Origin of the sequence: Plesiomonas sp. ZOR0011 (assembly GCF_000800945.1) — a bacterium.
Taxonomy (GTDB): Bacteria; Pseudomonadota; Gammaproteobacteria; order Enterobacterales; family CAMTGL01; genus Plesiomonas; species Plesiomonas shigelloides.
In genome coordinates this window covers 1-57,671 of sequence record NZ_JRKB01000038.1, presented here as the reverse complement: position 1 = coordinate 57,671, position 57,671 = coordinate 1, and the positions used below count along the sequence as shown (strand labels likewise).

General features: G+C 53.6%; 45 protein-coding genes and 3 tRNA genes (1 of these 48 running past the window's edge). 40 read left to right on the top strand and 8 right to left on the bottom strand.

All coding sequences use genetic code 11. The features are described from left to right. Positions 1-470, top strand: the 3' portion of a protein-coding gene (thyA, locus tag L975_RS07600) for a thymidylate synthase (protein WP_039045844.1). The gene continues 325 nt to the left of window position 1, outside the view; only the last 470 of its 795 coding nucleotides appear in the window; its start codon lies beyond the left edge, outside the window; its stop codon occupies positions 468-470. A 303-nt stretch (positions 471-773) separates the two neighbouring features. Here thyA and L975_RS07595 read toward each other — a convergent pair whose 3' ends face one another. Further along, positions 774-1,925 (bottom strand): Na/Pi symporter, encoded by a 1,152-nt coding sequence (locus L975_RS07595; RefSeq protein ID WP_010864623.1) that lies wholly within the window; start codon positions 1,923-1,925, stop codon positions 774-776. A gap of 307 nt (positions 1,926-2,232) precedes the next feature. Between L975_RS07595 and nhaA the strand changes: the two genes are divergently transcribed. The 3 genes from nhaA (at position 2,233) to L975_RS07575 (ending at position 4,812) form a co-directional block, all read left to right on the top strand. After that, positions 2,233-3,402 carry a Na+/H+ antiporter NhaA gene (gene nhaA / locus L975_RS07585; protein ID WP_010864622.1) on the top strand — a complete coding sequence of 390 codons (1,170 nt, stop codon included), beginning with the start codon at positions 2,233-2,235 and terminating at the stop codon, positions 3,400-3,402. Positions 3,403-3,492: 90 nt separating this feature from the next. After that, positions 3,493-4,410 (top strand): transcriptional activator NhaR, encoded by a 918-nt coding sequence (nhaR, locus tag L975_RS07580; RefSeq protein WP_010864621.1) that lies wholly within the window; start codon positions 3,493-3,495, stop codon positions 4,408-4,410. Positions 4,411-4,470: 60 nt separating this feature from the next. Next, positions 4,471-4,812 (top strand): helix-turn-helix transcriptional regulator, encoded by a 342-nt coding sequence (locus L975_RS07575; protein ID WP_052181339.1) that lies wholly within the window; start codon positions 4,471-4,473, stop codon positions 4,810-4,812. A 484-nt stretch (positions 4,813-5,296) separates the two neighbouring features. On the opposite strand, the gene rpsT is transcribed toward L975_RS07575, so the two are convergent. After that, positions 5,297-5,557, bottom strand: a complete 261-nt coding sequence (gene rpsT / locus L975_RS07565) for a 30S ribosomal protein S20 (RefSeq protein WP_010864619.1) — start codon at positions 5,555-5,557, stop codon at positions 5,297-5,299. 210 nt (positions 5,558-5,767) lie between these two features. Here rpsT and murJ point away from each other — a divergent pair, with 210 nt between their 5' ends. The 10 genes from murJ (at position 5,768) to carB (ending at position 19,116) form a co-directional block, all read left to right on the top strand. Continuing rightward, the gene (murJ, locus tag L975_RS07560) at positions 5,768-7,351 is read left to right on the top strand and encodes a murein biosynthesis integral membrane protein MurJ (RefSeq protein WP_047707983.1); all 1,584 of its coding nucleotides are present in this window, start codon (positions 5,768-5,770) and stop codon (positions 7,349-7,351) included. Between the two features lie 67 nt (positions 7,352-7,418). Continuing rightward, positions 7,419-8,357, top strand: a complete 939-nt coding sequence (ribF, locus tag L975_RS07555) for a bifunctional riboflavin kinase/FAD synthetase (protein ID WP_010864617.1) — start codon at positions 7,419-7,421, stop codon at positions 8,355-8,357. Positions 8,358-8,394: 37 nt separating this feature from the next. Then, complete coding sequence (ileS, locus tag L975_RS07550; protein ID WP_047707982.1) at positions 8,395-11,205, top strand: isoleucine--tRNA ligase; 2,811 nt, start codon at positions 8,395-8,397, stop codon at positions 11,203-11,205. Beyond that, positions 11,205-11,726 (top strand): signal peptidase II, encoded by a 522-nt coding sequence (lspA, locus tag L975_RS07545; RefSeq protein ID WP_010864615.1) that lies wholly within the window; start codon positions 11,205-11,207, stop codon positions 11,724-11,726. Before ileS ends, lspA begins: the two co-directional genes overlap by 1 nt. Before the next feature lie 235 nt (positions 11,727-11,961). Then, the gene (fkpB, locus tag L975_RS07540) at positions 11,962-12,408 is read left to right on the top strand and encodes an FKBP-type peptidyl-prolyl cis-trans isomerase (RefSeq protein WP_047708005.1); all 447 of its coding nucleotides are present in this window, start codon (positions 11,962-11,964) and stop codon (positions 12,406-12,408) included. Positions 12,409-12,419: 11 nt separating this feature from the next. Then, complete coding sequence (gene ispH / locus L975_RS07535; protein ID WP_010864613.1) at positions 12,420-13,364, top strand: 4-hydroxy-3-methylbut-2-enyl diphosphate reductase; 945 nt, start codon at positions 12,420-12,422, stop codon at positions 13,362-13,364. 88 nt (positions 13,365-13,452) lie between these two features. Further along, positions 13,453-14,262, top strand: a complete 810-nt coding sequence (gene dapB / locus L975_RS07530) for a 4-hydroxy-tetrahydrodipicolinate reductase (RefSeq protein ID WP_047707981.1) — start codon at positions 13,453-13,455, stop codon at positions 14,260-14,262. A 207-nt stretch (positions 14,263-14,469) separates the two neighbouring features. Next, a complete protein-coding gene (locus L975_RS07525; RefSeq protein WP_156121128.1) occupies positions 14,470-14,664 on the top strand; it encodes a hypothetical protein in 195 nt (64 codons plus the stop codon). A 43-nt stretch (positions 14,665-14,707) separates the two neighbouring features. Continuing rightward, positions 14,708-15,868: a glutamine-hydrolyzing carbamoyl-phosphate synthase small subunit gene (carA, locus tag L975_RS07520; protein WP_036770580.1), complete on the top strand. Its 1,161-nt coding sequence runs from the start codon at positions 14,708-14,710 to the stop codon at positions 15,866-15,868. A 29-nt stretch (positions 15,869-15,897) separates the two neighbouring features. Further along, positions 15,898-19,116: a carbamoyl-phosphate synthase large subunit gene (gene carB / locus L975_RS07515; protein WP_010864609.1), complete on the top strand. Its 3,219-nt coding sequence runs from the start codon at positions 15,898-15,900 to the stop codon at positions 19,114-19,116. A gap of 289 nt (positions 19,117-19,405) precedes the next feature. On the opposite strand, the gene dacB is transcribed toward carB, so the two are convergent. Then, entirely contained in the window at positions 19,406-20,836 is a 1,431-nt protein-coding gene (gene dacB / locus L975_RS07505) for a serine-type D-Ala-D-Ala carboxypeptidase (protein WP_039045851.1), read from the bottom strand. A gap of 219 nt (positions 20,837-21,055) precedes the next feature. Between dacB and greA the strand changes: the two genes are divergently transcribed. Beyond that, positions 21,056-21,532 carry a transcription elongation factor GreA gene (greA, locus tag L975_RS07500; RefSeq protein WP_010864607.1) on the top strand — a complete coding sequence of 159 codons (477 nt, stop codon included), beginning with the start codon at positions 21,056-21,058 and terminating at the stop codon, positions 21,530-21,532. A 201-nt stretch (positions 21,533-21,733) separates the two neighbouring features. Here greA and yhbY read toward each other — a convergent pair whose 3' ends face one another. Continuing rightward, a complete protein-coding gene (gene yhbY, locus L975_RS07495) occupies positions 21,734-22,027 on the bottom strand; it encodes a ribosome assembly RNA-binding protein YhbY (RefSeq protein WP_010864606.1) in 294 nt (97 codons plus the stop codon). A gap of 112 nt (positions 22,028-22,139) precedes the next feature. Between yhbY and rlmE the strand changes: the two genes are divergently transcribed. The 16 genes from rlmE (at position 22,140) to L975_RS07415 (ending at position 40,363) form a co-directional block, all read left to right on the top strand. After that, positions 22,140-22,769 (top strand): 23S rRNA (uridine(2552)-2'-O)-methyltransferase RlmE, encoded by a 630-nt coding sequence (gene rlmE / locus L975_RS07490; protein ID WP_010864605.1) that lies wholly within the window; start codon positions 22,140-22,142, stop codon positions 22,767-22,769. Positions 22,770-22,824: 55 nt separating this feature from the next. Further along, positions 22,825-24,840, top strand: coding sequence for an ATP-dependent zinc metalloprotease FtsH (ftsH, locus tag L975_RS07485; RefSeq protein WP_072033034.1), 2,016 nt, complete (start codon positions 22,825-22,827; stop codon positions 24,838-24,840). A 90-nt stretch (positions 24,841-24,930) separates the two neighbouring features. Next, entirely contained in the window at positions 24,931-25,761 is an 831-nt protein-coding gene (folP, locus tag L975_RS07480) for a dihydropteroate synthase (protein WP_039045852.1), read from the top strand. A 12-nt stretch (positions 25,762-25,773) separates the two neighbouring features. Continuing rightward, positions 25,774-27,111, top strand: coding sequence for a phosphoglucosamine mutase (gene glmM / locus L975_RS07475; RefSeq protein WP_047707976.1), 1,338 nt, complete (start codon positions 25,774-25,776; stop codon positions 27,109-27,111). Positions 27,112-27,353: 242 nt separating this feature from the next. Beyond that, positions 27,354-27,698, top strand: coding sequence for a preprotein translocase subunit SecG (gene secG, locus L975_RS07470; protein ID WP_010864601.1), 345 nt, complete (start codon positions 27,354-27,356; stop codon positions 27,696-27,698). A gap of 14 nt (positions 27,699-27,712) precedes the next feature. Beyond that, positions 27,713-27,801: transfer RNA gene (locus L975_RS07465), tRNA-Leu, on the top strand. Between the two features lie 63 nt (positions 27,802-27,864). Next, positions 27,865-27,941, top strand: a tRNA-Met gene (locus L975_RS07460). Between the two features lie 223 nt (positions 27,942-28,164). Further along, positions 28,165-28,620 (top strand): ribosome maturation factor RimP, encoded by a 456-nt coding sequence (gene rimP / locus L975_RS07455; protein ID WP_071849703.1) that lies wholly within the window; start codon positions 28,165-28,167, stop codon positions 28,618-28,620. A 21-nt stretch (positions 28,621-28,641) separates the two neighbouring features. Continuing rightward, positions 28,642-30,135, top strand: coding sequence for a transcription termination factor NusA (nusA, locus tag L975_RS07450; protein ID WP_039045855.1), 1,494 nt, complete (start codon positions 28,642-28,644; stop codon positions 30,133-30,135). A gap of 25 nt (positions 30,136-30,160) precedes the next feature. Continuing rightward, positions 30,161-32,875: a translation initiation factor IF-2 gene (infB, locus tag L975_RS07445; protein ID WP_010864598.1), complete on the top strand. Its 2,715-nt coding sequence runs from the start codon at positions 30,161-30,163 to the stop codon at positions 32,873-32,875. Positions 32,876-32,959: 84 nt separating this feature from the next. Further along, on the top strand, positions 32,960-33,370 hold the full coding sequence (gene rbfA, locus L975_RS07440) for a 30S ribosome-binding factor RbfA (protein WP_010864597.1): 411 nt from the start codon (positions 32,960-32,962) through the stop codon (positions 33,368-33,370). Continuing rightward, positions 33,370-34,305 carry a tRNA pseudouridine(55) synthase TruB gene (gene truB, locus L975_RS07435; RefSeq protein WP_039045856.1) on the top strand — a complete coding sequence of 312 codons (936 nt, stop codon included), beginning with the start codon at positions 33,370-33,372 and terminating at the stop codon, positions 34,303-34,305. The genes rbfA and truB overlap by 1 nt, the downstream gene beginning before the upstream one ends. A 160-nt stretch (positions 34,306-34,465) precedes the next feature. Next, the gene (gene rpsO, locus L975_RS07430) at positions 34,466-34,735 is read left to right on the top strand and encodes a 30S ribosomal protein S15 (RefSeq protein ID WP_010864595.1); all 270 of its coding nucleotides are present in this window, start codon (positions 34,466-34,468) and stop codon (positions 34,733-34,735) included. Positions 34,736-35,183: 448 nt separating this feature from the next. Further along, positions 35,184-37,298, top strand: coding sequence for a polyribonucleotide nucleotidyltransferase (pnp, locus tag L975_RS07425; RefSeq protein WP_010864594.1), 2,115 nt, complete (start codon positions 35,184-35,186; stop codon positions 37,296-37,298). Positions 37,299-37,399: 101 nt separating this feature from the next. Continuing rightward, positions 37,400-38,278, top strand: a complete 879-nt coding sequence (gene nlpI / locus L975_RS07420) for a lipoprotein NlpI (protein ID WP_010864593.1) — start codon at positions 37,400-37,402, stop codon at positions 38,276-38,278. 156 nt (positions 38,279-38,434) lie between these two features. Then, complete coding sequence (locus L975_RS07415) at positions 38,435-40,363, top strand: DEAD/DEAH family ATP-dependent RNA helicase (protein ID WP_047707974.1); 1,929 nt, start codon at positions 38,435-38,437, stop codon at positions 40,361-40,363. 149 nt (positions 40,364-40,512) lie between these two features. Here the strand turns inward: L975_RS07415 and L975_RS07410 are convergent, their stop codons facing one another. From L975_RS07410 to L975_RS07400, 3 genes are all read right to left on the bottom strand, one after another. Beyond that, positions 40,513-41,391: a U32 family peptidase gene (locus tag L975_RS07410; protein WP_010864591.1), complete on the bottom strand. Its 879-nt coding sequence runs from the start codon at positions 41,389-41,391 to the stop codon at positions 40,513-40,515. Positions 41,392-41,405: 14 nt separating this feature from the next. After that, positions 41,406-42,401, bottom strand: a complete 996-nt coding sequence (locus L975_RS07405; protein WP_010864590.1) for a peptidase U32 family protein — start codon at positions 42,399-42,401, stop codon at positions 41,406-41,408. A 106-nt stretch (positions 42,402-42,507) separates the two neighbouring features. After that, positions 42,508-44,541, bottom strand: a complete 2,034-nt coding sequence (locus L975_RS07400) for a bifunctional diguanylate cyclase/phosphodiesterase (RefSeq protein WP_010864589.1) — start codon at positions 44,539-44,541, stop codon at positions 42,508-42,510. Positions 44,542-44,847: 306 nt separating this feature from the next. On the opposite strand from L975_RS07400, the gene L975_RS07395 reads away from it, so the two are divergent. The 9 genes from L975_RS07395 to L975_RS18105 all read left to right on the top strand — a co-directional run bounded on the left by L975_RS07395 (position 44,848) and on the right by L975_RS18105 (position 57,337). Next, entirely contained in the window at positions 44,848-45,369 is a 522-nt protein-coding gene (locus L975_RS07395) for an SCP2 domain-containing protein (protein ID WP_039045858.1), read from the top strand. After that, complete coding sequence (locus L975_RS07390) at positions 45,363-45,869, top strand: GNAT family N-acetyltransferase (protein WP_010864587.1); 507 nt, start codon at positions 45,363-45,365, stop codon at positions 45,867-45,869. The genes L975_RS07395 and L975_RS07390 overlap by 7 nt, the downstream gene beginning before the upstream one ends. A 106-nt stretch (positions 45,870-45,975) precedes the next feature. Next, positions 45,976-47,079 carry an efflux RND transporter periplasmic adaptor subunit gene (locus tag L975_RS07385; RefSeq protein ID WP_052181335.1) on the top strand — a complete coding sequence of 368 codons (1,104 nt, stop codon included), beginning with the start codon at positions 45,976-45,978 and terminating at the stop codon, positions 47,077-47,079. Then, positions 47,076-50,198, top strand: coding sequence for an efflux RND transporter permease subunit (locus tag L975_RS07380; protein WP_047707972.1), 3,123 nt, complete (start codon positions 47,076-47,078; stop codon positions 50,196-50,198). The genes L975_RS07385 and L975_RS07380 overlap by 4 nt, the downstream gene beginning before the upstream one ends. Positions 50,199-50,397: 199 nt before the next feature. After that, on the top strand, positions 50,398-52,002 hold the full coding sequence (locus L975_RS07375) for an ABC transporter substrate-binding protein (RefSeq protein ID WP_010864584.1): 1,605 nt from the start codon (positions 50,398-50,400) through the stop codon (positions 52,000-52,002). Positions 52,003-52,342: 340 nt separating this feature from the next. After that, positions 52,343-52,444, top strand: coding sequence for a leader peptide SpeFL (speFL, locus tag L975_RS18730; protein ID WP_071596488.1), 102 nt, complete (start codon positions 52,343-52,345; stop codon positions 52,442-52,444). A 601-nt stretch (positions 52,445-53,045) separates the two neighbouring features. After that, entirely contained in the window at positions 53,046-55,208 is a 2,163-nt protein-coding gene (gene speF / locus L975_RS07370) for an ornithine decarboxylase SpeF (RefSeq protein WP_010864583.1), read from the top strand. 146 nt (positions 55,209-55,354) lie between these two features. Then, positions 55,355-56,734, top strand: coding sequence for a putrescine-ornithine antiporter (gene potE / locus L975_RS07365; RefSeq protein WP_081995635.1), 1,380 nt, complete (start codon positions 55,355-55,357; stop codon positions 56,732-56,734). Between the two features lie 315 nt (positions 56,735-57,049). Beyond that, on the top strand, positions 57,050-57,337 hold the full coding sequence (locus tag L975_RS18105) for a GIY-YIG nuclease family protein (protein ID WP_255359264.1): 288 nt from the start codon (positions 57,050-57,052) through the stop codon (positions 57,335-57,337). Between the two features lie 166 nt (positions 57,338-57,503). Here the strand turns inward: L975_RS18105 and L975_RS07355 are convergent. Continuing rightward, positions 57,504-57,579: transfer RNA gene (locus tag L975_RS07355), tRNA-Thr, on the bottom strand. Between the last annotated feature and the right edge of the window lie 92 nt (positions 57,580-57,671).

The window sequence follows — 57,671 nt, the reverse complement described above, 5'->3', positions numbered from 1 at the left end:
TCGACCAGCTGAGCACCGTGGTGCAGCAACTAAAGCAAGACCCCGATTCTCGTCGTATTATCGTATCCGCGTGGAACGTGGGCGAGCTGGATCAGATGGCATTGATGCCATGTCATGCCTTGTTCCAGTTCTATGTGGCCAACGGTAAGCTCTCTTGCCAGCTGTATCAGCGCTCTTGTGACGTATTCCTCGGCCTGCCGTTTAACATTGCTAGCTACGCGTTGCTAACTCATATGTTGGCGCAGCAGTGTGATTTGGAAGTCGGTGATTTTGTTTGGACCGGTGGGGATACGCACCTGTACATGAACCACATGGAGCAGACTGAGCTGTTGTTATCCCGTGAGCCACGAGCACTGCCACAGCTGGTGATCAAGCGCAAACCAGCGTCTATCTTCGATTATCAGTTTGAAGACTTTGAGATTGTTGGTTACGACCCACATCCGGCGATTAAAGCGCCGGTCGCTGTGTAATTACGCTGTTTCGCTAGTGCTTATCGGCTACTAAAAAGCGTCCTGTGGGGCGCTTTTTTTGTGCCTTGCATGGGGCGCTTACCTTGGGGCACGGCTGGCTATTATCACGTAGAGAGTGTTGCGTGGCTTGAGTTCATCTTCATCGTCATCTTCATCGTTATCTTCTTAATTCCGCGCTACACCATGCGCAAGCAGCGCTACAGCAACGATAAAACAACGCTAAAACAACGGCACTCAACAATAAAAAACGGCCTGCATTAGCAGGCCGTTCAAAAGGGAGAGGGGTTCTGGTCGCTTTTCGTATTAGCGGGTAGCCAGCAGCAGTATCCCTGGCAGGACAAAGAACACCCCGCTCAGATAACCCAGTACCGCCATCCGGTTTTTAATCGCGAGGGAAGCCAAACCTTCCGCAGCGCGCAGCGGCAGACGACGCAGTGCTGGGATCCCGTAAATGACCAACACCGCCAGTACGTTGAAGCTTAAGTGTACCAAGGCAATTTGCAGTGCCAGCAGCGCATTCGGGCCAGAAATTGCGGTGGCCGCCAGCAGCGCAGTGATACAGGTGCCGATGTTCGCGCCCAGTGTGAACGGATACACTTCACGCAGGCTCAGCAGACCATTACCGACAAACGGTACCATCAAGCTGGTGGTGGTCGAGGAAGACTGCACCAGGACGGTTACTGCGGCACCAGAGGTAATTCCGTGCAGCGGACCACGACCGATAGCGTGCTTGAGAACTTCTTGGGCACGACCGACCATCAAACGCTTGAGCAACTTACCCATACCGGTGATCGCCGCCATAATCAGCACAATACCAATCAGCGCCATCAGGGTACCGGCTAAGGTCGGAGACATACCGCTCAGCATACTTTTCACCATGCTCACGACCGGCTTGGTCAGTGGTTTGATGAAATCAAATCCGACATAGTTCAGGTTGCCGGAGTTTGACAGCGGAGCGACCAGCCATTCGCTGATATGCGCCAGAATACCGAACGCCATTTCCAGTGGCAGGAAGATCACCACCGCCAGCAGGTTGAAAAAGTCATGGATGGTGGCGCAGGCAAAGGCACGGCGAAACTCATTATTGCAACGCAGGTGGCCTAAACTCACCAAGGTGTTGGTCAGAGTAGTACCAATGTTGGCTCCCATAATCATCGGGATGGCGGTAGCAATCGGCAGGCCGCCGGCCACCAGACCAACGATAATGGAGGTCACCGTACTGGAAGATTGAATTAAGGCGGTGGCCAGCAGGCCCACCATCAGTCCGGCCAGCGGATGTTCGGCGAAGGCAAACAGTGCCTGCGCTTGGGTTCCTGCCGCCAGTTTAAAACCGTCGCCAACCATGGCCACGGCCAATAAAAGCAGATAAAGGGCGAAGAGCAATACCAACCAGGAAAACAGCGTCGTCAGCGGTGAGCGGCTGGTGCCGGTTTGAGCGTTGGGCATCTCGTTCATATGACTCTCTGATGTCAGATTTGTTACAAAAGTTTGGTTGCCGCAGATCCTAGCGGTGAAATATTACAGATATATTTCATCGGGCCAGAAAAGCGGGTGGCCGCACAGAATGTTAAAACAGAACCCCTGATCAAGGAGCGTATGTGAAGAGTGAGTGGTATGGTTAAGCTCGGTATTTCCGATGATTAACATCAATAGAAACGATTTTATCGAGCAAACCTTCTGTTTTAGACTGCGAGATAAGAGTTCACACGCGACAGATTGCATAGCTATTGCATAGCGTACGTAAAAGTTTTGGAGTTCCATCATGACCGATATGATTCGTCAGTTTTTACGACTGGAGTCAGCGGGGGGGATTTTACTGATCATCGCCTCCGCTGTGGCGATGCTGCTTGCCAACACCAGCCTAGAAGGAATTTATGATCAATTCCTCGCGCTGCCGGTGGCGGTGCAGTTCGGCAGCCTGCTGATAAATAAGCCGCTGCTGCTGTGGATTAATGACGGCCTGATGGCCATCTTTTTCCTGCTGGTCGGGTTAGAAGTTAAACGTGAGATGCTGGTCGGAGCCCTGAACAGCAAAGAAAAAGCCGTGTTCCCTGCCATTGCGGCATTGGGCGGTATGCTGGCTCCGGCGCTGCTGTATTTGGCGTTTAATGGTAACAATGATGTGGCACTGGCGGGCTGGGCTATCCCTGCCGCGACCGATATTGCCTTTGCGCTGGGGATCATGGCGCTGCTCGGTAAGCGTGTACCGGTCAGCCTGAAGGTCTTCTTGCTGGCGTTGGCGATCATTGATGACCTAGGCGTGATTGTCATTATTGCCCTGTTCTATACCAGCCAGCTGTCTGTGATGGCGTTGGCGATTGCGCTGGCGGCCACTGCCGGTCTGATTTACATGAATCGCCGTGGCGTGGCGTCCATCAGCCCATACATGTTGCTGGGCGTGGTGCTGTGGGTAAGCCTGCTTAAATCTGGCGTGCATGCCACGCTGGCCGGGGTGATCTTGGGCTTCTGTGTACCGTTGAAAGCGCAAGATAAGCGCCCACTGGAGCATCTGGAGCACAGTTTGCATCCGTGGGTGGCCTATCTGATCCTGCCATTGTTTGCTTTTGCCAACGCGGGCGTATCCCTGAAAGGGATCTCGCTGGATGTACTGACCTCAGCTCTGCCACTGGGTATTGCTGTTGCCTTGTTTGTCGGTAAGCCGCTCGGGATCTTCTCCTTTAGCTGGCTGTCAGTGAAACTGGGTCTGGCCAAACTGCCGGATGGGATTTACTTCCGCCATATTTTTGCGGTGTCAGTACTGTGTGGTATTGGTTTTACCATGTCGATGTTCATCGCTTCACTGGCCTTTGAGCATGCCGGCTTGGAGTATGGGGTATTCTCCCGTCTGGGGATCCTGATGGGCTCAACCACGGCGGCGGTAGTGGGTTATTGCCTGCTGCGGATGGTGTTGCCAGCACAGCCTAAGCGTTAAAACTGCGGAGCAGTGAACCGAGATGTCGCTGGTCAGAGAGCATGACCAGCGGCATACTGGTGCGGCAGCCGCTAATGAAGTGAGAAGCGTATGTCGCACCTGAATTTTAATCATCTGTACTACTTCTGGGCTGTGTGCAAGCACGGCTCGGTGGCCAAAGCTGCCGAAACTCTTTTCCTTACCCCACAAACCGTGACCGGGCAGATCCGCGCGCTAGAGCAGCGTCTGGATGGCAAACTGTTTAAACGCAGTGGCCGTGGTCTGGAGCCTACTGAGCTGGGGCAACTGGTCTATCGCTATGCCGAGCGGATGTTCTCTCTTAGCCAAGAGATGCTGGATATCGTCAATTACCGCAAAGAAGCCAATATCCTGTTTGATGTTGGGGTAGCGGATGCGTTATCGAAGCGTTTGGTCAGTCGGGTACTGCAAACCGCAGTGCCGCCAAGTGAGCAAATCCATCTGCGCTGTTTTGAATCCACCCACGAACTGCTCTTGGAGCAGCTGAGCCAGCACAAGCTGGATATGATCTTGTCTGATTGTCCGGTGGACTCCTCGCAAAGCGAAGGACTGTTCTCGGTCAAACTGGGCGAGTGCGGGATCAGCTTTCTGTGTCGCCAACCGGCGCCACAGGCACCATTTCCGGCCTGTCTACAAGAGCGCAAGCTGCTGATGCCGGGGCGTCGCTCGGCGCTGGGGCGCAAGCTGCTTACTTGGCTGGATCAGCAAGGGCTGCAGGTGCAGATCTTGGGTGAGTTTGATGATGCGGCACTGATGAAGGCGTTTGGTCACTACCACAATGCCATTTTTGTCGCGCCATCGTTGTATGTGGCTGAACTGAGCAGTGACGGGCAGACCGTCGAGCTGGGTAAAGTGCCCACATTATGTGAAGAGTATTACGCCATTTTTGCGGATCGTATGATCCAGCATCCGGCGGTAAAGCGGGTCTGTAGTGAGGATTTCACGGATTTGTTTTCCGGCCAACTCGGCGTTATGCTCGGTGAAGAGTAGTCATCGTGTTGCATAGAGCAGCACCACAACGGGTGTATTCGTGATCCTATGATGAAAGATATGTCTGAAATTGCACACATGGAGCGTAATGTAGGTCAGGCCGTCACGCTGCTGAAGGCTATGGCCAATGAGCACCGGTTGTTTATTTTATGTCATTTACAGGATAAAGAAGTGTCGGTCGGCGTTTTGAGCGAACGCCTTGGTTTATCCCAGTCGGCACTGTCACAGCACCTTGCTTGGTTGCGGCGCGATGGGCTGGTGAAAACGCGCAAAGAAGCGCAAACCGTCTACTACTCGTTAAGCAGTCATGCGGTTGCGGAAGTGATCCGTACCTTGCATCGTTTGTATTGTGCGGCAGAGCAGCATAGTGAGCCGTCTGCGGCGTCGCATTCGGTCGGTTAAACTCATATACCCTTCCTACTTGAAACTGCAGGGGTGTTGGCTACGTTCGTTCGCCCCAATCACATAGCTTGTCTATGCTCATGGGGATTCACTCACTTGCCGCCTACCTGCAACTTGACGTTGTTTGGGTATAGTTTGAAGGCTGTGCGTCGCCAGAATAGGTTGGCGCACGCCTGTTCGCCTTTGATTTTCTGTCTCGCCATCCCATTCTTACTTTTTATTTTTCTTCTTCTTTCCTCGCCCCACAACAATTCAGAGCTGCTGTCTAGAACCATAATCCAGCACAACCGCCCAGATAAGTGCGAAGACAAGAGATAAAGCCAAAGTCAAAGCCAAAGCCAAAGTCAAAGCCAAAGTCAAAGCATCAGGGAAGGGATGAGTAGAGCAGGGAGAAATGTGCGTAAAGCGCAGCCAGCGGTAAATGACAGGCAAAAAAAAACCGGCATCAAGCCGGTTTTTCTCGGTATCTTAAATCAGGCAATGATTACATTGCTTTGATTTGAGCTACCAGGTTTGCTTTATGACGTGCAGCCTTGTTCTTGTGGATCAGGCCTTTGCTTGCCATGCGGTCCAGAACTGGTTGCATGGTGGCAAATGCGGTCATTGCAGTTTCTTTGTTACCGGTCGCGATCGCAGCGTAAACTTTCTTAACGAAAGTACGCATCATGGAGCGACGGCTAGCGTTATGCTGACGACGCTTCTCAGCTTGGACAGCGCGCTTCTTAGCAGACTTGATATTAGCCAAGGTCCAACTCCCAAATATAACTTTTTGGACATTTCAAAGGCCGAGGACTATGCCTTTTTCGCCTTCTTTTGTCAATGGATTTGTGCAAATAAACGCCGCTTTCCCAAGGCTGGTGCAAGCAGCGCATGACGGTTATTATGACGGGTAATTTTAACAGCTTTTAATGCTGGAATACAGCGTCAGAGACGTATTTCAACGAGTGAGTAAATCTTGAGTAAGCGATTGTTGAAATCTGGGTTGGTTGTCAGCTCGATGACCTTGTTATCCCGGGTACTGGGTTTGGTCAGGGATGTCGTTATTGCCAACATGATTGGTGCCGGTGCTGCCGCAGACGTCTTCCTGTTTGCTAACCGAATTCCTAACTTTTTACGCCGTCTGTTTGCCGAAGGGGCGTTCTCGCAAGCCTTTGTGCCGGTACTGACCGAGTATCAAAAAGACGGCGATTTATCGAAGACGCGCGAATTTATCGCTAAGGTCTCCGGTACGTTAGGCGGTTTGGTCACCATCGTGACCTTGCTGGCGATGATTGGCTCGCCGGTGGTGGCGGCCATTTTCGGTACCGGCTGGTTCTTGGATTGGCTCAATGGCGGCCCTGATGCCGGTAAATATGAGCTCGCGTCATTCTTGCTGCGTATTACTTTCCCGTATCTGTGGTTTGTCACCTTGGTGGCCTTATCTGGCGCGGTGCTCAATACCATCGGTCAATTTGGGGTGGCGGCGTTTTCGCCGGTGCTGCTGAACGTGGCGATGATTGGCGCAGCGATTTGGATTGCCCCGCACACCCAATACCCGGAAGTGGGCTTGGCGATCGGTATTTTCTTAGGCGGTCTGCTGCAGTTTTTATTCCAGCTGCCGTACATGAAAAAAGCCGGGTTGCTGGTGAAGCCGAAATGGGCTTGGCATGATCCGGGGGTGAAAAAAATTCGCACCCTGATGATCCCCGCGCTGTTCGGGGTGTCGGTAAGTCAAATCAACTTGCTGCTCGACACCTTTATCGCCAGTTTCTTGATGACCGGCTCGATCAGTTATCTGTATTACTCTGATCGCCTGTTGGAGTTCCCGCTCGGTTTGTTCGGGATTGCCATCGCGACGGTGATTTTGCCGGCGCTGTCGCGTCGTCATAGCGAAAAAGAGGAAGGCGAGACGGTCAGCGAACGCTTTAGCCAGACTATGGATTGGGGGGTGCGCATGATTTTCCTGCTCGGCATCCCCGCCATGTTTGGCATTATGGTGCTGGCCAAGCCGATGATGATGGTGCTGTTTATGCGCGGCGAATTTACCTTTGCCGATGTGAATGCCGCTTCGTTATCCCTGCTGGCCTTCAACGCAGGTTTGGTGAGTTTCATGCTGATCAAAGTGCTGGCGCCGGGCTATTACGCGCGGCAAGACACCAAAACTCCGGTACGCTACGGCATCATCTCGATGATCAGTAACATGGGCTTTAACCTGCTGGCGATCCCGTTCAGTTATGTCGGCTTGGCGATGGCCTCGGCGATGTCTGGTACTCTCAACGCGTGGCTGCTGTATCGCGGTCTGGCGGTGAGCGGGGTGTACCGCATTCAACGCAATAGCGCGATTTTCATTGGTAAAGTGGCGTTGGCCGGTCTGGCGATGGCGGCCGCCGTAAGTTATTGCATGCCGGCGCTGAGCCTATGGCAAGCGCAGCATAATGGTATGCGGATGCTGTGGTTGGCTGGCCTGATTGGGCTCGCGGCTGTGGTCTATTTTGCCGCCCTTTTGCTGTTGGGCGTGCGCCCGCGCCATTTACGCGCAGATACTGACATCTCGCACTAAGACAATCGGGGCGGATGCGGTATAATCGGCGGCAATTTTGTATAAGATCTGACAGGGTAACGTGCCCATGGAGCTGATCCGCGGTATTCAGAACATCAAGCCACAGCATCACGGCTGTGTTCTGACGATTGGTAACTTTGACGGGGTGCATCTGGGGCATCAGGCAGTCTTGGCGCAAGTGAAGGCGCATGCTGTTGCGCTCGGTTTGCCACTGACGGCGATGGTGTTTGAGCCACAGCCGCAGGAGTTGTTTACCCCGGAATTGGCACCGGCTCGGTTGATGCGTCTGCGTGACAAGTATGTCCATCTGGCGCGCGCCGGTGTTGACCGGCTGCTGTGCGTCAGTTTTAACCACCATTTTGCGGCGATGAGCGCGGAGCGCTTTGTCGAAGAGTTGCTGGTTGAAAAGTTGGGTGTTAAGTTTCTGGGGGTAGGTGACGATTTTCGCTTTGGTGCTGGGCGGCATGGTGATTATGCCTTGTTGCAGCAGGCTGGCGCGAAACACGGCTTTGCCGTCGTCAACAACCACAGTTATTGCGTTGATGCGCTGCGGGTGAGCAGTACCGCTATCCGTCAGGCGTTATACCAAGATGATCTGGCTCAGGCGGAAAGCCTGCTCGGTCGGCCGTACAGTATCAGTGGCCGCGTCGCGCACGGTAACAAGCTCGGGCGAACCATTGGTTTCCCGACCGCCAACATTCCACTGAAGCGCCGCGTCGCGCCGGTCAATGGCGTGTATGCGGTGGAAGTGCTGGGGATTGGTGATACCCCCTTACCGGGCGTGGCGAATATCGGAACCCGCCCGACAGTTGATGGTGTGCGCCAGCAACTGGAAGTTCACCTGTTTGATATAAATGTAAATCTCTACGGCCGTCAGCTCGAAGTTGTGCTGCGGGAAAAAATCCGTCCGGAAATGCGTTTCAGTTCGTTTGAAGCGCTCACCGCGCAGATTGCGCAGGATGCCCGGACCGCCCGCCACTATTTCCACCTGCCGGTCGCAAGCTGACTTTTTCTTTTTGCCGAAAATACGGAATCGAGAATCAATGAGTGACAATAAATACCCTCTGAACCTTCCGGATACAGGGTTTCCGATGCGTGGCGACTTAGCCAAACGCGAACCTGGTATGTTGCAACGTTGGTATGATAACAATCTGTACGGCGCTATTCGTCAGGCGAAGAAGGGTAAGAAGTCCTTCATCCTGCATGATGGCCCACCGTACGCCAACGGTAACATTCACATTGGTCACTCCGTAAACAAGATCCTCAAAGACATTATTATTAAGTCCAAAGGACTGTCCGGCTTTGATTCTCCGTACATTCCGGGCTGGGACTGCCACGGCCTGCCAATTGAACTGAAAGTAGAACAACTGGTCGGTAAGCCGGGCGAAAAAGTGTCTGCGGCTGAATTCCGTGCGGCGTGCCGTAAGTATGCTGCCGAGCAGGTGGAAGGTCAGAAGAAAGACTTTATCCGTCTGGGCGTATTGGGTGACTGGGATCATCCGTACCTGACCATGGATTTTGGCACCGAAGCCAACATCATCCGTTCACTGGCCAAGATTGTCGGTAACGGTCACCTGCACAAAGGTGCTAAACCGGTGCACTGGTGTACCGAATGTCGTTCTGCGTTGGCAGAAGCCGAAGTGGAATACTACGACAAGACCTCCCCAGCCATTGATGTGCGTTTCAATGTAGCGGACGAAGCGGCGTTCCTGGCTAAGTTCGGTACTGACGCCGGTCACGGCACCATCTCGGTGGTGATCTGGACCACTACCCCATGGACGCTGCCAGCTAACCGTGCGGTTGCTCTGAATGCCGATCTGGAATACCAACTGATCCAAGCCGGCGACGAGCGTCTGATTTTGGCTGCTGATTTGGCCGAAAGCGTGCTTAAGCGTGCCGGTATCGAAGGCGCGCAAGTGCTGGGTACATGCCGTGGCTCGGATCTGGAGCTGCTGACGCTGCAACACCCATTCTATGATTTCACCGTACCGGTGATCTTGGGTGAGCACGTGACCACTGATGCCGGTACCGGTGCGGTACACACAGCGCCAGGTCACGGTCAGGAAGACTTCGTGGTCGGTCAGAAATACCATCTGGAAGTGGCCAACCCGGTTGCGCCGGACGGCACTTACCTGCCAGATACCCCGCTGTTTGCCGGTCAGTCTGTGTTCAAAGCCAATGATTCTGTGCTGGACGTACTGCGTGAGCGCGGCGCGCTGCTGCACTTTGAAAAATTCCTGCACAGCTACCCACACTGCTGGCGTCATAAAACGCCGATCATCTTCCGTGCTACCCCGCAGTGGTTTATCAGCATGGAACAAGCCGGTCTGCGTCAGCAAGCACTGAACGAAATCAAAGGCGTGAAGTGGATCCCGGATTGGGGTCAGGCACGTATCGAGACCATGGTAGCCAACCGTCCTGACTGGTGTATCTCCCGTCAGCGTACGTGGGGCGTGCCAATTGCGCTGTTCGTGCATAAAGACACCGAAGCACTGCATCCTCGCTCGGTCGAGTTGATGGAGGAAGTGGCGAAACGCGTTGAAGAAAAAGGCATTCAAGCGTGGTGGGATCTGGATCCGACTGAGATCTTAGGTAGCGATGCCGCCGATTACGTGAAAGTGCCTGATACATTGGATGTGTGGTTCGACTCCGGTTCAACTCATGCTTCCGTGGTTGATGCGCGCCCAGAATTCAACGGCCACAGCGCCGATCTGTATCTGGAAGGCTCTGACCAACACCGTGGCTGGTTTATGTCATCATTGATGATCTCCACCGCGATGAAAGGCACCGCGCCATACCGCGAAGTGCTGACCCACGGTTTCACCGTCGATGGTCAAGGTCGTAAGATGTCTAAATCCGTGGGCAACGTGGTGAGCCCGCAGGATGTGATGAACAAACTGGGCGGCGATATTCTGCGTCTGTGGGTTGCCTCAACCGACTACACCGCTGAAATGGCGGTATCGGATGAGATCCTCAAGCGTTCTGCCGATGCTTATCGTCGTATCCGTAACACCGCACGTTTCTTGCTGGCTAACCTGAACGGTTTCGATCCGAAACTGCATATGGTGCAACCAGAAGAGATGGTGGTACTGGATCGCTGGGCGGTAGGTCGTGCGCAAGCGGCGCAGGCTGAAATCATCAAAGCCTACGAAGAGTATGATTTCCACATGGTGGTGCAGCGTCTGATGCAGTTCTGCTCCGTGGAGATGGGGTCGTTCTATCTGGATATCATCAAAGATCGCCAGTACACCGCGAAAACCGATGGCATCGCTCGTCGTAGCTGCCAGACTGCGCTGTATCACATCGCTGAAGCGCTGGTACGTTGGATGGCGCCAATCATGTCCTTCACTGCCGACGAAATCTGGAACTTCCTGCCAGGTGAGCGTTCAGAGTTTGTATTCACTGAAGAGTGGTACGACGGTCTGTTCGGTTTGGCGGAAGGCGAAGTGATGAACGATGCCTACTGGGCTGAGCTTCTGAACGTGCGTGGTGAAGTGAACAAGGTGATTGAGCAGGCGCGTAACGACAAGAAAGTCGGTGGCTCGCTGGAAGCGGAAGTGACCCTGTTTGCCGAGGCCTCTTTGCAGCAGAAACTGGCCGCGCTCGGTGACGAGCTGCGCTTCGTACTGCTGACCTCCAAGGCCGATGTGGCGGCACTGGACAATGCACCGGCTGAAGCCGTAGCGACCGAAAACAAAGGACTGACGATCAAGCTGATCCGCTCCGAGAATGCCAAGTGTCCACGTTGCTGGCACTACGCGGCAGACATCGGTAGCGTTGCTGCGCACCCGACACTGTGCGGTCGTTGTGTAACTAACATTGCCGGTGACGGCGAAACACGTAAGTTTGCCTGATGAAGAAACCTTTATTATCGACAGGATTGCGCTGGTTGTGGCTATCTGCATTGGTGTTTGTACTGGATATCGGTAGCAAACTCTGGTTTATGAACCACCTAGCGCTGTATGAGCTGATCCCGGTAACGTCATTTTTTAATCTGACGTATGTACAAAATCCGGGGGCAGCGTTCAGCTTTTTAGCCGAACATAGCGGTTGGCAGCGTTGGTTCTTTGCCGCCATCGCCCTGTTGGTAACCGGTGCTCTGAGTGTCTGGATGTATCGCACTCCGGCCAGCCACAAGCTGGCCAACGGTGCCTACGCCCTGATTATCGGTGGTGCGCTGGGTAACCTGTTTGACCGACTGGTCCATGGTTTTGTGGTCGACTTCCTCGATTTTTATTGGGGAAGCTATCACTGGCCGGCCTTCAATCTGGCCGATGTCGCCATCTGTGTCGGTGCGGCGCTGGTGGTGCTGGAAGGTTTTCTGGCTCCGGCCGATGACAGTGCATCTTCAGGGAAATCCGATCAGGCGCGCTAATTCGGCGTCTGGCCTAGGTTTTTTACTTAGGTGTGAAAATGAAAATAGGGCGCCGGCTTATATCAACATCGGTCGGCGACCGGCCAACAGGCTGGCTTCGGCCGGCCTGTTGCTTAAGCAAACGACCTTGTAGCTTTTACGTGCGGTGATGAACGCATCATCGCCACCAAAAGACCATCCAAGGCTTAGGGATCAAGCGCCGCGATAAGGAAATGACAGTATGGACGCAAGCAGTATGGAAGCCCGCATTGGACCGAATAGCCAAGTTCTGATCCACTTTGATTTATGGTTGGCGGATGGCAGTGCCGCAGACTCGACCCGCACTCAGGGCAAGCCGGCACTGTTTCAGCTCGGCAACCGCTCGTTATCACCGGCACTGGAAGCACAGTTGCAAGGCCTGAAAGCTGGCGATACTAAGTGCTTTACGCTGCAACCGGAAGAGGCCTTTGGCCTGCCAAGTCCTGATAACGTGTACCATTTTGAGCGTAGCCGGTTCAGTACTGAAACCGAGCCGCAACCGGGTATGATCATGCTGTTTGCCCAGCCGGGCGGGCAGGAGATCCCGGGCATGATTAAGGCGGTTGCCGGCGAATCGGTTACCGTTGATTTTAACCACCCCTTGGCTGGACAAGTTGCTACCTTCGATCTTGAGGTAATGGCAGTGCATCCGGCCGCTGACTAAGAGACAACTGCATGCAGATCCTGTTAGCCAATCCCCGTGGTTTTTGTGCCGGCGTTGACCGTGCGATCAGCATTGTCGAGCGGGCGCTGGAGTTATATGGCGCGCCGATTTATGTTCGCCATGAAGTGGTGCATAACCGCTACGTTGTGGAGGGATTGCGCCAGCGCGGGGCCGTGTTTGTCGAAGATTTGCATGAAGTGCCGGATGGCTGCATCGTGATCTTCTCGGCGCATGGTGTCTCGCAGGCGGTGCGCGCCGAGGCCAAATCACGCGATCTGAGCGTGTTTGATGCTACCTGTCCACTGGTGACGAAGGTGCATATGGAAGTCGCGCGTGCTAGCCGCAAGGGCATGGAGGCGGTGCTGATTGGCCATGCTGGTCACCCTGAAGTGGAAGGCACCATGGGCCAGTACAGCAATCCGCAAGGTGGCATGTATCTGGTGGAGTCGCCCGAGGATGTGGCGAAACTGGTGGTCAAAAACCCAGAAAATCTGTGCTTCATGACCCAGACCACGCTGTCGGTGGATGATACGTCAGAAGTGATTGATGCACTGCGTCAGCATTTCCCGGCCATCATCGGTCCGCGCAAAGACGACATCTGTTATGCCACCACCAACCGGCAAGAGGCGGTACGCCAGTTAGCCGAGCAGGCACAAGTGGTGCTGGTGGTCGGCTCGAAAAACTCGTCTAACTCGAATCGCTTAGCTGAGCTGGCGCGTCGAGCGGGGAAAGCCGCCTATCTGATTGATGGTGCGGAAGATATCGATGAAGCGTGGTTGCAGGGCGTGGACACTGTCGGCGTTACGGCGGGCGCATCAGCGCCAGAGGTGTTGGTGCAGGCCGTGATTGCCCGCTTGCAAGACCTCGGAGCGGTGACTGTTACCGAAACCGAAGGGCGAGAAGAAAACATCACCTTTGAGGTACCACGCGAATTGCGGGTGCAGCAAATTGATTAAAGGTTAAATAAAAAGGAAGCCACGGGCTTCCTTTTTTGTGTTTACCGGCTCAGGGTCGGCAGCGGATTACAACAAAAAAGGAAGAGACATGATCAAAATCGCAATTGCCGGCGCCGCCGGTCGTATGGGACGTCAACTGATTCAGGCTGTGTATGCCGCCTCCGGCGTTACACTGGGCGCCGCCCTTGAGCGCTCCGGCTCCAGCTTGATTGGTGCGGATGCTGGCGAATTGGCCGGTGTCGGTCCATTGGGGGTGACGGTACAAGAGTCACTGGATGCTATCGGCAATGATTTCGATATCCTGATCGACTTTACCGTACCGGCCGCCACCTTGACCCATTTGGCTTATTGCCGTCAGCACGGCAAACATATGGTGATCGGGACCACTGGTTTTGATGCTGACGGTAAGCAGGCGATTGCCGATGCCAGTGCCGACATCGGGATCGTGTTTGCCTCTAACTTTAGTGTGGGCGTCAATCTGGTATTCAAGCTGTTGGAAAAAGCGGCGCAGGTGATGGGCGATTACACCGATATCGAAATCATCGAAGCGCACCATCGTCATAAAATTGATGCACCATCCGGTACTGCGTTATCGATGGGAGAAGTGATTGCTGACACGCTAGGGCGGGATTTATCACAATGCGCCGTGTACAGCCGTGAAGGGATCACCGGAGAGCGCCCACGCGACAGCATCGGTTTTGCGACCGTGCGTGCAGGCGACATCGTTGGTGAGCACACCGTGATGTTTGCTGATATCGGCGAGCGAGTGGAGATTTCACACAAGGCATCCAGCCGCATGACCTTTGCTAATGGCGCTGTGCGCGCAGCAAACTGGTTGCATAATCAGCCGGCAGGGCTGTATGACATGAAGGATGTGCTTGGGTTGCACAACCTTTAATGGTGTGTTACTCGCGGGGCGAGTGACACGTTCGTAAGCATGCATATTACCGTGCACTTTTCTTGTTAAAATAAGTGTTTCATATCAAAATCGCACTATTGATGTCATTAGTTGGTGTCTTGTGCGGTTTTTTTTTGTCTTTTTCCATTTATCGATATTTTTTCCGTTTTTACTGCGTGCTTTGCTGCTGGTAAAAGTTATCTCTTCATGCAAACGGTTATCTTTTGTGTTTTTATCTTACTTTTGGCGCTGGCGTGGCGTTATTTTGCTGTGTTGGTGGTTTTTGTGTCTAAAGTGGGAGTTTTTTCTGGACAAGCGGTAAGCCCGTCTATAGAATTCGCGCAATTTGCCAAAAATTCATTATTTAACATGATTGACAGCGCTTTTGGCTCTCATGTATGAATGGTTATGTGGTAAAAAAGATTAAATATTCATGGAGGTTGTTTTGAGTAGGTCGGCACTGTTAGTTCTCGAAGACGGCACAGTCTTCAAAGGTACCGCAATCGGCGCAGAAGGCTCGGCGGTCGGCGAAGTTGTTTTTAATACCTCGATGACCGGTTACCAAGAAATTCTTACTGATCCTTCGTATTCCCGCCAGATTGTTACTCTTACTTATCCTCATATTGGCAATGTCGGCACCAACCCAGAAGATGAAGAATCCCCCGCCGTTCATGCTCAAGGTCTTGTAATTCGTGATTTACCCCTGATTGCCAGTAACTTCCGCAGTACCGAAACCCTTTCTGATTACCTCAAACGCCACAACGTTGTCGGCATCGCTGATATTGATACCCGCAAATTGACCCGCATTCTGCGCGAAAAAGGTGCCCAAAATGGTTGCATCATTGCCGGCGCACAGCCAGATGCCGCGCTGGCGCTGGAAAAAGCGCGCGCCTTTGGCGGTTTGAGTGGTCTGGATTTAGCCAAAGAAGTCACCACTGCCGAAGCTTACAACTGGACGCAAGGTAGTTGGACGCTGCAAAACGGCCTGCCACAGGCAGCAAACAATGATGACCTGCCATTCCATGTGGTGGCGTATGACTACGGTGTGAAGCGCAATATCCTGCGGATGTTGGTGGACCGAGGTTGCCGCCTGACTGTTGTTCCGGCGCAAACGCCAGCGGCGGATGTGCTGGCGCTCAATCCGGATGGGGTGTTCCTGTCCAACGGTCCAGGCGACCCAGCGCCGTGTGATTACGCGATTAGCGCTATTGAAGAGCTGCTGCAGCACGATATCCCTGTTTTTGGTATCTGCTTAGGTCACCAGCTGTTAGCTCTGGCCTCCGGGGCCAAGACTGTGAAGATGAAGTTCGGCCACCACGGCGGCAACCATCCGGTGAAAGATTTAGACCGTAATGTAGTGATGATCACCGCGCAAAACCACGGTTTTGCCGTAGATGAAGCCACGTTGCCAGCCACTTTACGTGCAACCCACGTGTCACTGTTTGATGGCTCGTTGCAGGGTATTCACCGTACGGATAAGCCAGCATTTAGCTTCCAAGGTCACCCGGAAGCAAGCCCAGGCCCGCACGATGCCGCACCACTGTTTGATCACTTCATCGAATTGATTGAGCAATATCGTCAGAACCAAAACGCAAACCAGCAATAATCAGCCGCAGCAGCAGGAGTTGTTAAGCAATGCCAAAACGTACTGATCTTAAAAGTATTCTAATCCTGGGTGCGGGTCCGATTGTTATCGGTCAGGCGTGTGAATTTGACTATTCCGGCGCGCAGGCCTGTAAGGCGCTGCGTGAAGAGGGTTACCGCGTTATTCTGGTTAACTCCAATCCGGCGACCATCATGACTGACCCTGAAATGGCTGATGCGACTTATATCGAGCCGGTGCAGTGGCAAGTCGTGCGCAAAATCATTGAAAAAGAGCGCCCAGATGCGGTGCTGCCAACCATGGGCGGCCAGACGGCACTGAACTGTGCGCTGGATCTGGAGCGTCATGGCGTGCTGGCGGAATTCGGGGTGGAGATGATCGGTGCGACCGCCGACGCCATTGATAAAGCCGAAGACCGTCGCCGTTTTGATCAGGCGATGAAGAAAATCGGTCTGGATACCGCGCGCTGCGGTATCGCACACTCCATGGAAGAAGCCTACGGTGTACAAGAACAAGTGGGTTTCCCGTGCATCATTCGCCCTTCATTTACGATGGGCGGCACCGGTGGCGGTATTGCATACAACCGTGAAGAGTTCGAGGAAATCTGTACCCGTGGTCTGGACTTGTCGCCAACCAACGAGCTGCTGATTGACGAATCGCTGATCGGTTGGAAAGAGTACGAGATGGAAGTGGTGCGGGATAAGAACGACAACTGCATCATCGTTTGCTCGATTGAAAACTTAGATCCGATGGGGATCCACACCGGTGACTCCATTACGGTTGCGCCGGCACAAACCCTGACCGACAAAGAATACCAACTGATGCGTAACGCCTCGATGGCGGTACTGCGTGAAATCGGCGTGGAAACCGGCGGCTCAAACGTGCAATTCTCGGTTAACCCGAAAGATGGCCGCATGATTGTCATCGAGATGAACCCGCGTGTATCGCGCTCCTCGGCGCTGGCGTCTAAAGCCACGGGCTTCCCGATTGCCAAAGTGGCAGCCAAATTGGCAGTCGGCTACACCTTGGATGAGCTGATGAACGACATCACCGGTGGCCGCACCCCGGCGTCCTTCGAGCCGTCGATTGACTATGTCGTCACCAAGATCCCGCGCTTTAACTTTGAAAAATTTGCTGGTGCCAATGACCGCCTGACCACCCAGATGAAGTCTGTCGGTGAGGTGATGGCGATTGGTCGTAACCAGCAAGAGTCGCTGCAAAAAGCGCTGCGTGGTCTGGAAGTGGGCGCGACCGGTTTCGATCCGAAGGTGAATCTGGATGATGCTGACGCGCTGACGCGCATCCGCTATGAGCTGAAAGAAGCTGGCTCTGACCGCATCTGGTATCTGGCCGATGCCTTCCGTGCTGGCCTGTCAGTGGATGGCGTGCATAACCTGACCAACATCGACCGCTGGTTCTTGGTGCAAATTGAAGAGCTGGTGCGTTTGGAAGAGAAAGTGGCCGAGGTGGGCTTTGCTGGTCTGGATGCTGACTTCCTGCGCGTGCTTAAGCGTAAAGGTTTCTCCGATGCGCGTCTGGCTAAACTGGTTGGCGTGTCAGAAACTGAGCTGCGCAAACTGCGTTATCGTCATGAGATTTTCCCCGTCTACAAGCGCGTAGATACCTGCGCCGCCGAGTTTGCCACCGATACGGCGTACCTGTACTCCACCTATGATGAAGAGTGTGAGTCGAACCCAACCAACCGTGACAAGATCATGGTGTTGGGTGGTGGTCCAAACCGTATCGGTCAGGGTATCGAGTTTGACTACTGCTGCGTGCACGCCTCACTGGCGCTGCGTGAAGACGGTTACGAGACCATCATGGTCAACTGTAACCCTGAAACGGTGTCCACTGACTACGACACCTCCGATCGTCTGTACTTCGAGCCAGTTACGCTGGAAGATGTACTGGAAATCGTCCGCGTTGAACAGCCAAAAGGCGTGATTGTTCAGTACGGTGGCCAAACGCCACTGAAACTGGCGCGTGCGCTGGAAGCGGCTGGGGTACCGGTAATTGGTACCAGTCCGGATGCGATTGACCGCGCCGAAGACCGTGAGCGTTTCCAACAGGCGGTAAACCGTCTGGGTCTGAAGCAGCCGAAGAACGCCACCGTGACAGCGATGGAGCAAGCGGTTGAGCAGGCTAAACAGCTGGGTTACCCGCTGGTGGTGCGCCCGTCTTATGTGCTGGGTGGCCGCGCGATGGAAATCGTGTTCGATGAAGTCGATCTGCGCCGTTACTTCACCACGGCGGTCAGTGTGTCTAACGATGCACCAGTACTGCTGGATTGCTTCTTAGATGATGCGATTGAAGTGGATGTGGACGCCATTTGCGACGGTCAGCAAGTGCTGATTGGCGGCATCATGGAGCACATCGAGCAAGCGGGGGTACACTCCGGTGACTCTGCCTGTTCACTGCCAGCTTACACCCTGAGCCAAGAGATTCAGGATGTGATCCGCCAGCAAGTGGAAAAACTGGCCTTCGAGCTGTGTGTTCGCGGTCTGATGAATGCCCAGTTTGCGGTGAAGAACAACGAAGTTTACCTGATTGAAGTGAACCCGCGTGCCGCGCGTACCGTGCCGTTTGTTTCCAAGGCGATTGGCGTGCCATTGGCGAAGATTGCCGCGCGTGTCATGGCCGGTCAAAGCTTGGCAGCGCAAGGTGTGACGCGCGAAGTGATCCCACCATACTACTCAGTCAAAGAAGTAGTACTGCCGTTTAACAAGTTCCCTGGCGTTGACCCACTGTTAGGCCCAGAAATGCGCTCTACCGGTGAAGTGATGGGCGTTGGTAACACCTTCGCCGAAGCGTTTGGTAAAGGCTTGCTGGGCGGTAACTACAAAGTGCCGCGTCAAGGACGTGCGCTGCTGTCGGTGCGTCACGGTGACAAGAAACGTGTAATTGACTTGGCGGCTAAGTTGCTGAAGTTGGGCTTTGAGCTGGATGCGACGCACGGTACCGCCGTGGTACTGGGTGAGGCGGGGATTAACCCACGTCTGGTGAACAAGGTGCACGAAGGCCGTCCGCATATTCAAGACCGCATTAAAAACGGTGAGTACACCTACATCATCAACACCGCCGAAGGTCGTCAGGCGATTGAAGACTCTAAGCTGCTGCGCCGCAGCGCCCTGCAGTACAAGGTGCACTATGATACTACTTTGAATGGTGCCTTTGCCACCGCGATGGCGATGGCGGCAGACCCAACCGCTAGCGTGATTTCGGTACAGGAAATGCACCAATTGGTGAAATAAGCGCGATAATCCGTACGTCGCACTTATCGCAAACTTGCTTATAAGCGATGAAGAAACAAAAAGCCCGCCATTTGGCGGGCTTTTTTATGCTACATATCAGCCGATGCGATTCTTGCGGCGGCGCAGCTGACCAATAATCTCACCAGTAGGCGTGCGTTTTACAGCTTGTCGCGCCTTGTTACCTCTGCTGACACTCAGTCTGGGCAGAGGATTGGTTACAATTTTGTACGCTGCCGGCAGTTGCAAGCCAGCACAGTAATAACGATGGGCTGGCATTCCAGAGGCGGAATTACTGGTTATAAATCGCCTTGTACAGCTGACCTTCAAATTTGTTCAGCCCAGCACGGCGGGTGCGGTGATCCAGCGCCGAATAGCTGGAGACAAACTGCACGAACGCCACCTGTTGGCCGCTGGCGGTTCGCATGAAACCGGCCAGATTGTATACCCCTTGCAGTGCGCCCGTTTTGGCGTGCACCTGACCTTTGAGCGGAGCTTCACGCACGCTGGCGCGATAGCGCAACGTGCCATCCGTGCCGGAAACTGGCAGCATCGCGATGATCCCTAATTGATCGTCGTGCTTGGCGATGTACTGCAAGGTATCCATCATGGTTTGCGCTGACACCAAGTTATGGCGCGACAAACCGGAGCCATCGGCCATGACGGTGTTACCAAAACGTACCCCAGCTTGTTTGGACAAAATCGCACGCACCGCATCAGAGCCGGCGCGGAAGGTGCCCGGTACATTAAAGTAGTGGTGACCGACGGTGCGGAACATTACATCGGCAATCTGGTTGTCCGATTCTTTGAGCATGATCTTCAGCAGCTCAGGCAGCGGCTTAGAGTTGTTTTCCGCCAGCACGGTTGGCATCGCTACCGGATCGTTACTGATTTTGGTTTGCCCGCTGATGCTAATCCCCGCGCGCGTCAGCTCTTGGCGCACAATGCCGGCGGCATAGGCGGAAGGGTCTTGTACCGAGAAACTCAAACCAAACGGCTCTTTTTGCTGCACCAAACAACCGGTGAGTACGTAACGGTTGTTATCTCGCGGCTGAACATCCAACTCACAGTAGCGTGCTTCCGGCATTTTACGTGTCACGGTTTTCACTTCGCTGACCACGGTCACCGGATACCGAGAGGCTACCGAAGCCGTGGCCAGATTGCCCGGTGTCGCTGCGCTATTGAGCACGGCATAAAAGCAGTTGCCGTCAATGGAGGCGGCTGCCGGCAGGGCATTAAAGCACTGGGTCAAATCGTTCCACGACCAGCCGGGAGCCTTATCGTGGCTACCAAAAACGGAGGTATCAATCACCAGATTGCCCATCACCTGTTTGATGTTTTGCTGGGCTAAACGGTTCGCCATCAGTCGAATTTGATCGCGGGTCAGGCGCGGATCACCACTGAAACTGACCACCAGATCGCCCCACACCTTATTTTCTCGCACTTGCGCCGCGGTGCCCATCTTGGTTGGGAAACGAAAATCGGGGCCTAATTCCAGCATGGCGGCCAGCGCCGTAAAGACTTTCTGTGTACTGGCCGGTAACACCAGCTTGTCGGCCTGATAGGCCACCAGAGGCTGCGCGCCGTTAGTGGGTTGTACTAAAAGAGAAAGCTGGGTGCCAGGAGGCAACGCCTGCTCATAGTCGGTAACCGGAATGACACTGGCTGCCACTGGCAGCGAGAATACACAGGCGGCCACGGCCGCAGAAGTCAAAAAACGCATGATAAACAACAGGTGAGTAGATGTACTGGCATACTATGAATAAAGAGTGAAAAAGTAAACGATGACCCATCGTTCACTCCAAGTTAGAATACAGGCTAGAATAGAAGAACAGTTTAACGGATACCAGTCCCGGCTTCACAGTCAGGGTCAGGTGTCTTTTTGCGTTTTCATACGCCTCAAGATAAAAAAACAGTTCGTTTGTAAGGGGTAATTAGCTTTATGAACCAGATTCCAATGACCGTGCGTGGTGCAGAGAAGCTGCGCGAAGAGCTCGAGTACCTGAAAAACGTGCGTCGTCCCGAAATCATTGATGCCATTGCCGAAGCCCGTGAACACGGTGATCTGAAAGAAAACGCCGAATACCACGCAGCTCGTGAACAGCAAGGTTTCTGCGAAGGTCGAATTCAAGAGATTGAAGGCAAACTGTCTAATTGCCAGATCATTGATATCACTAAGATGCCAAACAATGGCCGCGTGATCTTTGGTGCGACAGTGACCGTTTTTAACACTGACAGCGAAGAAGAGCTGACCTACCGTATCGTGGGTGATGATGAGGCTGATTTCAAACAGAACCTGATCTCAGTGAACTCGCCAATTGCACGTGGCCTGATTGGCAAAGAGCAAGACGATGTGGTGGTGATCCGTACCCCTGGTGGCGAAGTCGAGTTCGAAATTTTGAACGTGCAGTACCTCTGAGTCTGGCACTTTTCGCTACACTTACCGTTTGGGACTCGGTGTTACACTGAGGTTCGGCTGCGCCAGCGTGAAGCGGGTGGCTGATACCAAGACGGTATAATAAAAAAGGCCGTTATACGGCCTTTTTGGTATCACGTACCGGAATGAAACGGTTACCCGTTGCCATGAACCGGTTTCGGTAATGTGCGGTACGGCTGGTTATTAGCGAGGCAGAACGATTTTGCGTTCTTCGCTTGGACGGAACAGAACCAGAATATTACCGATCACCTGAACTTTCAGGGCACCGGTTTCACGTACGATAGCATCAACGATCAGGGCTTTGGTTTCACGCTCTTCGGCGGCAACCTTCACTTTGATCAGCTCGTGGTGGTTCAGGGCGTTGTCGATTTCAGCCAGCACACCCTCGGTCAGGCCGTTAGCGCCAAGCAGTACCACGGGTTTCAGTGGATGGGCCAGCCCTTTGAGGTGCTGCTTTTGTTTGTTCGTGAGCGTCATGGTGCTTTTTTCACTCTTAAGGTTGAAAACGCGGCATTCTAACGCCATCTAGGGTTTATCACCAAGCGTGCGAGGCAATTCCGCGTAGTTTGTTTGCGTATTTGGATAGAATATGGTTAAGAAGAAGCGCACAGGCAGTTCATCCCGTTGGTTGGATGAACACTTCCACGATAAGTATGTACAAGAAGCGCAGAAATTGGGATTGCGTTCTCGAGCTTATTTTAAGCTTAAAGAGATCCAGCAGTCAGATAAATTATTCAAGCCTGGCATGACCATTGTGGATCTGGGTGCTGCGCCGGGAGGTTGGTCACAATATGTCGTTGATCAGATTGGTGATCAAGGGCATGTTATAGCCTGTGATATTTTGCCGATGGATCCGATTGTCGGCGTGGATTTTCTGCAGGGCGATTTTCGTGAAGAGGCGGTGCTCAATGCGCTGCTCGAGCGTACCGGCCAGGGCCAAGTCGATGTGGTGATGTCAGACATGGCGCCAAACATGAGCGGTAATTCGGTGGTTGACCAACCGCGCGCGATGTATCTGGTCGAGCTGGCTTTGGATATGTGCCGTCAGGTATTGGTGCCCAAGGGAGCCTTTGTGGTCAAAGTTTTTCAAGGAGATGGATTTGACGATTACCTCAATGAAGTACGGAAAATGTTTACGACTGTAAAAATTCGTAAGCCAGACTCTTCGCGGTCCCGATCGCGAGAAGTTTACATTGTGGCTACAGGGTACAAACTGTAGTACTCTAGCTAAAGTTCACAGTCAGTTGTAATGCGAGGTTAATCCCTTGAGTGATATGGCGAAAAATCTAATTCTTTGGCTCGTCATTGCCGTCGTGCTTATGTCGGTGTTTCAGAGTTTTGGACCGAGCAAATCCAGTGACCGTCAGGTGGATTACACCGCGTTCGTGAGTGCCCTCGGCCAGAACCAGATCCGTGAAGTACGTATCGATGGTCGTGAAATTCAGTTCACCAAAACTGATGGTGCACGTTCAGTAACGTATATGCCGCTGAACGATCCTAAGCTGCTCGACGACCTGATCAATAAAAATGTGAAGGTGTTCGGTGAGCCGCCTGAGGAGCCAAGCCTGTTGGCTTCTATCTTTATTTCCTGGTTCCCGATGCTGCTGCTGATCGGCGTATGGATATTCTTCATGCGTCAAATGCAAGGCGGTGGCGGTAAAGGCGCGATGTCGTTCGGTAAGAGCCGCGCCCGTATGTTGACCGAAGATCAGGTGAAAACAACCTTTGCTGATGTTGCCGGTTGCGACGAAGCAAAAGAAGAAGTGACCGAGCTGGTGGAATACCTGCGTGATCCAAGCCGTTTCCAGAAATTGGGCGGTAAGATCCCGAAAGGCGTTCTGATGGTGGGTCCTCCAGGTACCGGTAAAACCTTGCTGGCAAAAGCCATTGCCGGTGAAGCCAAAGTGCCATTCTTCACTATCTCTGGTTCTGACTTTGTGGAAATGTTCGTGGGTGTCGGTGCCTCTCGGGTACGTGACATGTTTGAACAAGCCAAGAAAGCGGCGCCATGCATCATCTTTATCGATGAAATCGATGCGGTAGGCCGTCAGCGTGGCGCCGGTTTAGGTGGTGGTCACGATGAGCGTGAGCAAACCCTGAACCAGATGCTGGTTGAGATGGATGGTTTTGAAGGCAACGAAGGCATCATCGTTATCGCAGCGACTAACCGTCCTGATGTACTGGACCCAGCGTTGCTGCGTCCGGGCCGCTTTGACCGCCAAGTGGTGGTGGGGCTGCCAGATGTGCGTGGTCGTGAACAGATCCTGAAAGTTCACATGCGTCGTGTGCCGTTGGGTAATGATGTTAACGCTTCGCTGATTGCTCGTGGTACGCCAGGCTTCTCCGGTGCAGATTTGGCTAACCTGGTGAACGAAGCGGCGCTGTTCGCGGCGCGTGGTAACCAGCGTGTGGTGTCCATGGTTGAGTTTGAAAAAGCCAAGGACAAAATCATGATGGGTGCGGAACGCCGCTCCATGGTGATGACCGAAGATCAAAAAGAAGCGACCGCCTTCCACGAAGCGGGTCACGCCATTGTTGGTCGTATCGTGCCAGATCACGATCCGGTGTACAAAGTCAGTATCATCCCGCGTGGTCGTGCGCTGGGTGTGACCATGTACCTGCCAGAGCAAGATCGGGTGAGCCACAGCCGTCAGTATCTGGAGAGCATGATTTCCAGCCTGTACGGTGGCCGTGTGGCAGAAGAGCTGATTTACGGTGCAGATAAAGTGTCGACCGGTGCGTCTAACGACATCGAACGCGCTACTGAAATTGCCCGTAAGATGGTGACCCAGTGGGGCTTCTCCGAGAAGATGGGCCCACTGCTGTACTCCGAAGAAGATGGCGAAGTGTTCTTGGGCCGCTCCATGGCCAAAGCCAAGCACATGTCGGATGAAACCGCGCGTGCCATCGATATCGAAGTGCGTGCCATTATTGACCGTAACTACCAGCGTACGCGCCAGATCCTGTCTGAAAACATGGATTTGCTGCACAGCATGAAAGATGCGCTGATGAAGTACGAAACCATTGATGCTCCGCAGATTGATGATCTGATGGCGCGTAAATCGGATATTCGTCCGCCAGCAGGCTGGAGTGATCATGCCACTGCGGCGCCGGCTAATGAGCCAGTCGCTAGCGCACCCGTCACTGACTCGGTAGTGAGTTCAGCCGCTCAACCTGCAGCACCAGAGCAAGCGCCAAGCGCGCAACCTGTGGCTGACACTGCGGAGCTGGCTTCAGAGAATGCAGAGAAGAAAGACGCGAATCCGTCTGACAATAAACCTGCACAGTAACTGATGTGGTAATCTTAAAACCCCGGGCTTGCCCGGGGTTTTCTATTTGTGGCCGTCTGTGCATTACCTAACGGTGAGGAGAATAACAACATGCAACTACACAGCCGTGGTCGGACGCTGGATCTGAGCCAACCGCAAATTATGGGGATTTTGAATTTCACTCCCGACTCATTTTCCGACGGTGGCCGTTTTTATGGTCAAGATAGCGCGTTGCGCCATGCCGAAGCGATGGTCAACGCCGGTGCTAGCATCATTGATATTGGCGGTGAATCAACCCGTCCGGGCGCTGATGAGGTGAGCGAGGCCGAAGAGCTAGAGCGCGTTATTCCGTTGGTTGAACGCTTGAGTCGTGAGTTGGATGTGTGGCTGTCAGTCGATACCTATAAGCCTGCAGTGATGCGCGAAGCCTGTTTAGCGGGCGCCCATTTGATCAATGACATCAACGCGCTGCAAGCGCCCGGCGCACTGGACGTGGCGGCAAAGGCACACGTGCCGGTATGTATCATGCACATGCAAGGCCAGCCCCGTACGATGCAAGAGCAGCCGCACTATCAGGATGTGGTCGCTGAAGTGATGCACTTTTTAGCCGAACGCGCTGCGGCATGCCAACAGGCAGGGATCGCGGCGAATAACATCATTCTCGATCCGGGATTTGGTTTTGGAAAAACCCTGGCGCATAATTACCAATTATTGAATCAGCTCGAAAAATTCCATGCACTGCACTATCCGTTGCTGGTAGGGATGTCGAGAAAGTCAATGATTGGTAAACTACTCAACAACCAAGCCGATCAGCGTCTGGCTGGTAGTCTGGCTTGTGCGCTGTTGGCGGCCCAGAAGGGCGCGCAAATTATTCGGGTACACGATGTGCAAGAAACGGCCGATGTATTGCGGGTAATGCAGGCAATGATGAATGCCCATTAAGGAAAATATTCAATGAGTAAGCGTAAGTATTTCGGCACCGACGGTATTCGCGGTACGGTAGGTCAGGCTCCTATTACTCCGGACTTTGTGTTGAAGCTGGGTTGGGCGGCAGGGAAAGTGCTGGCTCGCCACGGGTCACGTAAAGTTCTGATTGGTAAAGATACCCGCATCTCCGGTTACATGCTGGAATCTGCGCTGGAAGCGGGTCTGGCGGCGGCCGGTCTGTCTGCGGCGTTCACCGGTCCGATGCCAACACCGGCGGTAGCCTATCTGACGCGTACTTTCCGCGCCGAAGCGGGCATTGTGATCTCCGCTTCTCACAACCCGTACGATGATAACGGGATCAAATTCTTCTCTATCGACGGGACTAAGCTGCCGGATGAAGTGGAAGAAGCCATTGAAGCTGAGATGGAAAAACCACTGACCTGTGTGTCTTCCGCTGAGCTGGGTCGCGCCAGTCGGATCACCGACGCGGCGGGTCGTTACATCGAGTTTTGCAAAAGCTGCTTCCCGAACGCGCTGAGCCTGAGTGGGTTAAAGATTGTGGTCGACTGTGCTAACGGCGCCACCTATCACATTGCACCGAACGTACTGCGTGAGCTGGGCGCTGAAGTGATCACCATCGGTTGCGAGCCTGATGGCATGAACATCAACGAAAAATGCGGCGCTACCGATACCAAAGCGCTGCAAGCGCGCGTGTTGGCTGAAAAAGCCGATGTCGGTATGGCCCTTGATGGTGACGGTGACCGTCTGATGATGGTTGATCATCTGGGTAACGTGGTTGATGGCGATCAGATCCTGTACATCATGGCGCGTGAAGCGCTGCGCAGCGGCAACCTTAAAGGCGGCGCCGTGGGCACCTTGATGAGTAACATGGGGCTGGAAATTGCACTCAAGCAACTGGGTATTCCATTCTCACGAGCCAAAGTGGGTGACCGCTACGTGCTGGAGATGATGCTGGAAAAAGGCTGGCGTCTGGGCGCGGAAAACTCCGGCCACGTGATTGCGCTGGATATGACGACCACCGGTGACGGCATTGTGGCTGGCCTGCAAGTGCTGGCGGCCATGGTGGGTAACCGCATGAGCCTGAAAGACTTGACCAGCGGCATGACATTGTTCCCGCAAGTACTGGAAAACGTTCGCTTCTCTGGTAATGGCAATCCACTGGATGCCGAGGCAGTGAAAGCGGCCGTGATTGCCGTGGAAGAGAAAATGCAGGGCCGTGGCCGCGTATTGCTGCGCAAATCGGGCACTGAGCCACTGATCCGCGTGATGGTGGAAGGTGAAGATCTGGAGCAAGTACGCCAGTACGCCAAAGCGATTGCGGCAGAAGTGCAGGCTGCCGGTTAAATCGCCGCGCTGACCATCAAAAGGGCACAACTAACTGTGCCACGGTAAGCTAAGATGGCCGTCACAGCAGGTTGTGGCGGCTGCCTGAAATTTCACCGATTGACTGTGAAAACAGAAAATTACCTTGCTTGTCAGGGGCGCTTTCGCTAGTATTCTCTCCGCTTCGTGGTTCACGGAGCGGCATGTCGCGCTGGCGGATAGTCTGACCAGCAAATGCAAAGCGTTAACAAATGGATTAGACCATGTACGAAATCTTACTCGTAGTATATTTGTTAATCGCGCTGGGGCTAATCGGCTTGGTATTAATCCAGCAGGGCAAAGGCGCGGACATGGGAGCTTCATTCGGAGCGGGTGCTTCGAACACTGTATTCGGTTCCAGTGGCTCCGGTAACTTCATGACTCGTACAACAGCAATCTTAGCCACACTGTTTTTCATTATTAGCTTGGTGCTGGGTAACATTACTCATACCCAAACCAAAGTGGGCAGTGAGTGGGAAGATTTGAGTCAGCCGGCCGCTGCACAACAAAAAGCAGCAGAACAACCGGTGAAGGCTGCGGATAGCAACAACGATATCCCAACCAAATAAGCTGTAACGAATTTGCCGTGGTGGTGGAATTGGTAGACACGCTACCTTGAGGTGGTAGTGCCCATTTAGTGGCGTGCGGGTTCAAGTCCCGCCCTCGGCACCAATTACAGACCTGATAAATCTTGATTATAAGATGGTCGCCAGATAGAATATTGCACGTTTCGGACGCGGGGTGGAGCAGCTTGGTAGCTCGTCGGGCTCATAACCCGAAGGTCGTCGGTTCAAATCCGGCCCCCGCAACCAATTTCCTGAATGTATCGATGATAACAACTGTACAGATTTCATCTATACTTGCTTTCAGGGAAAGAGAAGAACAGACCGTTTATTCTTCTCGCGTCGCAATTGCGACAATCAGGGTCCAGTTGCTAAAAACCCCGATTATCTCGGGGTTTTTTGTTATCTGCAAACGGCGTCTTAGACGATGTAACTGGGCTTTAGGCCCTTTTTTTATTTCTTGGGGGTTGTCTTGGCAACGTTAGAACAGCAATTAACACAGATGCTTGAAGCTCCAGTGCAGGCGCTGGGCTATGAGTTGGTAGGCGTCGAGTTTATCCGTGCCGGCCACCATTCAACACTCCGCATCTACATTGACCATGAAAATGGGATTAATGTTGAGAACTGCGCCGAGGTGAGCCACCAAGCCAGTGCAGTACTGGATGTGGAAGATCCGATTTCCGTTGCCTATAACCTCGAAGTTTCTTCGCCGGGTCTGGATCGTCCTCTCTTTAGCGCCGCACATTACACCCGTTTTATCGGTGAAGAAGTCAGCTTTGTGCTGCGCATGGCGATTCAAAATCGTCGCAATTGGAAAGGGATCATTGCCGGCGTTGACGGCGAGATGATCACCATTACTGTTGATGGTAAGAATGAAGTGTTCGCACTGAGCAACATCCAGAAAGCGAACCTGGTACCAAAGTTTTAAGGTCTGGATGAGGCACCTGAGATGAACAAAGAGATTCTGGCTGTCGTTGAAGCCGTTTCCAACGAAAAAGCGCTGCCACGCGAGAAAATCTTCGAAGCGCTGGAAATTGCACTGGCGACTGCCACCAAGAAAAAATACGAATACGAAGTAGACGTACGCGTCTGCATCGATCGCCGCACGGGTGACTTTGACACCTTCCGCCGTTGGACCGTGGTTGAAGAAGTGACTCAACCAACGCGTGAAATGGAACTGGAAGCCGCTCGTCTGCTGGAAGAAAATCCAGCTCTGCAAGTGGGTGACTTCGTTGAAGACCAGATTGAGTCTGTGACTTTCGACCGTATCACCACCCAAACCGCGAAGCAGGTTATCGTGCAGAAAGTGCGCGAAGCTGAGCGTGCGATGGTTGTGGATCAATTCCGCGAGCAAGAAGGTGAGATCATCACCGGTGTGGCCAAGAAGGTAAACCGTGACAGCATTATCCTGGATCTGGGTAACAATGCTGAAGCCATGCTGGCGCGTGAAGACATGCTGCCACGTGAAAACTTCCGTCCTGGCGACCGTATCCGTGGTGTACTGTATGCAGTACGTCCAGAAGCGCGCGGTGCGCAGCTGTTCGTGACCCGCTCCAAGCCGGAGATGCTGGTTGAACTGTTCCGCATCGAAGTACCTGAAATCGGCGAAGAGCTGATTGAAATCAAAGCCGCGGCCCGCGACCCAGGTTCACGAGCCAAGATTGCAGTGAAGAGCAACGACAAGCGTATTGACCCCGTGGGTGCTTGCGTGGGTATGCGTGGTGCGCGTGTTCAGGCCGTATCTGGTGAGTTGGGCGGTGAGCGTGTTGATATCGTGCTGTGGGATGATAATCCTGCGCAGTTCGTGATTAACGCCATGGCGCCAGCTGATGTAGCATCTATCGTGATGGATGAAGATTCTCACAGCATGGATATCGCAGTTGAAGCCTCTAACCTGGCTCAAGCGATTGGTCGTAATGGCCAGAACGTGCGTCTGGCTTCCCAGCTGACTGGCTGGAACCTGAATGTGATGACCGAGACCGATCTGGCGGCTAAGCACCAAGCTGAAGCGTCAGCGGCTATCGAACTGTTTACCAAGCATCTGGATGTTGATGAAGAGTTTGCCCAAGTTCTGGTGGAAGAAGGCTTCTCCACATTGGAAGAACTGGCTTACGTTCCAGTGAATGAACTGCTGGACATTGATGGTCTGGATGAAGAGATCGTTGAAGCTCTGCGTAACCGTGCCAAAGCGGCACTGACCACGCTGGCGCTGGCCAAAGAAGAGTCTTTGGACGGCGCTGAGCCGGCAGAAGACTTGCTGGCACTGCCAGGCTTAGAGCGTCAGATGGCGTTCAAACTGGCGGCTCGCGGTGTGACTACGCTGGAAGAGTTAGCCGAGCAAGGTATTGATGACCTGGCTAATATCGACGGTCTGGATGAAGATAAAGCGGGCGAGCTGATCATGGCCGCACGTAATATTTGTTGGTTTGGCAACGAAGCCTAATTAAACCGCAACAGGAAGGAGCAGCATGACTGAAGTAACCGTAAAATCTCTGGCCGAAGAAATTCAGACCCCGGTTGATCGTTTGCTGCAACAGTTTGCGAGTGCGGGCATCACTAAGAGCGCTGCCGACAGCGTCAGCCAGCAGGAAAAAGAAGCCCTGCTGGCGCATCTGAACCGTGAACATGGCGGCGATGGTGCCGCAGCGCCGAGCAAACTGACTTTGCAACGCAAAACCCGAAGCACGTTAAGTGTGCCAACGACCGGCGGTAAGAGTAAATCCGTACAGGTTGAGGTACGTAAGAAACGTACTTATGTAAAACGTGACCCGCAAGAGCAGCAGAATGCTGACGCTCAGGCGGCAGAAGAGGCTGCCCGTTTAGCACAAGAGGAATTGGCTAAACGTGAGGCAGAAGAGTTAGCTCGCCGTGAAGCTGAAGAAGCAGCGAAACGTGCGGCAGAAGAAAAAGCTAAACGCGAAGCGGAAGAAAAAGCTAAACGAGACGCAGAGGATACAGCGAAACGTGAGGCGACGATTGCGTCCCAACGTGAAGCGGAAGATAAAGCTAAGCGTGCTGCCGAAGAGAAGGCGAAGCGCGAAGCCGAGGCCGCAGAACTGAAACGTAAAGCGGAAGAGGCTGCACGACGCAAAGCCGAAGAAAACGCAAAGCGTATGGCAGAAGAGGCTCGTAAGATGGCAGAACAGAACGAACTCACGACGGCACCCGTCGAGACGACTACCACCGAAGAAACCAGCGCCGATTATCATGTCACTACCTCACGTTATGCACGTGAAGCGGAAGACGAAGATGATCGTCGTGAAGAATCCCGCGGCCGCAGCCGTGGCGGAAAAGCAAAAGCAACCAAGAAAGGCAAAGTCTCTGAGTCTAAGGCTGAGCGCGAAGAAGCGCGTCGCGGTAAAGGCGGTAAGCTGAAGCGTAAGAGCTCTCTGCAGCAGCATGGCTTTAACAAGCCTGCGCAGCCTGTGAACCGTGATGTTGTGATTGGTGAAACTATCACTGTGGGTGATCTAGCCGCGAAGATGGCGGTAAAAGGCTCCGAAGTCATCAAAGTGATGATGCGTATGGGCGCTATGGCCACCATCAACCAAGTGATTGATCAGGAAACCGCACAACTGGTTGCCGAAGAGATGGGCCACAAAGTTATCCTGCGTCGTGAAAACGAGCTGGAAGAGGCCGTCATGAATGACCGTGACACCGATGCAGTACGTGAACCACGTGCGCCGGTTGTGACCATCATGGGTCACGTTGACCACGGTAAAACCTCTTTGCTGGACTACATCCGTTCTGCCAAAGTGGCAGCCGGTGAAGCCGGTGGTATTACCCAGCATATCGGTGCTTACCACGTAGAAACCGATAACGGCATGATCACCTTCCTGGATACCCCAGGCCACGCCGCATTTACTTCAATGCGTGCACGTGGTGCGAAGGCGACCGATATCGTTGTTCTGGTGGTTGCAGCTGACGATGGCGTGATGCCACAAACTATCGAAGCTATTCAGCACGCCCGTGCTGCCGGCGTACCTCTTGTGGTCGCGGTGAACAAGATCGATAAAGATGCAGCGAACCCAGATCGCGTGAAACAAGAGCTGTCTCAATACGGCGTAATGTCCGAAGATTGGGGTGGTGATTGCCAGTTCGTTCACGTATCGGCGAAGACCGGTCAGGGCATCGATGAGCTGCTGGATGCTATCCTGCTGCAATCTGAAGTGCTGGAGCTGAAAGCTGTACGTGATGGTATGGCGAGCGGTGTCGTGATCGAATCCTATCTGGATAAGGGCCGTGGCCCAGTTGCTACCGTTCTGGTTCAAGACGGTACCCTGCATAAGGGTGACATCGTACTGTGTGGCTTTGAATATGGCCGCGTACGTGCAATGCGTGATGAGCTGGGTCGTGAGACCACCGATGCGGGTCCATCCATCCCAGTAGAAATTCTGGGTCTGTCCGGTGTGCCGGCAGCGGGTGACGAAGTGACCGTGGTGCGTGACGAGAAGAAAGCCCGTGAAGTGGCGCTGTATCGTCAAGGCAAGTTCCGTGATGTCAAACTGGCACGTCAGCAGAAAGCGAAACTGGAAAACATGTTCGCTAACATGGCTGAAGGCGACGTATCTGAGCTGAACATCGTTCTGAAAGCAGACGTTCAAGGTTCCGTAGAAGCTATCTGCGACTCCCTGATCAAGCTGTCTACCGACGAAGTGAAAGTGAAGATCGTGGGCTCCGGTGTGGGTGGTATCACCGAAACCGACGCAACTCTGGCTGCAGCATCCAACGCGATTCTGGTGGGCTTCAACGTACGTGCCGATGCGACTGCGCGCCGCGTAATTGACGCTGAAAACCTGGATCTGCGCTATTACTCAGTAATCTACCAGCTGATTGATGAAGTGAAGCAGGCCATGAGCGGCATGCTGGCTCCAGAGTTCAAGCAGGAGATCATCGGTCTGGCCGAAGTTCGTGACGTGTTCAAGTCACCGAAGATTGGTGCGATTGCCGGTTGTATGGTGACCGAGGGTACCGTGAAGCGTCATAACCCAATCCGCGTTCTGCGTGACAACGTGGTTATCTATGAAGGCGAGCTGGAATCTCTGCGCCGCTTCAAAGATGACGTTAGCGAAGTGCGTAACGGCATGGAATGTGGTATCGGCGTTAAGAACTACAACGATGTTCGCGTCGGCGACATGATCGAAGTGTACGAAATCGTTGAAGTTCAACGTACCATTGATTAAGTTGGCGGCAACAGACCTTCACCGGTCGTATTGATACACCATTGGGGGGCTTGTGCCCCCCAATCTGTCTTGGAGGATAGTACCATGGCAAAAGAGTTCAGCCGCAGTAAGCGCGTGGCGCAAGAGCTGCAAAAAGAGATCGCCGTGATTCTGCAACGTGAGGTGAAGAACCCGCAGATCGGTATGGTGACCGTATCCGGTGTGGAAGTGTCCCGCGATCTGGCGTATGCCAAGATCTTTGTTACCTTCCTGTTTGATGATCAAGATGCTATCGATAGCGGTCTGAAATCACTGCGTGAATCAACCGGTTATATCCGTACTCTGGTAGGTAAAGCGATGCGTCTGCGCATTGTGCCGGAGCTGCGCTTTGAATATGACCGCTCGCTGACCGAAGGCATGCGTATGTCTAATCTGGTGAGCAGCGTGATCCGTGATGATCAGGCGCGCCAGCAAAATGCCGCCGACGATAGCGACAACAGCGAGGAGAAGGCCTGATGTCTCGTCCACGCCGCCGCGGTCGTGATGTACACGGCATTTTGTTGCTGGATAAACCTCAAGGCATCACCTCGAACGATGCGCTGCAGAAAGTAAAACGTCTGTACAACGCCAACAAGGCAGGGCATACCGGTGCGCTGGATCCATTGGCGACCGGCATGCTGCCGATTTGCCTAGGTGAGGCGACCAAGTTTTCCCAGTATCTGCTGGATTCTGACAAGCGCTATCGCGTGATTGCGAAACTCGGTCAGCGTACCGATACCTCCGACTCGGATGGTGAAGTGATCCAAGAGCGTCCGGTGCAGGTCACCGCAGAGCAACTGGATGAAGCCTTGACCCATTTTCGTGGCGATCTGCAGCAGATCCCGTCCATGTATTCGGCGCTGAAATACGAAGGCAAGCCGCTGTACGAATATGCCCGTCAAGGCATTGAAGTGCCGCGCGAGTCGCGTCCGATTACTGTGTATGAGCTGACGCTGATCCGCTTTGAAGGTGATGAAGTTGAGCTGGAAGTTCACTGCTCAAAAGGCACCTACATTCGCACTATCGTCGATGATCTGGGTGAGCGTTTAGGCTGTGGCGCGCATGTGATTTACCTGCGCCGTCTGGCTGTTGCCACCTATCCGATGGAGCGTATGGTGACATTGGAGCAGGTGGAAGCCTTGCTGGAAAAAGCGCGCGCGGAAGACATTTCACCGAGCATCGAGTTAGACCCACTGCTGTTACCGGCCGACACCGCGGTGCAACATCTGCCACAAGTGAACATGCCGTCAGTGGTTGCCGGTTATGCCAAGCTGGGGCAGGCGGTACAGGTCAGTGGCGCGCCAGCGTCGGGTCTGGTACGCATGACCGAAGGTGATGAGCAGGTCTTTTTTGGCCTCGGCGAAATCGATGATCAGGGCCGCGTGGCTCCGCGTCGGATGATGGTGCTGTAAGCATTGCGCAGCGGGCAGTGGGCGGAGAAATATTCGCCGTCCACCGGCGGTGTTATCTTGCTTTGCCGGGCGGCTACCGTTAGAATGCCGAGTCTTATTGCGGTGCTGAATTAGAGATCGGCGCCGCGTTTTATGAACTTAATGCTTTTAGGAGCGCACAATGTCTCTAAGCACTGAAGCTGTTGCAAAAATCGTTGCTGAATTTGGCCGTGATGAGAAAGATACTGGTTCTACCGAAGTTCAGGTAGCCCTGCTGACTGCTCAGATCAACCACCTGCAAGGTCACTTTGCTGAGCACAAAAAAGACCACCACGGTCGTCGCGGTCTGCTGCGCATGGTTTCCCAGCGTCGTAAGCTGCTGGACTACCTGAAGCGTAAAAATGCTGAGCGTTACACTGCTCTGATTGCACGTCTGGGTCTGCGTCGCTAATTATTGGCGAGATTCAGGAAAGGGGCCGCATGGCCCCTTTCTTCTATCAGCCTTACTCTCGCCAACTACTCTGGGCATAGTTCGTGTATGCCGCGATCTCACCGCGATGGCCACATTGAATAATGTATGCACGCGCGTGAGTATTCACTGTCGTGATGATCGGCAACGTGAAATTACACATGTCATGTAACCATAAAAATATGACAGAATAGTCAGTGAAGTGAGAGTCTGATACACACACCGTGATGGCTCCTTGAACGGAGCACGACAATACAACGCATGAGTTCGCGCGGCTAACGGGAAGTTACTGGTCGACAGTGGTTTGCCGTTAGTCGCGAGAATGCGGGTATTTTCAACAATTACGGTGATAGGGCTAAGCGTAATGAGTGGTTATTCGATATACTCAGAAGCGCATTAGACAGTCGATATTTATTGGAAGGATAAACACGTGAATCCTATCGTACGTAAATTTAAGTATGGTCAGCATACCGTGACACTGGAAACCGGTGTTATGGGTCGCCAGGCCACTGCAGCCGTGATGGCTAGCATGGATGATACCTGCGTTTTCGTTACCGTTGTGGGTAAAAAAGAGACCAAACCAGGTCAAGACTTCTTCCCACTGACTGTAAACTACCAAGAGCGTACTTACGCTGCGGGTCGTATTCCAGGTGGTTTCTTCAAGCGTGAAGGCCGTCCGTCTGAAGGCGAAACCCTGACTGCACGTCTGATTGACCGTCCAATCCGTCCTCTGTTCCCGGAAGGTTTCCTGAACGAGGTACAAGTTGTGGCGACTGTGGTGTCTGTGAACCCACAAGTTAGCCCGGATATCGTGGCGATGATCGGTGCTTCTGCTGCGCTGACCCTGTCTGGTATTCCATTCAATGGTCCAATTGGTGCTGCCCGTGTCGGTTACATCAATGATCAGTATGTACTGAACCCAACGACTGCAGAGCTGGCTGAAAGCCGTCTGGATCTGGTGGTTGCCGGTACTGAAAACGCCGTTCTGATGGTTGAGTCCGAAGCGGATATCCTGACCGAAGATCAGATGCTGGGTGCGGTGGTATTTGGCCACGATCAGCAACAAGTTGTGATTGAGAACATTAAAGCGTTTGCTGCTGAAGCCAACATTCCTAAGTGGGAATGGAGCGCAGAGCCAGTGAACGAAACCCTGCAGTCTCGCATCGCGGAACTGGCAGCGGCCCGTATCACCGAAGCGTACCACATCAAAGAAAAGCAAGTACGTTACGAGCAAGTGGCAGCGATCAAAGCTGACGTGACTGCTGCGCTGCTGGCGGAAGACGAATCACTGGACGAAGGCGAAATCAGCGATCTGCTGGGCGAGCTGGAGTACCGTGTGGTACGTGACAACATCCTGAGCGGTGCGCCGCGTATCGATGGTCGTGAACCAGACATGGTGCGTGCACTGGACGTCCGTACTGGCGTGCTGCCACGTACTCACGGCTCTGCGCTGTTCACCCGTGGTGAAACTCAGGCGCTGGTAACCGCGACTCTGGGTACTGAGCGTGATGCTCAGACTATCGATGAGCTGACCGGTGAGCGTACCGATCGCTTCTTGCTGCACTACAACTTCCCACCATACTCTGTGGGTGAAACCGGTATGATGGGTTCACCGAAGCGTCGTGAAATCGGCCACGGCCGTCTGGCGAAGCGTGGTGTGGCAGCGGTAATGCCAAGCGCAGCGGAATTCCCGTACACTGTACGTGTGGTATCTGAAATCACTGAATCCAATGGTTCTTCTTCCATGGCTTCCGTGTGCGGTGCTTCTCTGGCACTGATGGATGCGGGCGTACCAGTGAAGGCCTCTGTAGCGGGTATCGCTATGGGGCTGGTGAAAGAAGGCGAGCGTTTTGTAGTTCTGTCTGACATTCTGGGTGACGAAGACCACCTGGGCGACATGGACTTTAAAGTAGCCGGTACCCGTACTGGTGTGACTGCGCTGCAGATGGATATCAAGATCGAAGGTATCACCCGTGAGATCATGCAGATCGCGCTGAACCAAGCGAAGGGTGCGCGTATGCACATCCTGAACGTGATGGAAGAAGCGATCCATACTCCACGTAACGATATCTCCGAGTTCGCGCCACGTATCCACACCATCAAGATCAATCCTGAGAAGATCAAGGACGTGATCGGTAAAGGTGGTGCGGTGATCCGTGCGCTGACCGAAGAAACTGGTACCACCATCGAAATCGAAGATGACGGTACTATCAAGATTGCCTCTGCTGACGGCGATGCCGCGAAGAAAGCAATTGAGCGCATTGAGCAAATTACTGCTGATGTTGAAGTCAATCGCATTTATACTGGTAAAGTTACCCGTATTGTTGACTTCGGTGCGTTTGTCTCTGTGGTGGGTACTAAAGAAGGTCTGGTACACATCTCTCAGATTACCGATAAGCGTGTAGAGAAAGTTTCTGACTACCTGCAACTGGGTCAGGAAGTGCGCGTGAAAGTACTGGAAGTAGACCGTCAAGGTCGTATCCGTCTGAGCATCAAAGAAGCGATGGCTTCTGAAGGCGCAGAGCAACAACCTGCGGCTGAATAATACCGCTTGATGACGCGTTGCGGCCAAGATCGCACAGGCCAATCTCGTAAAAGCATCGGGGGGCCGGATGCCTCCCCGATTTTTGCGGTCAGGAGTTGGAAATGAACCCATTCTCGCGCTGGGTATGCGGTGTAATGGTGGTGTTGCTGACCGGATGTAGCAGCACAAGCTATGACTGGCGTCAGAGTGCCGTACTGGCAATACCATTGCAACCCAGCCTGCAACAGGAAGTCATGCTGGCCCGGATGGAGCAGATTCTCTCCAGTCGGGCGCTTAGTGATGGAGAACGCGCTCAGTTGCTGTATGAGCGGGGCGTGTTGTATGACAGCCTCGGTCTGCAGGCGCTGGCACGTAATGATTTCACTCAGGCTCTGGCCTTGCGTCAGGATATGCCAGAGGTTTTCAACTACCTGGGGGTATATTTTACCCAGTCAGGCCAGTATGATGCCGCCTATGAGGCGTTCGATTCAGTGCTGGAATTGGATCCTGAATATCGCTATGCCCTGTTAAACCGGGGTATAGCCTTGTACTACGGTGGCCGCTATAAGCTGGCCCAAGAAGATCTGCTCAATTTCTATCAAGATGATCCTGATGATCCGTATCGGGTGCTATGGTTATACTTGACGGAAAGCGAGTTGAACAAGGATGAGGCGCTCAAGGCGCTGCGGCAGCGTTACAACGCCGCAAGCCGTGATAATGTCGGCTGGAACATCGTTGCCCTGTACTTGGGTGATATGTCCGAAGCCGAATTTATGCGTCGTTTGCAGGATAACTCCACCGATAACACGTCTCTGGCAGAGCACCTAAGTGAAGCTTACTTCTACTTGGGCAAACGCTATCTAAGCAAGGGGGATGTCGATGGTGCGGTATCCCTTTTTAAACTGACGATGGCCAATAATGTGCATAACTTTGTCGAACACCGTTATGCCATGCTGGAACTGTCCCTGCTGGGACAAGGCGACACGTCAGAAGCCAACTAATTAAAATTTATGAGTTTTTGCCATTACCGTCCGGTAATGGCAAAGCTCGTCTTGTCATTGTGATTGCGTCAGTTCACATTTTTGGCTGAAAATCTTCGCGCATTTTCTCGCCAATTCAGGTAGACTGGCGCCCGTTTTTTATATTGAGACTACGTCATGGCTGAATTAGAGACTACTTTTGCTGAACTGGGTTTGCCGACCCCGATCCTCACCGCCATCGAGAGCATGGGCTATGAAAAACCGTCGCCAATTCAGGCTGCGTGTATCCCTCACCTGCTGGAAGGCCGTGATGTTCTGGGCATGGCACAAACCGGTAGCGGCAAAACAGCGGCCTTTGCGTTGCCGATGTTAACCCGTATTCAGCCTGAAGTAGCCCGTCCTCAGGTACTGGTTCTGGCTCCTACTCGTGAGCTGGCCGTGCAGGTATCCGAGGCATTCGGTGATTTTTCCAAGCACATGAGCGGTCTGCGTGTTCTGGCCCTGTACGGTGGCCAGCGTTATGACATCCAGCTGCGTGCTCTGCGTCAGGGCCCACAGGTTGTGGTAGGTACACCAGGTCGTCTGCTGGATCACATCAAGCGTGGTACGCTGGATCTGTCCGGTCTGAAAGGTCTGGTTCTGGACGAAGCAGACGAAATGCTGCGCATGGGCTTCATCGAAGACGTTGAAACCATTATGGCTGAACTGCCGGAAGATCATCAGACCGCGCTGTTCTCCGCGACTATGCCGGATCCAATCCGTCGTATTACCCGCCGCTTCATGCGTGATCCGCAAGAAGTGAAGATTCAGGCTGCCGTGCGCACCACGCCAAACATTGCCCAGAACTACTGGACTGTGTATGGCATGAGCAAAAATGATGCACTGGTACGTTTCCTGGAAGCGGAAGATTTTGATGCTGCTATCATCTTCGTGCGTACTCGTACTGCAACGCTGGATGTGGCAGAAGTGCTGGAGCGTAACGGCTACAGCTGTGCTGCGCTGAACGGCGACATGACTCAGCCACTGCGTGAGCAAACGCTGGAGCGCCTGCGTAACGGTCGTCTGGATATCCTGATTGCGACTGACGTTGCGGCGCGTGGTCTGGACGTTGAGCGTATCAGCCTGGTTGTAAACTATGACATTCCATTGGATGCCGAGTCATACGTACACCGTATCGGTCGTACTGGTCGTGCGGGCCGTAGCGGTCGTGCGCTGCTGTTCGTCGAGCCGCGTGAGCGTCGTCTGCTGCGTAATGTTGAGCGCACCATGAACGTGAGCATTCCAGAAGTGGATCTGCCGACTAACGCGCTGCTGGCACAACGCCGCATCGAGCAGTTCAAGTCTAAGATTGCGCTGCAACTGGAAAACCACGATCTGGCTGCTTACCGTGAGCTGCTGAATGGTCTGATGGGCGAAGAGCAAGATCCAGCGGATCTGGCGGCTGCGCTGCTGATGATGGCGCAAGGCGATCGTAAACTGATCCTGCCTGCGGACCCAGTGATTGAGCGTCGTCCACGTCGTGAATTCCGTGACCGTGATGAGCGCGGTGGTCGTGACCGTCGTGACAGCCGTGATGGTCGTCGTGATGACCGTCCACGTCGTGATGGCGATCGTCCAGAGCGTCGTGAGCGTCGTGATGTGGGCCCAATGGACGTTTACCGTCTGGAAGTGGGTCGTGATGATGGCGTGGAAGTTCGTCATATCGTGGGCGCGATTGCCAACGAAGGCGATCTGAGCAGCCGTTACATCGGTAACATCAAGCTGTTTGACAGCCACTCTACTGTGGAACTGCCACGTGGTATGCCGTCTGACATGCTGGATCACTTTACCCGTACGCGCATTCTGAACAAACCAATCCGTATGCAACTGGTGGGTGAAGCTTCACCACGCTCAGAGCGTCGTGAAGGTGGTGATCGTCCACGTCGCGAAGGCGGTGATCGTCCGCGTCGTGAAGGTGGTGATCGTCCACGCCGTGAAGGCAGTGATCGTCCACGTCGTGAAGGCGGTGACCGTCCACGCGGTAGCTTTGGCAACGGTGAGCGTCGTAGCGGTGAGCGTAGCCACAGCGGCGAGCGTCGTGAGCGTCGCGAGCGCAGCCAAGACTAAGTGCTGCTCAGTCTAAGCGATGCATCGCTAAGGCTAGCGCCGTAAGGTTCGAGAAATAAAAAAGCCCGTCACTGTGACGGGCTTTTTTTATGCCTAGTATCAGATCACAATGTCAGTGGCGATCAGGCGGCAAGTGCAGTGAGCTACGTTTATTCTTGCAGCACTAAACCGGCTAAGGCTTTCCAGTAGCCGTTGCACTCCTGGGCTTGCGCTAAGGCCAGCGGTTGACGACCTTGTTCATTGGCGCGAAAACGGCGCAGCATGTCCAAGGTATCTAGCCCCAGTGGCGAGAGGCGGACACTGTCGACCAGTCCGTGCATCGCTTGCAGTTCATTACCGAGGTTGTAGCAGTAGCCGCTTTGGGTCTGGATCCCGTTCAGGGTAAAGACTTTTTGTTGCTCTTGTGAGTAGATCTGGCGGCCATTCGGGTAATTGATGCAGCAGGTGGCGCATTCATCTTTTGGCAAATTCTCCGCGCGCGCAGTAAAGCAGCGTGCCGAGTAAGCCAGCGGCAGATAGCCATAGCTGAACACTTCCACCTCGAATTTATCGCGGATCCCGAGCTCGTCACATTGGGTCAGTAAGTTGCACAGCCAATCGCGTGACAGCTCTACCGGCATGCACCAACGCTGCATCCCTTTTTGCTGCAATATTTTCAAGGTATGGGCGTTATAGCAATTGAGCGCAGGACCGGCCACAAAGGGCAGTTGCCGTTCGGCAGCCAGTGTGACCCCAGCCAGATCATTGGCTTCGATACGAAACTCGCCATTGTCGACTAGGCGCCGCAGTTGGGTGATTTCGGAAGGGGCTTCCAGCAGCGCCATGGTGGAGAGCACCACTTCTTTGCCGGTGGCCGACAGCATACGCGCCAGCTCCAGCCAATCAGCGAATTTCAGTTCGCGCCGCTTGCTGCAGACAGTTTCGCCCAGATAAATGATGTCGGCATCCGACTGACTGGCTGCCTGATAAAAGGCTTCCATTTGAGCTTTGGGCCAGAAGTACAACACAGGGCCTAAGGCATATTTCATCGGTCGGCTCTCCTTTACTGCCATTTGCGGTGATACGCGCCGAGGGTCGTTTGGCGACCTTCCGAGACGGCGTCGAGCGCTTGCATCCACGCCGGCTCTGGGCGGAAGTTGCTCGGATCGGCTTGATAGCGGTCAATTGCCTGACGCCACACTTTGGTGATCTGGCTGACATACGCCGGGCTGCGTTGGCGACCTTCAATTTTCACAGACGCAATGTTGGCGGCAAACAGCTCCGGCAGCAGATCGAGTGTATTTAAGCTGGTCGGCTCTTCCAAGGCATGGAACGGTGCGCCTTCACTTTGGTAGCGGCCTTTGCATAGGGTCGGATAACCGGCATGCTCGTGATCGGCGTAGCGGTCGATCAGCACGTCGTTCAGCCGGCACTCGAGGCCCTGCTCGGTTTGTTGCCAGCGCACAAAGCGAGCCGGTGAACAGGCACCCACGGTATTTGGCGATTCGCCGGTGAGGTAGGACGACAGATAGCAACGCCCTTCGGCCATGATGCACAGGCTGCCAAAGGCAAACACTTCGAGCGGCACGCTGCTGCTGCGCGCCAGCTGTTTAACCTGATGGATAGAGAGCACGCGCGGCAGTACCACGCGGGCGACATCAAATTCTTGTTGGTAGAAGCGGATCGCTTCGCTGTTGGTGGCCGAGGCTTGCACGGAGACATGGCGCTCAATGTGCGGATAGCGGCGCGCAGCATAGTCCAGCATCGCTAAATCGGCCAAGATCAGGGCGTCGGCACCCATTTGCGCCGCCATGTCGACTGCGCGCTGCCAGCGCGCAAAGCCGTCAGGATGGGCAAAGGTGTTGATGGCCACATGCAGCTTGCGCTGGTGGCGGCGGATGTAGCTCACCGCTTCATCCAGCTTGCGTTCGGTAAAGTTGAGACCGGCAAAGTGCCGGGCATTGGTGTCATCCTTGAAGCCGATATATACCGCATCTGCGCCGTTATCGACTGCCGCTTTGAGAGCAGGCAGGTTACCTGCGGGGCAAAGCAATTCCATATTGCGTTATCCTGTTGAATCTAACGGAGTAAAAACGCGATATTACGTGCTTTATCCGCGCATAATGTTGATATGCCGCAGTAAGCACGCGCATTTTTCCGTTCGGTTAACCGCTGGCCGCCGTCTTCATGCTGGGACGCAGCAGTTGCTCGATCTCCTTGACCGGCATTGGTTTGAAGAAGTGGTAGCCCTGAATGCCATCGCAGTTTAGACCGGCAATCAAAGTGGCCTCTTCGTGAGTTTCCACCCCTTCCATGATCACGTGCATATTGAGCGATTTGCCCAGATTGATGATGCTCTCGACAATCGCCACTTGTTTGGGATTATGCAGAATATCGAGGATAAAACTGCGGTCGATTTTCAGCTCATCAAACGGGAAATTGGCCAGATAGGAGAGTGAGGAATATCCGGTACCAAAATCATCAATCGACAGCACAAAGCCTTGGGCGCGTAGCTCTTGCAGTAACCGCGCGGCGTGCTCTTGATCGGTCATCACCGCGTTTTCGGTGATCTCTAAAATGATGCGCCCAGGCGGGATCTGGTAGTGCTGTTGTAACGCCAGCACTTCGTTGAGCAGACCTGGGTTGGCAAATTGCTGCGGTGATAAGTTGATCGACACCTGACCGGGGTTGAGCCCTTGCTTGAGCCAGCGCTGCACGGTGGCAAACACTTTTTCCATTACTACGCGGCCGAGCCAGTCAATCAGGCCGGCTTTTTCCGCGACCGGAATAAAGCGCGCGGGGCTGATAAAGCCTTCGGTGGGATGCTTCCAGCGTACTAACGCTTCCATACCAATCAGGCGAAAATCGCGGGTATTCACTTTCGGTTGGAAATAGACATCCAGCTCGCTTTTGCTCAGCGCTTTTTGCAGCTCCACTTCTAGCCACAGGCGTAAGCGCGCTTCGCGATTCATCTGCGGTTGGTAGCAGGCCAGCCGGTTACGTCCTTGCGCTTTGGCATCATACATGGCGGTATCGGCGTGCTGCAGCAGATGGTGCGCTTCGTGGCCATCACCGGGGAAGACCACGCAGCCAATTGAGCAGGAGAGCTGTTTGCGCACCTGTTGCAGATCGAGTGGGTTTTTAATCGCGCGGATCAGGCTGTGGCCATACTGTTTGGCCGCATCTTGGCTGGTGTTCGGGAGGATGATGCCGAACTCATCACCACCAAAATAGCCCAAAATGGCGTTTTCGGGCAGATGACTGCGCAGACGCGAGGCGATTTCGACCAGCACCTTGTCACCGACATGGTGGCCTAACGAATCATTGATATTTTTGAAGTTATCCAGATCCAGATACAGCATCGATAGCGGGATATTGGCGCGGATCATGCTTTGCAGCTGGCGCAAGGTGCTGTGGCGATTGAGCAGGCCGGTCAGCGGATCGCGCTGTTGCAGGTCGTCCGGCAGACGATTGTCGCTACGCATAATCACCATTTGCGCCGGATTTCCCATTGCGGTGATTGGCATCGATTGCAAGCTGATGCGTTTACGCTGGCCCACCGCGGGCGCGGTATTCAGAATATGTTGCTGACAGTGGCTCAGCTGCTGGTGCAGCTGCTCAGGGATGTTGCCAGAGTGCGGGTCGCGCAAAAACTCCTGCAATGGCTTACCGAGCAATTGCTGAGAATTGGTAACGCCAAGAATGCGCGCAGTGGACTCGTTGGCAGAGACAATAATGCCATCTTCCAGAATGCAAAACCCGTCATCCAGCATGGAGATCAGATTTTGGCAGTAGCGCTGCGTTTCTTGCAGACTATCGAGTAACTGGTGCTTTTCGGTGACATCCGCCCCTTGGAACAGATAGCCACACAGCTGGCCTTCGTTGTGCGTCTGTTGGCCGAGTACCGGCGTGATGCAAAAATGGTAGCTGTTTGGCAGTGCGGCTTGCAGCATCACTTCGCCTTGTACGGTGGCCCCGGTCGCCGCCCGCACCAGATACGGATGCATGGATTGGTACAGTTCGCGCGGTAACAGGCGCGCTAGCGGTTTTTGCAGTTGGCCATCAGGCGTCAGGCCTAGGGTGCGGTAAAACTGCTCATTGGCCATCTGCAGGCGCAAATTGGCATCGAATACAGCAAACATGAACGAGCTGTACTGGGTTAGCTGGGCGAGTTCCGCCGTCAACGTTGAAAGCAGCATGTAAAATCATCCCCAAGTGCCAAGCTTTGGCGGCAATCATCAAAAAAGTGGTTCTCTAGCCGGGTGTCACGTTTATAGTTTTTTGTCTTATTTATTACTTAGCGGCATTTTCGCGAATAAATTAATATGTGAACCGTCAATAGGGAAGGGCATAAATGCCAATATCGTGACATGCTGCGAAACTTCAACTTTCTTGACGCAGGCCGTTATCCCGAAGCGTTGGCTGGGATACACTCGGAGATTGGTTTAAAAAGATACGATACTGGCTGACGGCCAGTCGAGTTCACGCGAGGAGAGAGGTTCAAGGTGCTGACGCAATTACAGGCACGACTGGTTAAAGAGGCCCCGCGCTTTTTGCGCATGCCGCTGCAGTGGGTCCCGTTTGGGGTACAAAAGCAGGCGCTGGAGCAACTGCTGGGCTGGATGTTCCGTCAGGCGATGGAAGATGGCGAGCTGGATTTTCTGCAGCATCGCTGGTTGCAAGTCGAGGTGCCGGATCTGAACCTGAGCTGGTTTGTCAGTGTGCAAAATGCGCAGTTGGTGGTGGCCAAGCAGGCTCAACCGGATGTGATTTTCCGTGGTAACACCAATGAGCTGATCCTGATTGCGGCCCGTGTGGAAGATCCCGATACGCTGTTTTTCCAGCGTCGGTTGACCATTGAGGGTGACACCGAACTTGGGCTGTATGTGAAAAACCTGCTCGATGCTTTGGATATGGAGCAGATGCCAAAACCGTTACAGGCGCTGTTGCAACAGCTGGCGCAGTTTATTCAAAAAGGGCTGGCTGCTCAGCCGGCTGCGAACACTCAGGCGATAACATCATGCTGATTCGCGTTGAAATTCCGGTGGATGCCCAACCGGTCGCTCAGTTACTTAACCGCGCTTTTCCTTCTCCGGCGGAAGCCGAGCTGGTTCAGGCGCTGCGTGAAGCCGGCCAGTTGACGTTGTCGCTGGTGGCGGTGGATGACGAAGGTCAGTGCATTGGCTATTTGGCGTTTAGCCCGCTGCTGTTAGATGGCAACGATTACCAGTGGGTGGCATTGGCACCACTGGCCGTGGATCCGGCCTATCAGGGGCAAGGCATTGGCCAAGCGCTGGTGCAAGAAGGGCTGAATAGCCTGAATGAGTTTGGTTATGCGGCGGCGGTCGTGCTGGGTGACCCACGCTATTACGCGCGCTTTGGTTTTGCGCCGGTCAGTGCGGATGTCGCGCCTTGCCCGTGGTCAGAGTATCAAAGTGCTTTCCAACTGCTGAAACTGGACAGTTTCCAAGCGCCACAAGCGCCGGTGCAGGCGGTCAATTATGCGGAGCCGTTTAGCCACTTGTAGCACGATTTTATTTGCACAAGGTTTACATAACTTGACACAAAATAGAGGTGACAGGCGTTAGACTGTCACCTCTATTTCTTTTTGTGTGCTCTGAGATCTTCAATTCATGACAGGTATCGTTGTTCGTTGCAGTGTGGCCCTGATGCTGGGCTGGCTAAGCAGTACGGCGCTGGCGCAGGGGAAACCTGATGCGCAGGCCGTGAAGGCCGTAAGTGTGGGCGTCCAACCGGTGGAAGAGGCGGTGCTGAGCCGTAAATTGCCCCTGGTCGGCAGCCTGATTGCCCGCCAAGGGATCACCTTGCAGTCTCAGGTGGAAGCCAATCTAGTCCGAGTGAACATGCCGCAAAGTGGCCCGGTACAGCAAGGTCAGGTGTTGTTGCAGCTCGATGATGCACAGGCGCAGGCGGCGTTAGCCGAAGCGCGTGCCACGGCCACCGATGCTGAGCGTAAGCTGCAGGAGCTGTCACGTTTGGCCAAGGTGAAAGCGGTATCGAACACTGAGCTGGAATCGCAGCGCGCGGCGGTGGCGATCGCCAAGGCTAAAGTCGCTTCGGCGCAGGCTACCGTGGATAACTACCGCATTGTGGCGCCGTTTAGCGGTGAGGTTGGCCTGTATACCCTGACGCCGGGGCAGTTGATCAAAAAAGATACCGCCATTACTTCACTGGATGACCTGTCGCAGATGACGCTGGATATCAGTGTGCCGGAGAAGTTCTTATCTCAGCTCAGCATTGGCTCGCCGGTTTCGGCCACCACCGATGCGCTGCCGGGAGAGGTGTTCTCTGGCGTGGTAGCACACAAAGATATTCGTTTGGATAACATTACCCTGAACGGCAAGGTGCGGATCCGGTTTGAAAACCCACAGCATTTATTGCGCCCGGGCATGTTAGTGAAAGCCGAGTTGCAATTAGATACCCGCAAATTGCCGCTGATCCCATCGCGGGCGTTGCTGTTCCAAGGTGAGCAGCGCTATGTGTTTGTGGTGGAAGACGGGAAAGCAGTACAAAAGCCGATTCGCATTGAGCGCATTTACGATGACCAAGTTGCCGTAGCCGACGGTTTACGCGCCGGTGATCAGTTGGTGGTCGACGGTACGGTCAAACTGCGTCCGGGCGTGGCGGTTCAGGCATTACCGATGACGGGTGCCAAGGCCGCCGTATCGGCGCCGGCTGCGGCCAGTAAGGATACCAGCGGGAAGGTGCTGCCATGATTTTGGCCGACGTATCATTACGCCGTCCGGTACTGGCGGTGGTGATCAGTTTGCTGATGCTGGTGTTTGGTTTGGTGTCTTTCCAGCGCTTGGAAGTGCGCGAGATGCCGGAGACCGAAAAGCCGGTGATCTCCATCAGTACCTCTTACAGCGGCACCTCGGCGGCGGTGATGGAAAGTCAGGTCACCAAGGTGCTCGAAGACCAGCTTTCTGGGCTGTCTGGCTTGAGCTCGATTCAGTCGAGCTCGCGCTATGGCCGTTCTAGCATCAATGTTGAATTTGACGCTGACCGCGATCTGGACTCCGCTGCCAACGACGTGCGTGAAGCGGTATCGCGCGCCACGCGTAAGCTGCCGGACGATGCCGATCCACCGGTGGTGTCCAAGTCCGGTAACAATGACGATGTGATCATGTGGATCACGCTAGCGGGCTCGACGCTAGACCCCGTCGCGTTGTCGCGCTATGCCACCGAGGTGCTGGAAAAGCGTCTGCTGCTGATTGATGGCGTGAGCTCAGTGAACATGTCCGGCTACCGCTCGCTGGTGATGAATATTCGTCTTGATCCGGCGGCGATGGCGGCGCGCGGAGTGACCGTGGCGGATATCAACAGCGCCCTGCGTAAAGAGAACGTCGAACAACCTGCCGGTGAGCTGCGTACCGCCGATTTGCAAATGTCGGCGCGGATCACCCGCAGCTTTAACTCCGCTGAAGATTTCTCGCGCATCGTGGTGCGTAGCACTGACGGCGAGCCAGTCTATCTGGGCGATGTGGCGACCCTCGAAGAGGGCGCGCGCGATAACGATTCTTTGTACCGCGCCAATGGTGAAAACGTGGTGGGGCTGGGCATCGTGCGCCAGTCGCAGTCCAACACCGTGGATGTGACTCATCGTGTGAAGGCTGAGCTGGATAACCTGCGTCAGAACCTGCCACAAGGGGTGTCGATCAGCATCGGTTATGAAAGTGCTCAGTTCATCGAAAGCGCCATTGATGAGGTGTACAACACCTTGGCGATCACCGCCGGCCTGGTGGTACTGACGATTTATCTGTTCTTGGGCAGTCCGCGCGCCACCTTGATCCCGACGATTACGGTGCCGGTGTCGTTAGTGGCGGCTTTTATCTCCGCCTTGGTGTTCGGTTTTTCCATCAACCTGATCACCTTGATGGCGCTGGTGTTGGCCATCGGGCTGGTGGTGGATGATGCGATTGTGGTGCTGGAAAACGTGCACCGCCATCTGGAAATGGGGCGCTCGCCGCTGGCGGCGGCCTGGCATGGTACCCGTGAGGTCGGCTTTGCCGTGGTCGCCACCACCGCGGTGCTGGTGGCGGTGTTTGTGCCGGTGCTGTTTTTAACCGGCACTGTGGGACGTATTTTCGCGGAATTTGCCATGCTGCTCAGTGCCGCAGTGGTGTTTTCCAGTGTGATAGCACTGACCTTAACGCCGATGATGTGCGCGCGCTTGTTGCGCTCTGAAATGCCGCAAAACCGCCTGACACGCGCCTTTGGCAATCTGGTGACCACGGCTGCGGCGCTGTATCGTCGTTCGCTGCAAGTGACTCAGCGTCGGCCTCTGTGGGCTCCATTGGTGCTGGTGGCGCTGCTCGGTGCGAGCTATCTGCTGTATCAGCAGATCCCGCAGGCGCTGACGCCAAAAGAAGACCGCGGTAGCATCTTTATCATGACCCGCGCTGCCGAAGGGGCTGGCCCAGAGCTGATGCAGCGTAACATGCTGGAGCTGGAGCGTCGTTTGCAGCCGCTGTTAAAGCAAGGTGTGGCGGAGAATATCACGGTGCGAACCCCTGGGTTTGGTGGCGCGGTGAACTCCGGTATGGCGATGATCACCTTAAAACCGTGGGAAGAGCGTAGTCAGAAAGCCTCCGATTTAGTCGGCTTTATTGCCAAAGCGACGGCCGATTTACCGGGGATGCGGATTGTACCGATTTTGCCATCCAGCTTGCGTGGCAGTTCTGATAACCCGGTGCAGTTTGTGTTGGGTGGCCCAGATTACGAGCAGCTCAAACAGTGGATGGACACTCTGCTCAAAGCTGCCCGTGAAAACCCAGGGCTGACTGATATCGATATCGATTACCGCGAAACCACGCCGGAGTTGATGCTGGATGTGGATCGTGCGCTGGCCAACCAGCTGGGGATCCCGGTGGCGGATATTGCCAGCACCTTGCAAACCGTACTCGGCGGCAGTGATGTCACCACCTTCGCCAAAGACGGCGAAGAGTACGATGTTTATCTGCGCGGCCTGAAGCAAAACTTCCGTGGTGCGGAAGACTTGGCGCAGATTTATCTACGTGCCAAAAACGGGCAGCTGGTGTCGGTATCGACGTTGATTAATGGTCAGGAGAAGGCTTCGGCCTCCACCTACTATCACTACAACCGTAATAAGTCGATCACCTTGTCCGCTAACTTGGCACCGGGGTATGACTTAGGGCAAGCACTGGATTTCCTCGATACGCAGGCGCGCACCTTGTTACCGGCACAAGCGATTGTTGACTACAAGGGCGAGTCGCTGGAGTACCGCACCAATCAGGGCAATATCCTGTTTGCTTTCGGGATGGCGATGGTGGTGGTTTATCTGCTGCTGGCGGCGCAATTTGAAAGTTTTGTCCACCCGTTGGTGGTGATGCTGACCGTACCGCTAGGGGTAGCCGGTGGCCTGTTTGGCCTGTGGGTTACTGGGATGTCGCTCAATATCTACAGCCAGCTTGGCATGATCATGCTGGTGGGACTGGTGACCAAAAACGGGATCTTGCTGGTGGAGTTTACCAATCAGCTACGTGATGCTGGCCAAAGCTTTGCCGAGGCGATTTTGAATGCGGCGGAAACCCGTTTCCGCCCGATCATGATGACGGCGCTGACCGCGATTATTGGCGGGATCCCGCTCATCTTCGCCTTTGGCGCAGGCGCCGAAGGGCGACAGGCGATCGGTATTGTGGTGGTGTTCGGGATGGCGATCGCGTTGGTGCTGACGCTGTATATCGTACCGGCTATGTACGCGTTACTGGCGCGGCGCACCGGCTCACCGGATGATGCTTCGCGCCGTTTGGAGCAGGCGTTGGCCGATGATGAGCTGGCCGAATTGGCCGGTGAAAAAGGGCGACAGCCTTAACCGCGCTCAAAACTCGCCACTGACGCGATGCTGAGTTGGAGAGATAAAAAGCCTGCTTTTCCGAGCAGGCTTTTTTATTGGCCAGCGTGCGGCTGCACACGTTGCAAGAATGTGTAAGGCAGCTCCAAAACAGAGCAATTACGGGCGCTTAACCTCTGGTCGCTTCTTAAAATAGGGTTTTTCAGGGGGGAGTGTGGTCATGCAGGGAAAGAGTGGTTGGGGATGGGGCCTGTTGGCGCTGTCGTTATGTACCCAGGCGGCGGAAGTGCCGTTGGGGATGCCGTTGGCCAGTGAGCAGGTGTTGGTGCGGGCAAACGGCCAAGATCCGCAGCAGTTAGATCCCAATACGGTAGATGCGGATTTTGCCACTCAGGCGGTACTGTCGGATCTGTTTGAAGGACTGGTGCAAGAAGACGATAACGGCACCATTATCCCGGCACAGGCTGAGCGTTGGGAAGCTTCTGCGGATGGTAAATCGATCACCTTCTGGCTGCGTGATGCCGCGCGTTGGTCGGATGGGCAACCGGTTTTGGCGCAGGATTTTGTCTTGGGCTGGCAACGGGCGGTGAACCCGAAGCTGCGCATCAGTAACCGCAATTATCTGGCCGAGGCCGGAGTCGCCAATGCCGAGCTGATTGGTAAAGGCAAACTGAATCCAGAAAAACTGGGGGTCTCGGCACTGGAGCCGAAGGTGCTGCAAGTGACCTTTGATAAGCCGATGCCGTTTTTTATGTCGATGCTCTCACTGCCATCGTTTATGCCTGCGCCATCGCATCTGGTGCAGCAAGGCATTGCCTATCCGGCTGGGCCGCTGGTCAGTAACGGCGCTTTCATGCTGGAAGAGTGGACGGTCGGTAAGCAGTTACAGCTGATGAAAAATGCCCACTACTGGGACAACGCCCATACGGTGCTGGCCAAAGTGGTGTACTTGCCGCAGCGTTTTGCCCAGAGCGATATTCCGCGTATCGAGCAGGGTAACCTGCACATGACGGACAATGTGCCGGGCAGTCAGTATCGCCGTATTCAGAACAGTGTGCCGGAGTCGCTGCGAGCGTTTAACTTGCTCGGGCTGTACCAGTTCAGTTTGAACAACCGCCGTCCGCCGCTGGTGGATAACAATATTCGCCAAGCGCTGTCGATGGCGGTTAACCGTGAGCTGATCACCGATACCTTAAGCGGACAGTTGGTGAAACCGGCCTATACCGTGATCCCTGATAATGTACCGCAATACCTGCCGGTGACGGCGGAGTTTGCCAGTGAGCCGCTGCGTATGCGCCAAGATCAGGCGCGCAAGTTGCTGGAAGCGGCCGGTTTTAGCGCTGAAAAACCACTGCAAATTGCCCTGTCATATCGTGATGACGATGAGCAGGAGCGTTTAGCCAACACGGTGGCCTCAATGTGGAAGGTGATTGGGGTGAAGGTCGAGATGAATCGTTTGACCGATCCGGCGTTTCGCGCCAGCCGCTATACCAATCACTATGATGTGGTCGGCACCTATATTTATGGCGACTACAACGAGCCCTCTGCGCTGTTGAATGATTTTCGCTGCTATAACCCGTCGAACCTTAGCGGATATTGCAACAAAGAGTTTGATTTGATCTTGGATCAGGCGCAATCGGCAGATGCCGATCAGCGTGGTGTGCTGTATCGCCGCGCCGAAGAGCTGTTACTCAAGTCAACACCGTTGGTGCCGGTATTCCATGACACTAAAACACGGTTAGTCAGTGCCACCTTGCAAGGGCTACCGCAAATCAGTCCGCGAGGCATAGTGTTAAGTAAAAATTTGTATTTGACCGAAGGTTAAATAATTGTATTAATTTGGAGGTAAAGTTATATTCTTTACCTCCAACGATTAATTTAATAACAAAACTATTTCCATGTATGTGTTAGCTTTGCGATATATAAATATCCGCGCCATGAAGTGTCAGCTATCTTATTGATTATAAATGGCTTCGTGAATCACTATACGCAATTCGTGACTGCAATCACATGTAATACAAAATCAATTAGGCTTGATTTTGAAAGATGATCTGTGTCATGTTAATTGCAACTGCGAGGCGTAATATATTCCTCATGCAATACACCATTATTTATAGATATTATTTCCAGAAGAAGATAGCCAAATATGGCAAGGGAGATTGGAAATGAAAGGCTTGTCAATAATGAAACATATTCGGCGGACCAGACATCTGATGATGCCTATCTACCGTAGCTATTTTTCTTTTGCTTTCTTCTACTATAGATAATCCTGCCTTCATCCGGTGGCTGCTGCCTGTTTGTGGTGTGTCATCGTCTATTACCCGGCATGGAAAGGTCAACGTGACATTTTCGCCCGGAGTAAAGTTACTCTCAGTGTATGCCGGTCAGACTGCCAGTCTGTCCTAAGACTAACCTCCTGAACGCGTTGCTTCGGGCTGGGTGTCGCATCACAACTGAAGTGGCTTGTCGTTGATAACACAATTTATACAGCACAAATAGGTTCATCCGCACGGTGATCTGCTGCCTGTGTACATAATACGTAAAATTAAATTTTAGTTGATATTAAAAGTAGTTCCATAAAGGGGTGTTTATGGAGTTGGCCTTTTAAAAAGACATACGTTTAATTGCGTTTGTAGTACAGTGCGTAAAAATTTCATGCTGAAACCAGTCCGGTAATAAATAAATTTATTGCTGCGGGATTTCTTACGCCAAAAATAAGACTACATCGCAACGTAATACCGCGTGGCTCGGTAAACAATAATCGGAATATATCCGTAACGATTATTTGGTAGATGTTATTTACCGAACATGCTGCGTCATACCCTAAATTTAACAATGTCATTTTTAATAAATAGAGATAATGTTGCCATGAAAACTTTAAAAATAGCTGCCAGTGACAGTGTGTTATCCTGTTTCGACACGGAACGTGAAATTACGAATGTTCATACCACCGATTTCTCTGATATCGCGGCCATCGTAGTTTCTGTTCAAGACATCCATGACGGTATTCTGGCTAAAATCCACGCGACCGGCCTGTCTATCCCGACTTTTGCAGCGGTGTGCTGTGAAGAAGAGCTGTCTGCTGAGGTGCTGCCACAGCTGACCGGGGTGTTCGAGCTGTGTGGTGAGAATACTGACTTCTACGGTAAGCAACTGGAGTCTGCGGCGCAGCGTTATGAAGAGAACCTGCTGCCACCATTCTTCAATACCTTGAAGCAATATGTGGAAATGGGTAACTCAACCTTCGCTTGCCCGGGTCACCAAGGTGGTCAATTCTTCCGTAAGCATCCTGCCGGTCGTCAATTCTTCGAGTTCTTCGGTGAAACGCTGTTCCGTGCGGATATGTGTAACGCCGACGTGAAACTGGGTGACCTGCTGATCCACGAAGGTGCACCATGCGACGCGCAAAAACACGCCGCCAAAGTGTATAACGCGGATAAAACCTACTTCGTTCTGAACGGGACTTCTGCATCCAATAAGGTAGCCACTAACGCGCTGCTGGCTCGTGGTGACTTGGTGCTGTTTGACCGTAACAACCACAAATCCAACCACCACGGTGCGCTGTTGCAAGCCGGTGCGACCCCTGTATATCTGGAAACAGCCCGTAACCCATTTGGTTTCATCGGTGGTATCGACGCACACTGCTTTAGCGAAAAATACCTGCGTGATGAAATCCGCAAAGTAGCGCCAGAAAAAGCCGAGGCCAAACGTCCGTTCCGTTTAGCCATCATTCAGCTGGGTACTTACGACGGTACTATCTATAACGCTCGTCAAGTGGTTGATAAGATTGGTCACCTGTGTGACTACATCCTGTTTGACTCTGCATGGGTAGGTTACGAGCAGTTCATCCCAATGATGAAAGACTGTTCACCGCTGCTGCTGGATCTGAACGAAAACGACCCGGGCATCATCGTGACCCAGTCTGTGCACAAGCAACAAGCTGGCTTCTCTCAGACCTCACAAATTCACAAAAAAGACAGCCACATCAAGGGCCAAGACCGTTATTGCAACCACAAACGCTTTAACAATGCCTTCATGATGCACGCTTCTACCAGCCCGTTCTATCCTCTGTTTGCGGCGCTGGATGTGAACGCTAAGATGCACGAAGGCGAAAGCGGTCGTCGTCTGTGGATGGAATGCGTTAAAAATGGTATCGAAGCGCGTAAATTGCTGCTGGAAACCTGCAGCATGATCAAACCGTTCGTACCGGTTACCGTGGATGGCCGTAAATGGCAGGATCACGATACCGAGGTGATGGCTAATGATCTGCGCTTCTTCAATTTTGTGCCGAGTGAGAAGTGGCATGGCTTTGAAGGCTATCAAGAACATCAATACTTTGTGGACCCTTGTAAGTTTATGCTTACAACGCCGGGTATTGATGCTGCAACGGGGGAATATACTGAATTTGGTATCCCAGCTACCATTTTGGCGAACTTCCTGCGTGAAAACGGCATCATTCCAGAGAAGTGTGACTTGAACTCCATTCTCTTCTTGCTGACTCCAGCAGAAGATATGGCTAAGTTGCAACACCTTATCGCACAAATTGCACGTTTTGAACGCTACGTAGCAGAAGATGCTCCATTAAGTGAAGTGTTGCCGAATGTGTATCGGAGTAACGAGGCTCGTTATCGCGGTTATACTATTCGTCAACTGTGTCAGGAGATGCATAACCTGTACGTCAGCTATGATGTGAAACAGCTGCAAAAAGAGATGTTCCGTCAAGCTCACTTCCCGAAAGCGGTAATGAACCCGCAGGATGCCAACATTGAGTTTATCCGCGGTAACGTGGAGCTGGTTCCGCTTTGCAAGGCCGAAGGCCGTATCGCGGCGGAAGGTGCACTGCCATATCCACCTGGAGTTCTGTGTGTTGTTCCAGGCGAAGTGTGGGGTGGTGCGGTACAGCGTTACTTCCTGGCGCTCGAAGAGGGCATCAACCTGCTGCCAGGCTTCTCGCCTGAACTGCAAGGTGTCTACATCCAAGAAGAGGACGACGGTACTAAACGTGCGTACGGCTATGTAATGAAACAGTAAGCCGTCGTCAGGGGAGATGTACTAAGTAAGGTGCACGGATTACCGGCACAGACCGGTAATCCCTTCAGAATCTTCACTCTTCAAATCCTACCTCGGCAATGGCGTGTGCTGTTGCCTTGGTGGGGTATTACCTGAGAGTCAGTATTATGAGCAAACAAAATAATAAGATGGGGGTGGTGCAATTAACCATCCTGACCGCTGTGAACATGATGGGTTCGGGCATTATTATGCTGCCGGCCAAATTGGCACAGGTTGGTACCATTTCGATTCTGTCATGGCTGGTAACCGCTTGTGGTTCGATGGCGTTGGCGTTCGCCTTTGCCAAGTGCGGGATGCTGAGCCGTAAAAGTGGCGGTATGGGCGGCTATGCCGAGTATGCCTTCGGTAAGTCTGGTAACTTCATGGCGAACTACACCTATGCGGTGTCGTTGCTGATTGCTAACGTGGCGATTGCTATCACCGCGGTGGGCTACGGTACTGAGTTGTTTGGCGTGACCTTAAGCCCGGTCGGGATCTGTATTGCGACTATCGCGGTGCTGTGGATCTCTACAGTGGCTAACTTTGGCGGCGCGAAAATCACCGGTCGAATCAGTGGTGTTACCGTGTGGGGCGTGATCATCCCAGTCGTGGGTGTGTCAGTAATCGGTTGGTTCTGGTTTAACGGCAGTACCTATACTGCGGCGTGGAACCCACACGATAAGCCATTCTTCGAAGCGGTGGGTGCGTCTATCTCCATGACCTTGTGGGCGTTCTTGGGTCTAGAATCTGCCTGTGCTAACTCCGATGCGGTAGAAAACCCAGAGAAAAACGTGCCGATCGCGGTGATGGGCGGTACCTTGGCGGCTGCAGTTATCTATATCATTTCTACTAACGTGATTGCCGGTATGCTGCCAAACGCTGATTTAGCGGCTTCTTCAGCGCCGTTCGGTCTGGCTTTCTCGTACATGTTTAACCCAATGGTCGGTAAGATTGTAACTGCACTGGCGGTGCTGGCTTGTGTTGGTTCTCTGTTGGGCTGGCAGTTCACCATCGCGCAAGTGTTCAAGAGTTCTGCAGACCAAGGCTACTTCCCGAAACTGTTCTCCAAAGTCACCAAGGCCGATGCGCCAGTTAAGGGCATGATCTTGCTGACCGTGATCCAAACCGGTTTGGCGCTGATGACCATCAGTCCATCGCTGATCAAGCAGTTTGAGATCTTGGTAAACTTGGCGGTAGTGACCAACCTGATCCCGTATATCCTGTCGATGGCGGCGGTATTTATCATGCAGCGTTTGGCGAAAATCCCCGCTTCTAAGGCGCGCTTTGCCAACGTTATTGCCTTCATCGGTGCGATCTACAGCTTCTATGCGCTGTATGGATCCGGTGAGCTGGCGATGATGTGGGGGGCGATTGCCACTTTCTTCGGTTGGACTCTGTATGGCTTTATCGCTGATCGTTTCGAGATTCAGCCGGCTATCGAGATGGCAACGAGCAACACCGATAGCGATGCATCAGCGCAAAATAGCGGTGCGGTGACTTCCGCGTAACCGCGCGACAGCAAGATTCAATACACGATTTCGCCCTGCCTATTTTCTCCAGGTGCGGCGGGTTTGGACAGGAGCACGCTTCGCGGCGGCTCCTGTTTTTTTATGCCTGCTGTTTTATGCAGGTCTTTTTTATTGTGTGCGCCAATGGTCGTCTTTTGCCACAATGCTCAGCAGCTCCCTCATATACTTAAGCTGGATAAGAGAAACGCTGTGTCATCCTTTGAATATTCCCTGTCGCCTTGCCCTGATGATTCTGACCCGCTAACTGCGGGGAGCGCGCCGGTTGAGGCTCCGCCTGCGGAGTCTTGCTGGTGGCTGTATATGGTGCGGATGGCCGATGGGCGGTTATATACCGGCATCAGTACCGATGTGGGGCGCCGCTTTAGCCAGCATGTGAATGGCAAAGGGGCGCGCGCTTTGCGTGGCAAAGGCCCGTTGACGCTAGTGTGGCAGCAGCAAGTGGGTGCGCGCAGTGTGGCGCTAAAACTGGAGTATCGCCTTAAGCGCTGGCGTAAAGCTCGCAAAGAGGCGTTGATTAACTCGCCAACGCTATTTGCCGAGTTACAGGCGCAGCTTGAATCGGAGTATACCCTTTCTACTTGAAGCTGCAGCGGTGTTGAGGGGCGGAGTCGTGTGTAAGGGATGTAACGAAAAAAGCAGAACAGAAGCGGCGAAGGATTACGAGGGATAACAAGATGAGAAAGGAAAATGGGTAAGCTCATAACGCCAATAACAAAAAAGCCTCCGAAAATTCGGAGGCTTTCTTATATGGTGCTGGCTATCGGAATCGAACTGATGACCTACTGATTACAAGTCAGTTGCTCTACCTACTGAGCTAAGCCAGCGTAAATCTTAAATTCTGTGGTGCCCGGACGCGGAATCGAACCACGGACACGGGGATTTTCAATCCCCTGCTCTACCGACTGAGCTATCCGGG

Excerpts from the sequence above, each read along its gene's own strand:
- L975_RS07595 (WP_010864623.1), bottom strand. The coding sequence starts at position 1,925 with ATGAACGAGATGCCCAACGCTCAAACCGGCACCAGCCGCTCACCGCTG.
- nhaA (WP_010864622.1), top strand. The coding sequence starts at position 2,233 with ATGACCGATATGATTCGTCAGTTTTTACGACTGGAGTCAGCGGGGGGG.
- nhaR (WP_010864621.1), top strand. The coding sequence starts at position 3,493 with ATGTCGCACCTGAATTTTAATCATCTGTACTACTTCTGGGCTGTGTGC.
- L975_RS07575 (WP_052181339.1), top strand. The coding sequence starts at position 4,471 with ATGTCTGAAATTGCACACATGGAGCGTAATGTAGGTCAGGCCGTCACG.
- ribF (WP_010864617.1), top strand. The coding sequence starts at position 7,419 with ATGGAGCTGATCCGCGGTATTCAGAACATCAAGCCACAGCATCACGGC.
- ileS (WP_047707982.1), top strand. The coding sequence starts at position 8,395 with ATGAGTGACAATAAATACCCTCTGAACCTTCCGGATACAGGGTTTCCG.
- lspA (WP_010864615.1), top strand. The coding sequence starts at position 11,205 with ATGAAGAAACCTTTATTATCGACAGGATTGCGCTGGTTGTGGCTATCT.
- fkpB (WP_047708005.1), top strand. The coding sequence starts at position 11,962 with ATGGAAGCCCGCATTGGACCGAATAGCCAAGTTCTGATCCACTTTGAT.
- ispH (WP_010864613.1), top strand. The coding sequence starts at position 12,420 with ATGCAGATCCTGTTAGCCAATCCCCGTGGTTTTTGTGCCGGCGTTGAC.
- dapB (WP_047707981.1), top strand. The coding sequence starts at position 13,453 with ATGATCAAAATCGCAATTGCCGGCGCCGCCGGTCGTATGGGACGTCAA.
- L975_RS07525 (WP_156121128.1), top strand. The coding sequence starts at position 14,470 with ATGCAAACGGTTATCTTTTGTGTTTTTATCTTACTTTTGGCGCTGGCG.
- carB (WP_010864609.1), top strand. The coding sequence starts at position 15,898 with ATGCCAAAACGTACTGATCTTAAAAGTATTCTAATCCTGGGTGCGGGT.
- dacB (WP_039045851.1), bottom strand. The coding sequence starts at position 20,836 with ATGCGTTTTTTGACTTCTGCGGCCGTGGCCGCCTGTGTATTCTCGCTG.
- greA (WP_010864607.1), top strand. The coding sequence starts at position 21,056 with ATGAACCAGATTCCAATGACCGTGCGTGGTGCAGAGAAGCTGCGCGAA.
- yhbY (WP_010864606.1), bottom strand. The coding sequence starts at position 22,027 with ATGACGCTCACGAACAAACAAAAGCAGCACCTCAAAGGGCTGGCCCAT.
- rlmE (WP_010864605.1), top strand. The coding sequence starts at position 22,140 with ATGGTTAAGAAGAAGCGCACAGGCAGTTCATCCCGTTGGTTGGATGAA.
- ftsH (WP_072033034.1), top strand. The coding sequence starts at position 22,825 with ATGGCGAAAAATCTAATTCTTTGGCTCGTCATTGCCGTCGTGCTTATG.
- folP (WP_039045852.1), top strand. The coding sequence starts at position 24,931 with ATGCAACTACACAGCCGTGGTCGGACGCTGGATCTGAGCCAACCGCAA.
- glmM (WP_047707976.1), top strand. The coding sequence starts at position 25,774 with ATGAGTAAGCGTAAGTATTTCGGCACCGACGGTATTCGCGGTACGGTA.
- secG (WP_010864601.1), top strand. The coding sequence starts at position 27,354 with ATGTACGAAATCTTACTCGTAGTATATTTGTTAATCGCGCTGGGGCTA.
- nusA (WP_039045855.1), top strand. The coding sequence starts at position 28,642 with ATGAACAAAGAGATTCTGGCTGTCGTTGAAGCCGTTTCCAACGAAAAA.
- infB (WP_010864598.1), top strand. The coding sequence starts at position 30,161 with ATGACTGAAGTAACCGTAAAATCTCTGGCCGAAGAAATTCAGACCCCG.
- rbfA (WP_010864597.1), top strand. The coding sequence starts at position 32,960 with ATGGCAAAAGAGTTCAGCCGCAGTAAGCGCGTGGCGCAAGAGCTGCAA.
- truB (WP_039045856.1), top strand. The coding sequence starts at position 33,370 with ATGTCTCGTCCACGCCGCCGCGGTCGTGATGTACACGGCATTTTGTTG.
- rpsO (WP_010864595.1), top strand. The coding sequence starts at position 34,466 with ATGTCTCTAAGCACTGAAGCTGTTGCAAAAATCGTTGCTGAATTTGGC.
- nlpI (WP_010864593.1), top strand. The coding sequence starts at position 37,400 with ATGAACCCATTCTCGCGCTGGGTATGCGGTGTAATGGTGGTGTTGCTG.
- L975_RS07415 (WP_047707974.1), top strand. The coding sequence starts at position 38,435 with ATGGCTGAATTAGAGACTACTTTTGCTGAACTGGGTTTGCCGACCCCG.
- L975_RS07410 (WP_010864591.1), bottom strand. The coding sequence starts at position 41,391 with ATGAAATATGCCTTAGGCCCTGTGTTGTACTTCTGGCCCAAAGCTCAA.
- L975_RS07405 (WP_010864590.1), bottom strand. The coding sequence starts at position 42,401 with ATGGAATTGCTTTGCCCCGCAGGTAACCTGCCTGCTCTCAAAGCGGCA.
- L975_RS07400 (WP_010864589.1), bottom strand. The coding sequence starts at position 44,541 with ATGCTGCTTTCAACGTTGACGGCGGAACTCGCCCAGCTAACCCAGTAC.
- L975_RS07390 (WP_010864587.1), top strand. The coding sequence starts at position 45,363 with ATGCTGATTCGCGTTGAAATTCCGGTGGATGCCCAACCGGTCGCTCAG.
- L975_RS07385 (WP_052181335.1), top strand. The coding sequence starts at position 45,976 with ATGACAGGTATCGTTGTTCGTTGCAGTGTGGCCCTGATGCTGGGCTGG.
- L975_RS07380 (WP_047707972.1), top strand. The coding sequence starts at position 47,076 with ATGATTTTGGCCGACGTATCATTACGCCGTCCGGTACTGGCGGTGGTG.
- L975_RS07375 (WP_010864584.1), top strand. The coding sequence starts at position 50,398 with ATGCAGGGAAAGAGTGGTTGGGGATGGGGCCTGTTGGCGCTGTCGTTA.
- speFL (WP_071596488.1), top strand. The coding sequence starts at position 52,343 with ATGAAAGGCTTGTCAATAATGAAACATATTCGGCGGACCAGACATCTG.
- speF (WP_010864583.1), top strand. The coding sequence starts at position 53,046 with ATGAAAACTTTAAAAATAGCTGCCAGTGACAGTGTGTTATCCTGTTTC.
- potE (WP_081995635.1), top strand. The coding sequence starts at position 55,355 with ATGAGCAAACAAAATAATAAGATGGGGGTGGTGCAATTAACCATCCTG.